The sequence below is a fragment of the Novosphingobium sp. PhB55 genome, assembly GCF_004368805.1.
GTDB lineage: Bacteria > Pseudomonadota > Alphaproteobacteria > Sphingomonadales > Sphingomonadaceae > Novosphingobium.
In genome coordinates this window covers 286,384-343,922 of record NZ_SODQ01000008.1, presented here as the reverse complement: position 1 = coordinate 343,922, position 57,539 = coordinate 286,384, and the positions used below count along the sequence as shown (strand labels likewise).

At 66.8% G+C, this 57,539-nt stretch carries 50 protein-coding genes (2 of these 50 only partly in view); 30 read left to right on the top strand and 20 right to left on the bottom strand.

All coding sequences use genetic code 11. From position 1 onward, the window contains the following. Both EDF57_RS21065 and EDF57_RS21060 read left to right on the top strand, forming a co-directional pair. Positions 1–760: the 3' portion of a redoxin domain-containing protein gene (locus tag EDF57_RS21065; RefSeq protein ID WP_134095662.1), read on the top strand. It extends 332 nt beyond the left edge of the window; the window shows 760 of its 1,092 coding nt (coding positions 333–1,092); its start codon lies off the left edge, out of view; it ends in the stop codon at positions 758–760. A gap of 123 nt (positions 761–883) precedes the next feature. Beyond that, positions 884–3,796, top strand: a complete 2,913-nt coding sequence (locus EDF57_RS21060) for a winged helix-turn-helix domain-containing protein (RefSeq protein WP_243841189.1) — start codon at positions 884–886, stop codon at positions 3,794–3,796. Positions 3,797–3,834: 38 nt separating this feature from the next. On the opposite strand, the gene EDF57_RS21055 is transcribed toward EDF57_RS21060, so the two are convergent. Further along, positions 3,835–5,250 (bottom strand): aldehyde dehydrogenase family protein, encoded by a 1,416-nt coding sequence (locus EDF57_RS21055; RefSeq protein WP_134095661.1) that lies wholly within the window; start codon positions 5,248–5,250, stop codon positions 3,835–3,837. A gap of 99 nt (positions 5,251–5,349) precedes the next feature. On the opposite strand from EDF57_RS21055, the gene EDF57_RS21050 reads away from it, so the two are divergent. From EDF57_RS21050 to EDF57_RS21030, 5 genes are all read left to right on the top strand, one after another. Further along, positions 5,350–6,252 (top strand): LysR family transcriptional regulator, encoded by a 903-nt coding sequence (locus EDF57_RS21050; RefSeq protein ID WP_208324917.1) that lies wholly within the window; start codon positions 5,350–5,352, stop codon positions 6,250–6,252. Between the two features lie 82 nt (positions 6,253–6,334). Beyond that, a complete protein-coding gene (locus EDF57_RS21045; protein WP_132265984.1) occupies positions 6,335–8,173 on the top strand; it encodes a sodium:proton antiporter in 1,839 nt (612 codons plus the stop codon). Continuing rightward, positions 8,170–8,805 (top strand): OmpA family protein, encoded by a 636-nt coding sequence (locus EDF57_RS21040; RefSeq protein ID WP_243841188.1) that lies wholly within the window; start codon positions 8,170–8,172, stop codon positions 8,803–8,805. The genes EDF57_RS21045 and EDF57_RS21040 overlap by 4 nt, the downstream gene beginning before the upstream one ends. Positions 8,806–8,922: 117 nt before the next feature. Further along, entirely contained in the window at positions 8,923–9,198 is a 276-nt protein-coding gene (locus EDF57_RS21035; protein ID WP_132265982.1) for a hypothetical protein, read from the top strand. A 213-nt stretch (positions 9,199–9,411) separates the two neighbouring features. Then, a complete protein-coding gene (locus tag EDF57_RS21030) occupies positions 9,412–11,985 on the top strand; it encodes an HWE histidine kinase domain-containing protein (protein WP_134095738.1) in 2,574 nt (857 codons plus the stop codon). Between the two features lie 28 nt (positions 11,986–12,013). On the opposite strand, the gene EDF57_RS21025 is transcribed toward EDF57_RS21030, so the two are convergent. Together EDF57_RS21025 and EDF57_RS21020 are read right to left on the bottom strand one after the other, a co-directional pair. Then, positions 12,014–12,397: a reverse transcriptase-like protein gene (locus EDF57_RS21025; protein ID WP_208324916.1), complete on the bottom strand. Its 384-nt coding sequence runs from the start codon at positions 12,395–12,397 to the stop codon at positions 12,014–12,016. Between the two features lie 96 nt (positions 12,398–12,493). Continuing rightward, a complete protein-coding gene (locus EDF57_RS21020) occupies positions 12,494–15,052 on the bottom strand; it encodes a TonB-dependent receptor (RefSeq protein ID WP_134095660.1) in 2,559 nt (852 codons plus the stop codon). Between the two features lie 519 nt (positions 15,053–15,571). Between EDF57_RS21020 and EDF57_RS25610 the strand changes: the two genes are divergently transcribed. Then, positions 15,572–15,748, top strand: coding sequence for a hypothetical protein (locus tag EDF57_RS25610; protein ID WP_166675339.1), 177 nt, complete (start codon positions 15,572–15,574; stop codon positions 15,746–15,748). A 32-nt stretch (positions 15,749–15,780) separates the two neighbouring features. On the opposite strand, the gene EDF57_RS21015 is transcribed toward EDF57_RS25610, so the two are convergent. Further along, positions 15,781–16,971 (bottom strand): MFS transporter, encoded by a 1,191-nt coding sequence (locus EDF57_RS21015; RefSeq protein WP_134095736.1) that lies wholly within the window; start codon positions 16,969–16,971, stop codon positions 15,781–15,783. A 128-nt stretch (positions 16,972–17,099) separates the two neighbouring features. On the opposite strand from EDF57_RS21015, the gene EDF57_RS21010 reads away from it, so the two are divergent. From EDF57_RS21010 to EDF57_RS21000, 3 genes are all read left to right on the top strand, one after another. Next, a complete protein-coding gene (locus EDF57_RS21010) occupies positions 17,100–17,885 on the top strand; it encodes a helix-turn-helix transcriptional regulator (RefSeq protein ID WP_243841187.1) in 786 nt (261 codons plus the stop codon). 196 nt (positions 17,886–18,081) lie between these two features. Next, positions 18,082–18,492 carry a hypothetical protein gene (locus EDF57_RS21005; protein ID WP_134095659.1) on the top strand — a complete coding sequence of 137 codons (411 nt, stop codon included), beginning with the start codon at positions 18,082–18,084 and terminating at the stop codon, positions 18,490–18,492. A 107-nt stretch (positions 18,493–18,599) separates the two neighbouring features. Next, entirely contained in the window at positions 18,600–18,782 is a 183-nt protein-coding gene (locus tag EDF57_RS21000) for a hypothetical protein (protein ID WP_132265977.1), read from the top strand. Between the two features lie 39 nt (positions 18,783–18,821). Here the strand turns inward: EDF57_RS21000 and EDF57_RS20995 are convergent, their stop codons facing one another. From EDF57_RS20995 to EDF57_RS20965, 7 genes are all read right to left on the bottom strand, one after another. After that, positions 18,822–19,385, bottom strand: a complete 564-nt coding sequence (locus tag EDF57_RS20995) for a DUF924 family protein (protein WP_134095658.1) — start codon at positions 19,383–19,385, stop codon at positions 18,822–18,824. 90 nt (positions 19,386–19,475) lie between these two features. Next, positions 19,476–20,507, bottom strand: a complete 1,032-nt coding sequence (locus tag EDF57_RS20990) for a c-type cytochrome (RefSeq protein WP_134095657.1) — start codon at positions 20,505–20,507, stop codon at positions 19,476–19,478. Next, entirely contained in the window at positions 20,504–21,115 is a 612-nt protein-coding gene (locus EDF57_RS20985; RefSeq protein ID WP_134095656.1) for a cytochrome c oxidase assembly protein, read from the bottom strand. The genes EDF57_RS20990 and EDF57_RS20985 overlap by 4 nt, the downstream gene beginning before the upstream one ends. After that, positions 21,112–21,504, bottom strand: coding sequence for a hypothetical protein (locus EDF57_RS20980; RefSeq protein ID WP_132265969.1), 393 nt, complete (start codon positions 21,502–21,504; stop codon positions 21,112–21,114). Before EDF57_RS20980 ends, EDF57_RS20985 begins: the two co-directional genes overlap by 4 nt. Then, entirely contained in the window at positions 21,501–24,023 is a 2,523-nt protein-coding gene (ctaD, locus tag EDF57_RS20975; protein ID WP_134095655.1) for a cytochrome c oxidase subunit I, read from the bottom strand. The genes EDF57_RS20980 and ctaD overlap by 4 nt, the downstream gene beginning before the upstream one ends. After that, positions 24,020–24,997 carry a cytochrome c oxidase subunit II gene (coxB, locus tag EDF57_RS20970; protein ID WP_243841186.1) on the bottom strand — a complete coding sequence of 326 codons (978 nt, stop codon included), beginning with the start codon at positions 24,995–24,997 and terminating at the stop codon, positions 24,020–24,022. Before coxB ends, ctaD begins: the two co-directional genes overlap by 4 nt. Positions 24,998–25,159: 162 nt before the next feature. Then, on the bottom strand, positions 25,160–25,393 hold the full coding sequence (locus tag EDF57_RS20965) for a hypothetical protein (RefSeq protein WP_134095654.1): 234 nt from the start codon (positions 25,391–25,393) through the stop codon (positions 25,160–25,162). Between the two features lie 158 nt (positions 25,394–25,551). On the opposite strand from EDF57_RS20965, the gene EDF57_RS20960 reads away from it, so the two are divergent. After that, on the top strand, positions 25,552–26,160 hold the full coding sequence (locus EDF57_RS20960) for an NAD(P)H-dependent oxidoreductase (RefSeq protein ID WP_134095653.1): 609 nt from the start codon (positions 25,552–25,554) through the stop codon (positions 26,158–26,160). Between the two features lie 23 nt (positions 26,161–26,183). Continuing rightward, the gene (locus EDF57_RS20955; RefSeq protein WP_134095652.1) at positions 26,184–26,363 is read left to right on the top strand and encodes a CsbD family protein; all 180 of its coding nucleotides are present in this window, start codon (positions 26,184–26,186) and stop codon (positions 26,361–26,363) included. 204 nt (positions 26,364–26,567) lie between these two features. Here the strand turns inward: EDF57_RS20955 and EDF57_RS20950 are convergent, their stop codons facing one another. Then, positions 26,568–26,975, bottom strand: a complete 408-nt coding sequence (locus EDF57_RS20950) for a DUF3597 family protein (RefSeq protein WP_132265965.1) — start codon at positions 26,973–26,975, stop codon at positions 26,568–26,570. Between the two features lie 120 nt (positions 26,976–27,095). Between EDF57_RS20950 and EDF57_RS20945 the strand changes: the two genes are divergently transcribed. The 3 genes from EDF57_RS20945 to EDF57_RS20935 all read left to right on the top strand — a co-directional run bounded on the left by EDF57_RS20945 (position 27,096) and on the right by EDF57_RS20935 (position 28,707). Continuing rightward, complete coding sequence (locus EDF57_RS20945; protein ID WP_132265963.1) at positions 27,096–27,677, top strand: DUF4142 domain-containing protein; 582 nt, start codon at positions 27,096–27,098, stop codon at positions 27,675–27,677. 192 nt (positions 27,678–27,869) lie between these two features. Next, a complete protein-coding gene (locus EDF57_RS20940) occupies positions 27,870–28,274 on the top strand; it encodes a thioesterase family protein (RefSeq protein ID WP_132265961.1) in 405 nt (134 codons plus the stop codon). Between the two features lie 178 nt (positions 28,275–28,452). Further along, positions 28,453–28,707, top strand: a complete 255-nt coding sequence (locus tag EDF57_RS20935) for a hypothetical protein (protein ID WP_134095651.1) — start codon at positions 28,453–28,455, stop codon at positions 28,705–28,707. 25 nt (positions 28,708–28,732) lie between these two features. On the opposite strand, the gene EDF57_RS20930 is transcribed toward EDF57_RS20935, so the two are convergent. The 5 genes from EDF57_RS20930 to EDF57_RS20910 all read right to left on the bottom strand — a co-directional run bounded on the left by EDF57_RS20930 (position 28,733) and on the right by EDF57_RS20910 (position 36,551). Then, positions 28,733–30,568, bottom strand: a complete 1,836-nt coding sequence (locus tag EDF57_RS20930; RefSeq protein WP_243841185.1) for an acetyl-CoA hydrolase/transferase C-terminal domain-containing protein — start codon at positions 30,566–30,568, stop codon at positions 28,733–28,735. Continuing rightward, positions 30,565–32,682 carry a 3-hydroxyacyl-CoA dehydrogenase NAD-binding domain-containing protein gene (locus EDF57_RS20925; RefSeq protein ID WP_134095650.1) on the bottom strand — a complete coding sequence of 706 codons (2,118 nt, stop codon included), beginning with the start codon at positions 32,680–32,682 and terminating at the stop codon, positions 30,565–30,567. Before EDF57_RS20925 ends, EDF57_RS20930 begins: the two co-directional genes overlap by 4 nt. A gap of 11 nt (positions 32,683–32,693) precedes the next feature. Continuing rightward, on the bottom strand, positions 32,694–33,980 hold the full coding sequence (locus tag EDF57_RS20920; RefSeq protein WP_134095649.1) for an acetyl-CoA C-acetyltransferase: 1,287 nt from the start codon (positions 33,978–33,980) through the stop codon (positions 32,694–32,696). Next, the gene (locus EDF57_RS20915; protein ID WP_243841184.1) at positions 33,977–36,247 is read right to left on the bottom strand and encodes an acyl-CoA dehydrogenase; all 2,271 of its coding nucleotides are present in this window, start codon (positions 36,245–36,247) and stop codon (positions 33,977–33,979) included. Before EDF57_RS20915 ends, EDF57_RS20920 begins: the two co-directional genes overlap by 4 nt. A gap of 91 nt (positions 36,248–36,338) precedes the next feature. Further along, positions 36,339–36,551 (bottom strand): DUF2945 domain-containing protein, encoded by a 213-nt coding sequence (locus EDF57_RS20910; protein WP_132265955.1) that lies wholly within the window; start codon positions 36,549–36,551, stop codon positions 36,339–36,341. Positions 36,552–36,736: 185 nt separating this feature from the next. Here EDF57_RS20910 and EDF57_RS20905 point away from each other — a divergent pair, with 185 nt between their 5' ends. From EDF57_RS20905 to EDF57_RS20855, 11 genes are all read left to right on the top strand, one after another. After that, a complete protein-coding gene (locus tag EDF57_RS20905; RefSeq protein WP_134095648.1) occupies positions 36,737–38,686 on the top strand; it encodes a methyl-accepting chemotaxis protein in 1,950 nt (649 codons plus the stop codon). Between the two features lie 7 nt (positions 38,687–38,693). After that, complete coding sequence (locus EDF57_RS20900) at positions 38,694–40,070, top strand: chemotaxis protein CheW (protein ID WP_347876960.1); 1,377 nt, start codon at positions 38,694–38,696, stop codon at positions 40,068–40,070. Next, complete coding sequence (cheB, locus tag EDF57_RS20895; protein WP_279587451.1) at positions 40,067–41,182, top strand: chemotaxis-specific protein-glutamate methyltransferase CheB; 1,116 nt, start codon at positions 40,067–40,069, stop codon at positions 41,180–41,182. The genes EDF57_RS20900 and cheB overlap by 4 nt, the downstream gene beginning before the upstream one ends. After that, positions 41,179–42,027, top strand: a complete 849-nt coding sequence (locus EDF57_RS20890; protein ID WP_134095646.1) for a protein-glutamate O-methyltransferase CheR — start codon at positions 41,179–41,181, stop codon at positions 42,025–42,027. Before cheB ends, EDF57_RS20890 begins: the two co-directional genes overlap by 4 nt. Beyond that, the gene (locus tag EDF57_RS20885; RefSeq protein WP_134095645.1) at positions 42,027–43,964 is read left to right on the top strand and encodes a chemotaxis protein CheA; all 1,938 of its coding nucleotides are present in this window, start codon (positions 42,027–42,029) and stop codon (positions 43,962–43,964) included. The genes EDF57_RS20890 and EDF57_RS20885 overlap by 1 nt, the downstream gene beginning before the upstream one ends. Next, complete coding sequence (locus tag EDF57_RS20880) at positions 43,961–44,206, top strand: hypothetical protein (protein WP_134095644.1); 246 nt, start codon at positions 43,961–43,963, stop codon at positions 44,204–44,206. The genes EDF57_RS20885 and EDF57_RS20880 overlap by 4 nt, the downstream gene beginning before the upstream one ends. 95 nt (positions 44,207–44,301) lie before the next feature. Beyond that, the gene (locus EDF57_RS20875; protein ID WP_132265947.1) at positions 44,302–44,685 is read left to right on the top strand and encodes a response regulator; all 384 of its coding nucleotides are present in this window, start codon (positions 44,302–44,304) and stop codon (positions 44,683–44,685) included. Continuing rightward, positions 44,682–45,320 carry a chemotaxis protein CheX gene (locus tag EDF57_RS20870; RefSeq protein WP_132265945.1) on the top strand — a complete coding sequence of 213 codons (639 nt, stop codon included), beginning with the start codon at positions 44,682–44,684 and terminating at the stop codon, positions 45,318–45,320. The genes EDF57_RS20875 and EDF57_RS20870 overlap by 4 nt, the downstream gene beginning before the upstream one ends. A gap of 52 nt (positions 45,321–45,372) precedes the next feature. Then, the gene (locus EDF57_RS20865; RefSeq protein ID WP_134095643.1) at positions 45,373–47,349 is read left to right on the top strand and encodes a hybrid sensor histidine kinase/response regulator; all 1,977 of its coding nucleotides are present in this window, start codon (positions 45,373–45,375) and stop codon (positions 47,347–47,349) included. A gap of 115 nt (positions 47,350–47,464) precedes the next feature. Next, entirely contained in the window at positions 47,465–47,926 is a 462-nt protein-coding gene (locus EDF57_RS20860; protein WP_134095642.1) for a pyridoxamine 5'-phosphate oxidase family protein, read from the top strand. A 58-nt stretch (positions 47,927–47,984) separates the two neighbouring features. Beyond that, complete coding sequence (locus EDF57_RS20855) at positions 47,985–48,557, top strand: transcriptional regulator (RefSeq protein ID WP_134095641.1); 573 nt, start codon at positions 47,985–47,987, stop codon at positions 48,555–48,557. A gap of 15 nt (positions 48,558–48,572) precedes the next feature. On the opposite strand, the gene EDF57_RS20850 is transcribed toward EDF57_RS20855, so the two are convergent. Further along, positions 48,573–49,490, bottom strand: coding sequence for a LysR family transcriptional regulator (locus tag EDF57_RS20850; protein ID WP_134095640.1), 918 nt, complete (start codon positions 49,488–49,490; stop codon positions 48,573–48,575). Between the two features lie 158 nt (positions 49,491–49,648). Here EDF57_RS20850 and EDF57_RS20845 point away from each other — a divergent pair, with 158 nt between their 5' ends. Next, positions 49,649–50,935, top strand: coding sequence for an MFS transporter (locus EDF57_RS20845; protein WP_243841183.1), 1,287 nt, complete (start codon positions 49,649–49,651; stop codon positions 50,933–50,935). A gap of 166 nt (positions 50,936–51,101) precedes the next feature. Continuing rightward, positions 51,102–53,780, top strand: coding sequence for a pyruvate, phosphate dikinase (ppdK, locus tag EDF57_RS20840; protein WP_134095639.1), 2,679 nt, complete (start codon positions 51,102–51,104; stop codon positions 53,778–53,780). Positions 53,781–53,883: 103 nt separating this feature from the next. On the opposite strand, the gene EDF57_RS20835 is transcribed toward ppdK, so the two are convergent. Continuing rightward, positions 53,884–54,771, bottom strand: a complete 888-nt coding sequence (locus EDF57_RS20835) for a LysR family transcriptional regulator (RefSeq protein WP_134095638.1) — start codon at positions 54,769–54,771, stop codon at positions 53,884–53,886. A gap of 58 nt (positions 54,772–54,829) precedes the next feature. Further along, positions 54,830–56,524 carry a glycoside hydrolase family 43 protein gene (locus EDF57_RS20830; RefSeq protein ID WP_134095637.1) on the bottom strand — a complete coding sequence of 565 codons (1,695 nt, stop codon included), beginning with the start codon at positions 56,522–56,524 and terminating at the stop codon, positions 54,830–54,832. 303 nt (positions 56,525–56,827) lie between these two features. Between EDF57_RS20830 and EDF57_RS20825 the strand changes: the two genes are divergently transcribed. Further along, positions 56,828–57,539, top strand: partial view of a TonB-dependent siderophore receptor gene (locus tag EDF57_RS20825; protein ID WP_243841182.1) — the 5' end (the start) only. Its footprint extends 1,397 nt past the window's final position; the window shows 712 of its 2,109 coding nt (coding positions 1–712); it begins with the start codon at positions 56,828–56,830; its stop codon lies off the right edge, out of view.

The following is a 57,539-nucleotide window of genomic DNA, read 5'->3' as shown; positions in this document are numbered from 1 at the left end:
GCCGGAGTTCGGCTTCGAGCACGATCCCGCCAAAGTCCGCAGCGCCGTTGCCGCGCTGGACATCGGCTATCCCAACCTTCAGGACAACGACTATGCGATCTGGAGCGCCTTTGCGAACGAGGGCTGGCCGGGCTTCTATTTCATCGACGCGAAAGGCCAGGTCCGCGCCTATCGCGTGGGAGAAGGCGGTTACGACCAGGCCGAGCAATTGCTGCGCAAGCTCCTGACCGAGGCCGGCCATGACGTTTCGGGCGTGCCGCTGGCCTCGATCACGGGGCAAGGCATCGAAGCCGAAGCCGACTGGCGCAACCTGAAATCGCCCGAAGCCTATCTCGGCTATGCCAAGGCGGCCGCCTTCGCTTCGCCCGGCGGGTTCGAGCGCGATGCCGCACATCGTTATGTCCCCGCGCGGGCGCTGCCTCTGAACCGCTGGGACTTGTCCGGCGATTGGAGCGTGGGGCCGGAATTCGCGGTGTCGGGCGGTTCGGACGGCGCCATTCGCTTTCGGTTCCATGCCCGCGATGCCCACTTCGTGCTCGGCGCGCCTGCCGGTGGAAAGCCCGTGCGCTTCCGGGTGACGATCGACGGTGCGGCCCCCGGCGCCGATCATGGCGCGGATACCGACGCGGCCGGTTGGGGCGAGTTGCGGCAGGACCGGCTCTACCAGATCGTCCGCCAGCACGGCGCCGTCACCGATCGCACGGTTCGCATCGAATTCTCGCAGCCGGGCGTCCGCGCCTATTCGGTTACATTTGGATAATCCCGCCCTCCTTTGCGCACCGTGTCTTGATCTGGGAAGGAAACTGCTGAAAACGCCTAGTCAGGTTTGTGTGATCCCGTCGATACATAGTGGCAGGCGGGGATCCAGAGGACAGGCGATATCGTGGCGGATCAGGACAACCCGGCGTTCGGCGAGCAGATGGTGTTCGGGCCGTTCTGCCTCTCTCCCGGGGCGCGTCTGCTGACGCGTGACGGACAGCCGGTGGAGATCGGCGGGCGTTCGTTCGACTTGCTCGTTGCCCTGGCCGAACAGCCCGGCCGCGTCCTGTCCAAACGCGAACTGCTTCGGCGCGTATGGCCCGATGTTGTGGTGGAAGATGGCAGCCTGCGCTTCCACATGGCGGGCCTGCGCAAGATTCTGGGCGAAGGCGGTAAGGCAGGTGACGGTGGCGGGGCAGGCGAGGGCGATCAGGGTGGCGGCGCGCGCTACATCGCCACGCAAGTCGGCGTCGGCTACGCCTTCGTCGCCCCGGTCGAGAGACCGGCGGAGGCCGGTTCCCCGCCGGACGTCACGACACCGAAGGTGGCCGAAGGCTTCACGACCAATATCCCGCCGCCGCTGCCGCACCTCATCGGCCGTGAGCGCGATGTGGAACTCCTGCTGAACCGCGTGGTCGATACGCCGATATTCACCATCGCCGGCCCGGCCGGCGTGGGAAAGACGTCGCTCATGGTCGAGATCGGCCACCGGCTGACGGCGCGCTTCGCGGGCGATGCCGCTTTCGTCGACTTCGGCATGCTGGAGAACCCCTCGCTCGTGCCGCCGATGATCGCCGGGGCCATGGGCATATCCGTGCATAGCGGCGATCCCGCCGCGGTGATCCTGGGCCACTTGCGCGACCGGCCTTTCCTGCTGCTGCTCGACAATTGCGAGCATGTCGTGGAGCAGGCGGCAGAGATCGTCGAGCGGATCACCGAAGCCGCGCCGCAAGTGCGGATCGTCACGACCTCGCGGGAGCCGTTGCGGGTGAGGGGGGAACATGTCCACCGCCTCGACGCGCTGGACTATCCCGAGGATCCGGAGGGCATGACGCGGGCGCAATTGCTGGCCTATCCCGCCGTGCAGTTGTTCTGCGAAAGGGCGCGGGCGGCCGACAGCGCGCTGGAAATCGACGCGGAGGATGCCCGCCTCATCGCCGGGATGTGCCTCCGGCTGGACGGCATGGCCCTGCCTATCGAACTCGCGGCCGTGCGCGTCGCCGCTCACGGGGTGGCGGCCACGGCCCGCCAGATCGGCGAGCGTTTCAGCCTTGCATGGGCAGGGCGGCGCACCGCGCAGCCGCGCCAGCAGACCCTTCGCGCCGCGCTGGACTGGAGTTACGACTTGCTCTCCCCGGCCGAACGAACCGTGCTGGACCGACTCTCCGTCTTCGTCGGCCCCTTCTCGATCGATGCCGCCATCTATGTGGTGAGCGATGCCGCGCTCGGTTCAGACGAAGTGGCGGCCTCGTTCGACGAACTCACGGCCAAGTCGCTCATTTCGCCCAATCGCCTGCGCGGCACGGGGACCTATCGCCTGCTGGAGATGACCCGCGCCTATGCCAAGGAAAAGCTTGCCGGGCGCGGGCCGGAGGAGCTTCGGGCCACCACCCGGCGTCATGCGGCGTTCTTCCTGACGGAACTGGAAGCGATCGCGGCGCAGGATGCCGCCGCCTTCCAGGACCCGCGCTCGTTTCGGCCGCAGCTGGGCAATATCCGCAGCGCCCTGGACTGGAGCTTCGGGCCGGAGGGAGACCTGAAGCTCGCCGTGCGTCTGGCCGCCGCCAGCCTGCGGGTCTTCCTCAATCTGTCGCACCTCGTGGAGTGCCGCACCTGGGCGGCCCGCGCCATCGCGGCGCTGGAGCCGGAGCAGCGCGGCAGCGCGATGGAACTGGAATTGCAGAGCGCGCTGGGCATCGCGCTGATGTTCACCCGCGGCAACAGTCCCGAAGCAGGGGCGGCGCTCACCCGCGCGCTGGACATCGGCACTGGGCTGGAAGATCGCTGGGGGCAGCTCTGCACGCTGGCCCGCCTGCACATCTTCCACGAGCGCATCGGCGAATACGAAGTCGCCATGCGCCATGCCGAACGGGCGGTGGAGATTGCCGAGGCGATCGGAGAACCCGAGGCCCTGGCGGTGGCCTATTCGCTTTCGGGCATCTCCCATCACCTGGCAGGCTATCAGACCCGCGCCCGGCACGACCTGGAACGCGCGCTGGCGGCCAGTCCGCCTTCCGAGCGCAGCCGGACGATCGCTTTCGGGTTCGATCATCGCAACCGGTCCACCATTGCCCTCGCGCGGACCCTGTGGCTCTCCGGCGAACCCATGGCCGCGCGCGCTCTGGCAGAACAGGCCGTGCGCGAGGCGGCGGGGCTGGATCATCCGGTAACGCATTGCATCGCGCTCATATGGGCTTTCTCGGTCTACTTGTGGATGGGCGAGATGGCGCTGGTGGACCAGACACTGGCGGCTTTCACCGATAGCGCCCAAGTCAACGCGCTCGGCCCCTATATCGCGGCCGCCGGGGGTTTCCGGGGCGAAGTGGCCGTGGAGCGGGGCGATCATGCCGCGGCCGTTCTGGCGCTGCAGGAGAGCCTCTCGCTTCTGCGCGCCGCGCGCTACGATCTGTTGACGACGCCGTTCTCGATCGCCCTGGCGCGCGGATTGGCCGCGGAGGGCCGGCTGCAGGATGCGCGGCAGGTCGTCGATGCCACCATTGCCCGCTGCACCGCCAATGAAGAGCGCATCGCCTTGCCGGAACTGCTGCGGATCAAGGCCGCGATAGTCGGTGCGGCCAGCGCCGATGCGGCAGGCGCGGCGCGGGCATTGCTGGAGGAAGCGCGCAGTCTCGCCCGCGATCAGGGCGCCCGTGCGTGGGAACTGCGCGCCGCGCTCGATCTGGCGGCGACGCTGGTCCAGGAGGGCAAGGCCCATGAGGCCAGGGCGCTTGTCGAGCAGGCCCGGCACGATATGTCACGGCCCGCCCAGGATCGCGATCTTGGGCGGGCCGAAACGCTGCTCGCTTCCCTGTCGTAGGGCGGCGTCGCAAGGCGGGGCCCTGCGAAGCAGGCGGCTCAGGCCATGATGGCCTTGGCCTCCAGCAGGGCTTCGATGCCGAAGGCGCCGTTGTCCCGGCCGAGGCCCGAGTGCTTGAAACCGCCGAACGGGGCGGTCATTTCCATCGGCGCGCCGTTGATGATGATGCGGCCCGCCAGGATGCGCTCGGCCACGGCGCGCGCCCTTTGCGGGTCGCCACCGGCGACATAGGCGTGAAGGCCGTAGTCGGTGTCATTGGCGATGGCGACGGCCTCTTCGTCGCCCTCGTAGGGAATGATCGAAAGGACGGGGCCGAAGATTTCCTCGCGGGCTATCGTCATGTCGTTGCGCACGTCGGTGAAGATCGTCGGCTTCACGAACCAGCCCTCGGCCGCGCCTTCGGGACGGCCTTCGCCGCCGGCCAGCAGGATCGCGCCTTCTTCCTGCCCCTTGCGAATGTAGGACTGCACGCGGTCCCACTGGCGCTGGCTGACCATCGGGCCGATCGTCGTTGCCGGATCGCGCGGATCACCGGACCGGACATGGGCCACGGCTTCCCGGATGCCGGTCTCGAACGCCTTCAACCGGTGCGCCGGGACGAGGATGCGCGTGCCCGCGATGCAGGCCTGGCCGCTGTTGTTGAAGCCGGCGGCGAGCGCGAAGGGGATGGCAGCGTCGAAGTCGGCATCGTCGAGCACGACCATCGGCGACTTGCCGCCCAGTTCCAGCGTGACTCGCTTGAAGGTTTCGGCCGCGGTGCGCAGGATCGCCCGGCCGGTGACCGTGGAGCCGGTGAAGGAGACTTTCGCGATATCGGGGTGGCCGCTGAGTTCCGCGCCGACCACGTCGCCCCGGCCATTGACGATGTTGAAGACGCCCGCCGGGATCCGTGCCTCATGCAAGGCTTCGGTGACGATCTGGGTCTGCAGCGCGCTCATTTCGCTGGGCTTGATCACGCATGTCGCCCCGGCCGCGATCACCATGGCCAACCGGGCAGCGATGAACCCGGGATTGGCATTCCAGGGCGTGATGATGGCGGCTACGCCCAGCGGTTCCATCGTTACCGTGGCGGTGCCCATCTGGCGCACGAAAGCATAGTCTTCCAGCGCCTTGGCCGCCTCGCGAAAGGCACCCACGGCGTAGTCCACCATCCAGGCGGAGCGTGAGACCGGCGCGCCGTATTCTTCGATCACGGCATCGAGAAGTTCGGCGCGGCGGGTCTCCAGGGCTGCGGCCAGGCGTTCGAGCATGGCGGACCGTTCGGCCTTGCTCGTTCGCGCCATCGCCGGGAAAGCGCGCCGCGCCGCAGCAACCGCCTTGCGGGCGTCGATCGCGTCGCCGAGCCGAACTTGCCCGATCACGCCTGCGGTGGCCGGATTGTGGAGATCGAACAGCTCCGTGCCGTGGGGGGTCACGAACTGCCCGTCGATGTAAATGGTGTCGATGGTCTTCATGTCACTGGGTCCTTTCCTGGGAACCCGGCTGATGTAGTTCTGTGGAATTATCTGGATAAGCAGGATAGAGTGGGATGGGTTGATGAAGGAATAGGGATAATGAAAAGCGGCCTGGCCGAATTCGAAGGCGTGGTGATGATCGCGCGTCTCGGCAGTTTTCGTGCTGCCGCCGAGGAGTTGGGCCTGTCGACGTCGGCGCTCAGCCACGGCGTTGCGGCGCTGGAGCGGCGGCTGGGGGTGCGCCTGTTCAACCGAACGACCCGCAGTGTCTCGCCCACGGATGCCGGGGCGCAGTTCATTGCCCGCATCGCCCCTGCGCTCGTGGAAATCGGCAGCGCCATCGAGGCTGTGAACAGCCATCGCGACACGCCCGCCGGCACGTTGCGCATCAATACATCCGCCGGGGCCGGCCGCATGACCCTGACCCCGATCTTCCTCGAATATCTGGCGCGTTTCCCGGACATGAACCTGGTGCTGGCGACGGAAGGCCGGCTGGTGGACATCGTGCAACAAGGGTTCGACGCCGGCATCCGGCTGATGGAACATGTGCCGCAGGACATGATCGCGGTGCCCATCGGCGGTCCGGTGCGGATGATCGTCGTCGCCACGCCGGGCTACCTCGCGCAATGGGGAACGCCGCAAGTGCCCGCCGACCTGCTGCATCACCGCTCCATCCGCGCGCGGCTGGCCACCGGCGCGATCTGGAAATGGGAGTTCGAGCGGCGGGGAGAGGCGGTGGAAGTCGACGTTCCCGGTGCCCTCGTCCTGGACGAAATGACGCTGATGCAGGAAGCGGTCCTGGCCGGTATCGGGCTGGCCTATCTCAACGAATGGTCGGTCAGGGAGCATGTCGCGCAGGGCCGGCTGGTGGCGGTGCTGGAGGATTGGAGCCCGCCCTATCCGGGCCTCACGCTCTACTATCCGGGCAACCGCCATACCCCGGCCGGTCTGCGGGCCCTGGTCCAGCTGATCCGGGAGCGAAACCTGGCGGAAGCCGGCTAGCGATCCGTTCAGGGGCTTGCTGGGGAAAAAAATTCGTGCCCGCCGGTTACCTTGGCTGCCCGAGATGGTTATGCCTCCCGTCATGCAGCAGCAAGCCCTCGTCTTCGCGCTGATCGGCTTCCTCGGTATCGGCGCGCAATGGATCGCGTGGCGTACCGGTTGGCCGGCCATTGCCCTCATGCTCGCCGCCGGTGTCCTTGCAGGTCCCGTCACCGGCCTCGTCGTTCCCGAACACACTTTCGGTGACCTGCTGGAACCGATGATCTCGGTCGCGGTGGCGCTGATCCTGTTCGAAGGCGGCCTCAGCCTCAATTTCCGCGAACTCAGAAAGACCGAAGGCGCGGTGACGCGCCTGATGATGATAGGCATTCCCGTGGGCTGGGTGCTTGGCGCCGTGGCCTGCTACTACGTCGCGGGGCTGGTCTGGCCGGTCGCGATCCTGTTCGCAGGCATTCTGGTGGTGACCGGGCCCACCGTGGTCATTCCCCTGCTGCGCCAGAGCAACATCGCGCCGCGGCCGCGCGCGATCCTGAAGTGGGAAGCGATCGTCAACGATCCCTTCGGCGCGCTCTGCGCCGTCATCACTTACGAATACCTGCGCCGGGCGGGCGAAGGCGGCACGCTGCTTTCGGTCCTGGCCGCCCTCCTGGCTGCCGCGCTCGTGGCGGGGCTCATCGGCTATGCCGTGGCCCGCGCCATCGCCTGGGCCTTCCCGCGCGGACATGTGCCGGAATATCTCAAGGCACCCGTCCTGCTGGTGGCGGTGATCGGCACGTTCGTCCTCTCCAACATGATCCAGCAGGAAACCGGTCTGCTCGCTGTCACGGTGATGGGCGTGGCCATCGCCAACATGCGGCTGGATTCCCTGCGCGACATTCACCCTTTCAAGGAGAACGTCACCGTTCTCCTTATCTCGGGCGTCTTCGTGCTGCTGTCCGCCTCGCTCGACTTTGGAGTGCTGCGCCAGTTCGAGTGGCGCTTCATCGCCTATCTGCTGGCGCTGCTGTTCGTGGTTCGCCCGGCAACGGTGCTGCTGAGCCTGGCCTTCAGCAAGATCCCGTGGAACGAGCGGCTGTTGGTGGCATGGATCGCGCCGCGCGGCGTGGTCGCCGTGGCGATGTCCGGCCTTTTCGCGCTCCGGCTCGACCAGCTGGGTTACGGCGACGGCAGCATCCTGGTGACGCTGTCGTTCTCGGTGGTCGTGGCCACTATCCTCGCGCATGGTTTCAGCATCCGCTACGTGGCGCGCTGGCTGAAGGTGACGGGCGCGCGCAAGAAGGGGCTGCTGATCGTGGGCAGCACTTCGTGGAGCCTCTCGCTGGCCAACCAGCTGCGTCAGCTCGACGTTCCGGTGATGATCGTGGACACCAGCTGGCAGCGCCTCTCCGTCGCCCGGCAGGCCGGCATTGCCACTTACCACGGAGAGATTCTGGCGGAATCGACCGACGAGCGCCTCGACCTCACGCAGTTCCAGGTCCTGGCCGCGACGACCGACAACGAAGCCTACAATGCGCTCGTCTGCAGCGAGTTCGCCCCGGACATCGGCCGGGACTCGGTCTATCAGCTCGGCGGGATGGGCGATGACGAGGACCACCGCAGCTTGCCCGAAGCCTTGCGCGGCCGCGCCATGTTCGCCTCCGGGATCGGCGTGGCGGAAATCGCCGAACACGAACGCGCCGGCTGGGCCTTCCGCAAGACCCGCATCAGCGAGCAGTTCGACTTCGCCGATGCGCAGGCTGCGCTGCCGGAAGATGCGAACATGCTGTTCCTGCTGCGCAAGGACGGCAGGATCCTGTTCTTCACGCACGCCTCGCGGCCCACGCCGCAACCGGGCGACACGATCATTTCCTATGGCCCGTCGCGCCACGGCGAGCCCGAAAACACCCGCGACACGATTGAAAACAAGGAGGCGACAGCATGAAAAGCGCGCCCATGATCGCATCCGCGATCCTGCTGGCGGCCCTCGGCGGCTGCCAGCAGGGCACCGGAAGCGAGGGAGAGAGTACCGATAGCGCCACGCAGGGGGCAGCGCCCGATGCGGTCGTTCCCGACAGCGCCCTTCCTGACGCGGACGCCAGCGCCGCACCCGATCCTGCGGCGGACGAACCGAAGAAATCGATCATCCGCGCCGATGTCGATGTGGGGCCGACCCAGGCACCGCCGGTCGAGACGGTCCACCTCGTCGTGCCCTATCCGGCAAAGGGCGCCAGGCCCGACGAGGCCGGGCGTGCGCTGCTGGACGGGTTGCTGACCACGCCCGCTTTCGCGGCCGGCGGGGCGATCACGATCTGGGGGCACAGCGACTCCCGCGGTTCGGATGCGGACAACCTGGCCGCCTCGCGCAGGCGGGCGGAAGCGGCGCGCGACTATCTCGAAAGCAAGGGAGTCGCGAAAGCGCGCATTTCGGTCGTCGCGCTGGGAGAGGCGCGCCCCATCGCGCCCAATCGCAAGCTCGATGGCAGCGACGACCAGGAAGGGCGCGCCAGGAACCGCCGGGTGGAGGTGGAGATCGCCGCTCCGCAGCCCTCCGCGCCGGCCTCGCCGACGCCCTGAGGCAACGACGGGGCGGTTTCTCCGTTTGCATGGTGCAGGCCGAACGCGCAGGGTTGCCGTCTCTTTCGAGACGGGCCTGCGCCTTCGGCCCCATGCCCTAAGGAGGAACACGTTATCATGACCCCCATCGAGCGAGCCGCACGCGCCGTGGTGCAGCAACAGTCCGCACCTGCGCGCTGGGAGGATCTGGCGGAGGCGGAGCAGGACCGGCTGAAAGCGGACATTGCCGCCGCCCTCCTGGCCCTGCGCGAGCCCGACGATCACATGGAAGCGGCCGGGGATCTCGCTCTGGAAAGCGCCAGCTGCCGCGCGATCTGGAGCGCCATGGTCGATGCGGCCTTGGCCGACCGGGACGAGCCCGATGCGACACCATCGCCCGATCCGCTCGCCTGACCGGCGGCGCGAATTCGCAGGCGCCATGCGTCTCTCGCTTGCGCCTGACAGCAATCGGCGGCAGGACTTTTCGCGGTCGCAACGATTGCATGAATCGGCAGAGCCAGCAACTTGCCCGAGTTTCGCGAGTTGCACCCGGATTGCGGAATCAAAGGCGCATCCGGGCCGCGACCGGGCAGTCGAAGATCAAGAGGCGACGTGACGAACACTGGTATGACGGTCGATCTGACCAATTGCGATCGTGAACCCATCCACCTGCTGGGCGCCGTTCAACCCGTCGGCTACCTGATCGCTCTCAGCACGGACTGGGTGATCTCGCGCGTTTCCGCCAATATTGCGGCGCTGCTGGACGTTTCCCCTGAAAGTCTTGTCGGCCAGCCGTTTTCCGGCTTCATCCCGGCCTCGCTGATCCATGACTTGCGCAACCGCATGGCCTATCTGGTGTCTCCGGATTCGGTGGAGCGCATGTTCGGCGTGAGACTGGTCGAGGGCGGGCAGTGCTACGACCTCGCGCTTCATCTCTCGCAAGGGCAGATCGTCCTGGAATTCGAACCCGGCGTGCCGACCAGCGGGGATTCCAGCGGCATGGTACGCGCGATGATGGCGCGGCTGGACACCCGGCCGGACCTGGCCTCCTTCTACCGGGAAGGCGCGCGCCAGGTCCGCGCGCTGCTGGGCTACGACCGGGTGATGGTCTACAAGTTCGCGGCAGGCGGCGACGGCGAAGTGGTGGCGGAGGCCTGCAAGGCCGGTATCGGATCCTTCAAGGGACTGCACTATCCCGCCAGCGACATTCCCCGCCAGGCGCGCGAACTCTACAAGCGCAACCTGCTGCGGGTCATTCACGATATCGATGCCGTGCCGGTTCCCATCGTGCCGCAGCTGGACGCCGAAGGTAAGCCGCTCGACCTGTCGCTTTCGGTGCTGCGGTCGGTCTCGCCGATCCATATCGAATATCTGCGCAACATGGGCGTCAGGGCCTCGCTGTCGATCTCCATCGTCGTGGACGGCGAGCTTTGGGGGCTGTTCGCCTGCCATCACTATTCGCCGATCTCGCCCACGTTCGAGCGTCGCTCCGTCAGCGACCTTTTCGCCCAGATGTTCTCCATGCGCCTGGAAAGCCGGGAGCGCCGGGAGATGGCCGAATACGAGCGGCGCGCGCGCGATATCTCGGACCAGCTCCTCAGCGCCGTCGCGTCGGACGAAACGCTGCTGAAGGACCCCGACTGGCTTGCCGACATCCTGATGAGCGCGATCCCCGCCGATGGGGTGGGCGTGTGGATCAATGGCAACTACGCCTTTTCCGGGTCCGTGCCGCCCAGCGAGGACTTTCGCGCCATCGTCCGCGCCCTCAACGCCACGGCGGCGGGCAAGGTCTTTGCCACCGATCACATCGGCTCGCTGGTCAAGGGGGCCGGAAGCTATGCCAGGGACGCCGCCGGGCTGCTGGCCATTCCCATTTCGCGATCGCCGCGCGATTACGTCGTCCTGTTCCGCTCGGAAATGCGCCAGTCCGTGCGCTGGGCGGGAGATCCGCACAAGCCGATCGAATATGGCCCGAACGGCCCGCGCCTGACGCCGCGCGAGAGTTTCGCCGAATGGAACGAGCAAGTGGAAGGCCGCTCCCGTCCTTTCCTGCAGCACGAGCTGCGGGTGGCCGAGACCTTGCGCGCCACGCTGATCGAAGTGGTGCTCCGCCTGGCCGATGAAGCCGCGGCGCAGCGGCAGCAGGCCAATGGCCGGCAGGAACTGCTCATCGCGGAACTGAACCACCGCGTGCGCAACATCCTCGGCGTCATCCGGGGGCTGGTGCGGCAGTCCCAGCCTGACGAGGATGCCGTGAAGGAATTCGTCGAGGTGGTCGATGGACGCATCCATTCGCTCGCCCGCGCGCACAACCAGATTACCGACGACCACTGGGGTCCGGCACCGCTACAAGCGCTGATCGATGCCGAAGCCGCCGCCTTCGCCGCGCACAAGGAAAGCTCCATCCATTACGAGGGGCCGTCGATCCTGCTGAATCCGCAGGCCTATTCCTCCATGGCACTGGTGGTTCACGAACTGGTGACGAACTCCACCAAATACGGCAGCCTCTCGGGCGAGGGGATCGTCCAGATCGCCTGGGAACGTGCCGATAACGACGACCTCATCCTGACCTGGACGGAAAGCGGGGGGCCGACAGTCAAGGAACCCACGCGCAAGGGTTTCGGCACGACCATCATCAAGCGTTCGGTTCCCTACGATCTGGGCGGCGCGGCGGACATCGTCTACGATCCGGCCGGGGTGCGGGCGACTTTCCGCATTCCCGCACGCCACCTTTCCGAACAGCGCAATTTCAAGGGCACCACGATCAAGCTGCCCAATCCGCGCCGAATTTCGCATGGACCCGCCCAGTCGAAGATGCCGATCCCGCACGATCTGCTGGCGGACATGTCGGTGTTGATCGTCGAGGACAGCCTGATCATCGCGCTCGACGCGGAAGACATCCTGGGCCGTTTCGGCGCGGAGATCGATACGGCGTCCAGCGCGGAAGGCGCGCATGGGGCGCTCGATGGCGGCATGCCGGACCTCGCGATCCTCGACATCAACCTGGGCGACCAGACCAGCTTCGGCGTGGCGGACCGGTTGACGGATGCGGGTGTGCCTTTCTTCTTCGCAACCGGCTACGGCGAACAGGCGCTGCTTCCGCAGGAGCATCGCTCGCGCATCGTCGTGCAGAAGCCCTATACGACGCACAATCTGGCGCGGGCCGTCGAAGACCTGCTGGGCCTGACGCCCATCGAATAGGATCAGCCGCTTCCCGCCCGCCCGGGCATCAACGTGGATGACGCCGGGCGAGGGCTATGCCTGCCAGGTTCTGTTCGCGCTTGATCCAGCGAATGCGGGCGGGTCTGGCCTTGGCGACGAGGGCCAGAAATTCCGCTTCGTGGCGGTTGCGGGCTTCGCCGCGCTTCAGGGTCTCGTTGGCCTGGCGAACAACGGGAAGCGCATCGCCGACCAGCTCGATATCCTGCAGCCCCAGCGATTGCGCCAGTTCCAGCGCGCGGTTCAGCGCGCGCCATTCGGCATCCTCGTTGCTGCCCTGTCCCAGGTCTTCGAAGAGATGCACCGCGCCGCCGATGACGGCGGCGGCCTCGATCGGGCCGGGGTTGGGGCGGCAGCCGCCGTCGAAGAACACTTTCAGCCGGGATCGGGACATGCCGCGCTTGTGGTCCAGTTCGCGGCGAGATGCCAGCCGTCTCCGGCGCTTCGCAGGGCGAAAGGCCGGAGAACTGGCATTGGGGCGTGCGGGGCGTCAGCTTCCGAAGTTGAACTTCAGCCGCAGCCCGTACATCCGCGGCGGGCCATAGGCGAAGTCCAGGATGCCGGAGCTTTCGTAGCCGCCGCCCGATGCGGTCTTGAAGCGCTTGTTGGTGAGGTTGGTGGCGAAGGCGGCAATGTCGAAGCCCGAGCCGAACACGTCGCTCCAGGAGGCGTTGAGGTTGAAGAGGTTGGTGGCCGGGATCGTGACGCGCTGCGGGTTCGCGGCCGTGGCTGCGGTGAAGAAGTTGCCGTCCACCGCCTGGCTGGAGGTATAGGTATAGTTGCCGCCGAAGGACAGGGAGCCCGTCTTTTCGCCCAGCGGCACGTCGAGATCCGCCGATAGCGTCAGGCGGTTCTTCGGCGAGTAGCTGAGCGGATCGCCGGGCTGGCCGCGCGGGATGATCTGCTCGAACGGGCTGTCCGGGCTGAGCGTGGGGGGTACCAGTTCCTTGATCTCGGTATCGAGGTAAGTGTAGCCCGCCGAGAGCCGCAGCCGCTGGAACAGGGTAATGCCCGTGTCCACTTCGACGCCCTGGATCTTCGACTTGCCCGCATTGATGATCGCTGCGCCGCCGGCAAGGCCGCTGCCCTGCTTGGCGATAAGGGCGCCGAACACCTGTTGGTCGCTGAAATCGTTATAGAAACCGGCAATGTTGAAATAGCCGGGCAGGGAACCGCGCAAGGTCAGCTTGGCGCCCAGTTCGTAGGAGTCCACCTTCTCCGGATCCCATGTTTCGAGGCCGGGGTTGGTGAAGTTGACGCCGCCCTGGCGATAGCCGCGTGCATACTTGGCATAGAACAGCATGTCGGGCGTCGGCTTGAAGTCCAGGTCGATCAGCCAGGTCGGCCGGTTGGACTTGTTGGAAATCCGCGTGCTGCAGGCGGTCGTGTCACCGCCGTTGGCGAGGAGGTTGACGGTGGGGTGATTGAGCACGTCGTTGCACACGCGCCCGACAGGGATCGTGCCCAGTCCCGGTATCGTCGCCAGGTTCCAGCGGTTGCTTTCGGAGACGCCCACCGTCTTGTCGAACGTATAACGGAAGCCGCCGGTAAGCGCGAACTGATCGGTAAAGTTGTAGGTGGCCTGCGCGAAGGCGCCGTGGTTGTCGAAATCGAAGCGCGTGCGCGATTCAGAGACCAGCGCGATGCCCAGGCTGGAAGCGGGCAGGCCCAGCGGCAGCACGCCCGAGCAGCCGAGGTTCCCGGCATCGGGGCAGTTCCCATAGATGCCGGTGCGCTGCTGGTTCCATCCGATCGGCCGGCTGAATTCCAGGTAGCCGCCGATCACGTAGTTCAGCTTGCCATTGGCCGAGCGGCCCTGGAGCTGGAGTTCCTCCGTCGCGGTCGATTCCGCCGCGGCGTGATAATTGGGCTGGATGTCGAGCGCGATGTAGTTGAACGGCGCGCCCACCGTGACGTAGCCCAGCGACTGGAATGTCCGGGTGACCGGCGTGTCGGCGATGCGGAAGTTATCGCTGTAGAGATTGAACGCCGAATCCTCCCGGAATTCGCCGTAGCTGGCGATGTTCTTCACCGTCATCGTGTCGCTGGCCTGCCAGGTCGTCGTGTTGATGACCTGCCATGTCTCCAGCAGGAAGCGCGGATCGGGATTGCTCACTTCCACATCGAGCCTGCCGTCTCCGCGCGCGGCCTGCCGGTCGATCTGGGCACAGGCGGCCGTTGCGGTGAAGTAGCGGGTGAACGGACCGCCTGCCAAAGGACTGGCCGCGTCGCGATCGCAATTCTCGTAATGGGTGGCGTAGCCGTTCGTGTCCGACCGGCTGTAATGGAAGATCGTGTAATTCTCGAGATTGGGCGTCAGGTCGGCGACCACGCTGAGACGGGCGTAGACGTAGTCGGTATTGTTGTAGGCGTCAGGCCCGATGCCGGAGCGGTTTTTCATGTAGCCGTCGCGCTTGTTGCGGTCCACCGCGAGGCGGACCTTGAACGTCTCCGCCAGCGGCACGTTGAGTGCCGCCTGGATCCGGCGCTGGTCGTAATTGCCGATGGTGCCTTCGATATGGCCTTCGAACAGATCGGTCGGCCTGGTCGGAACCAGCAGGATCGCACCGCCGGTGGTGTTGCGGCCGAAGAGCGTGCCTTGCGGGCCTTTCAGCACCTGCACGTTCTGCAGGTCGGTGAAAGTGCCGGCGCCCACGGTATTGCCGGAGGTCGTGCCGCCCTGCGCGCGAACGCCCACGACGTCCGCGAAATAGACGCCCACGGTGGGCGCCGTGGAGGCATCCTGGTTGAAACCGCGCAGCGAGAAACTGGCTTTCTCGGCGCCGTAGCGCGTGTTGACGGAGAGGGAGGGCGTATAGGTCGCGAGGTCCGATGCCACGACGATATTGCGCTTTTCGATGGTGGCGCCGTCATAGACCGTCATCGAGATCGGCACATCCTGAAGCCGTTCTTCGGTGCGGCGGGCCGTAACGATGATATCGCCGGGATTTATCGTCGGCTGGCTTTGCGCCAGTGCCGGCATCGCCGTCGAAGTGCCGCCCAGCACAGCGCCCATGATCATGACGCGCGTCAGCTTCCCTGCATTCATGCCTGTTCTCTCCTCCCGGTATCGTGTTTTTCTTTTTTGTTTTTCCACCGATATTGTTCTGTTTTCGGTGATGATTTGACTTTATCCCGCGCGCAGGCAGCCGATGCCGCGGCGGCGCGCGCAAGTGTTCGGTTCGGAATGATCTGGGTATACTGCCGAAAATCGCCGCAATTCGGCCGGGTTGTCCCAGCCGGTACTTGCTCCCTCGCTCCGTATCTTGCCCGGAGCGTACTGCGGGTGATGCCCGGTGAAAAGAAACTATCGTTTCGTTGCAACCCGTTGCCAAATCGCGCGCCGCGAAATTCGCGGTCTAACAAGAGCTTGGCGATTTAATCTTCCGTCACGGATTATTGTTAGTGCCGATGCAGACTATCGGGCGACCATGGCGCGCGCGGGCTTATCGGAGACTTGCCAAGGGGCGGACGGGATTGCATGCAGCGGCCGATGCTCAGGCCGGAAGGCCGCTTGTCTGCGGGCTGTGAACAGCCCGGACCTGCGGCAGGAAAGTGGAGATGACTTGTGTTTGCGATCGGCTGCCTCGCCCTCATCGTCCTTCCCCTTGCCGGACTGGCGCTGGGCGGGTTCCTGGCCGGGCCGGTCGGCGCGAAGTGGGGCGCGGGGGCGGGGTTCGCCATCGCCCTGGGACTGTGCGGCGTGACGACTTACGCGCTCGTCTCCGCCGCCCGCCGGCGCTAGGCCGGACCCTCCAGGGCCCGGCCCAGGCCGGTCTAGGCTTTGTTCACGCGCGGCAGGAATGCCGTCAGCAGACCGATCGCCGGGAGGAAGGCGCAGACGTGGTAGACCGTCTCGATGCTCGTGCGGTCGGCCAGCCAGCCGAGCACGGCCGCGCCCAGACCACCCATGCCGAACGAGAAGCCGAAGAACAGGCCCGAGATCATGCCGACTTTCCCCGGCACCAGCTCCTGTGCGAACACGACGATGGCCGGGAAGGCGGAGGCCAGGATCAGGCCGATCACCACGGTCAGCGGGCCTGTCCAGAACAGGCTGGCATAGGGCAGCAGCAGCGTGAAGGGCAGGGCGCCTAGGATCGAGAACCAGATCACGTATTTGCGCCCGAACCGGTCGCCCAGCGGCCCGCCCATCACCGTGCCGACCGCGACCGCGGCCAGGAAGGCGAAGAGGTGGAACTGCGCGTTCTGCACGGTGAGGCCGAAGCGGTGGATCAGGTAGAACGTGAAGTAGCTCGTCAGGCTGGCGAGGTAGACGTATTTGGAGAAGATCAGCGCCAGCAGGATGGCGATACCGCGCGCGGCGTGGCCCTTGGGGAGGCCCGCGGAAAGCTTCGCCTTGCCGCCGGCCGCCAGCCGTTCCAGGCCATGACTGCGATACCAGGCGGCGACGTTCCACAGGACGGCGCCGGACAGCAGTGCCAGCAGCGCGAAGAAGGCCAGGCTGGACTGTCCCCAACGCACCACCACCAGCGCAGCGGCCAATGGCCCTAGCGCCTGACCGGCGTTCCCGCCCACCTGGAACAACGACTGCGCGAGTCCGTGCCTTCCGCCCGCAGCCATGCGGGCCACGCGGGAGGATTCGGGATGGAACACGGAAGACCCCATGCCCAGCAGCGATGCGCCGACCAGCACCAGTCCATAGCTATGCGCGGCCGACAGCACGGTCAGTCCGGCCAGCGAGAACAGCGTGCCGCCAGGCAGGGCGAGCGGAGTCGGTCGCTTGTCCGCATAGAGCCCCACCAGTGGCTGAAGGATCGAAGCGGTGATCTGGTAGGCCAGTGTCACCAGGCCGATCTGGCCGAAGCTCAGGCCCAGGTCGGCCTTCAGTGCAGGATAGATCGCGGGCAGCAGAGACTGCATCATGTCGTTCAGAAGATGGCAGAAACTGATGGCGACGATCACGCCGAACACGGTTCCATTCACGGCCGCCTGTCCGCGATCGTCCATTGCCGGGCCGGACCCGCCTGCTGCCAATTTCTGGGCCATTTTTGCCGCCTCCTTCGCGGTCCTTTGCTCGTGGCGCCTCTCCTATTCGCTTTGAGATCGTCCCGCTTCGGCATATGGGTCAATCAATTATGATTGTGGGACATCAGATCCAGCAGCGCCAGCCGGCGGATTACGAGGACGTGCCGCGGCCGGTCGTCGGTATCGGCAACGATTATCCGCCCTCGTTCGAACTGGCGGAGCACAGCCATCGGCGCGGCCAGTTTCTTTATGCCTCGCGCGGCGTGGTGGCCGTGAGCACGCCGGATGGCGCCTGGGTCGCACCGCCGGAGCGCGCGGTGTGGATCCCTGCCGGAACGCCGCATTCGGTGCGGATGGTGGGCAAAGTGCAGACGCGCAGCGTGCTGGTGGCGCCTTCGGCGGGCGCGGCTCTGGCGGATACTTGCCGGGTGGTCGCGGTGTCCCCGCTGCTGCGGCAGCTTCTGGTAGCGGCGTCCGAAGTGCCGGCCGAATACGACCTGGAGGGCCGCGACGGACTGGTCATGGCTCTGCTGGTCGCCGAAATCTGCCAGGCGCCGGTCATTCCCATCGTCGTGCCTTTTCCGCGCAACCCCGCGCTGGCGGAACGTTGCCATCGCTTTCTGGAAAGCCCCCGCGCCGGAGACACGATCGAGCGATGGTCCGATGCCCTGGCGATGAACCGCCGCCGGTTCACGCGCCTGTTCCGACGGGAGACAGGCATGAGTTTCGCGGAATGGCGGCAGCAGGCCTGCCTCTCGGTGGCCCTGCCGCGGCTGGCTGCCGGCGATTCCGTCACCGCCATCGCGCTCGACCTCGGTTACGATGGGCCGGGGAATTTCTCCACGATGTTCAAACGCGTGCTGGGCGTGCCGCCGAGCCGTTACCTGCAGCAATAGTGGACCGGAATTATCCTAGATTAACTTTTTGAAGTCCGGCCGGTCTTCGTCGTTGACAGCGTTGTCACTGACCAGCGCTTAAGTCATGCGCTTCAGCGGGCGCGCAGGAGTCGCGGGGCGTTAACAGCTGGGGGCGATGGGTAGAAAACTTGGGGAAGAGGGTTTCGGCGGGCTAGGGCCGACGCCGGAGAGTGGCTTGTCCGGGCATGTGCCCGCAGGCGGGCCAGGTGGCCATCCAGGTGGCGAAGGGCTGGGTGACGGGGCCGCGGAAGGCGATGCCGGTCTGCTGCCCCTGGCCGAATATATCTATCGATGCCGCCGGATCCGCGATGAAATGCTCGGCGCGGATTTCTTCGGGGAGCCGGCCTGGGACATTCTGCTCGATCTTTTCATCGGCCAGTCCTGCAAACCCGCGGCGCCGCTCGGCACCTCCTCGGCCAATACGGTGCTGCGCTGGCAGAACGTGCTGGAAGCGAAAGGGCTGGTGACGCGCTGTAGGGATGCCGCGTCGGGCGGCAACCATGCCTGTCTTACCGACAAGGGGCAGGCGCTGATGCGCGATTACTTGCGGCGGGCCGCGCGCAGTACCGGAAAGGTGAATATTTGACTATCCAATGGGAGTCATTCGTAATTCTACTTGGTTCGGAGCGTTCCTTGGCTTAGCCTGTCTTCTTGGACCTAGGGGGGATAGGCCCGAGGGGGAGGAACGGTCTGATGGCGCTCACCAACCAGGAACAGCTTGTCCTTGAGCTGCGCAGCATTACGCACTTGCTGCAGGAGGCCATAGGCCGCCTCGACGCCTGCGGTCAGGATCTCGCGGCGATTCACGTCCAGACGGCCCTCGATGTCCTGCGGGACAAAGGCGGCGACGACGATTGGATCATGCTGCGGAACTGAGTGGCAGGGCGCGGGCGGGTTGGGAGCCTTGCGCTGCGATCAGGATGCCGGCGCGCTGCTGTTCAGATGTTCGATCTCTGCGGGACTGGAATTTCGGCCAAGAGCGAGATTGCGCCCCGGAAAGCGCCCGAAAGCGGCAATTTCGGCACTATGGCCCGAAGCGAAGCCCATCACCTCTTCGGCATAGTCGCGCAGGGCCTTGAAGCGTTCGACGCTCATGGCCTGGAGGACGGAGTCTTCGGCATGCATCAGCGGCATGTAGAAGAACTGGCGCTGCGCAAAGCCCAGGGTTTCGTCCATTCTGGCGGCTATGCCCTCGACGGCGAGGTGCTGCGCGGCCGGATCGCTGGCAAAGGCCAGCGCCGTGCCGCGATGGATATGGCGAGAGAACTGGTCGAGCACTAGTATCAGCGCCAGCCGGCCGAGCGGGGTCTCGGCCCAGTCCGCCAGCGCGCCTTCTGCGGCTTGGGCGTGAAGCGCGCCGAAACGGGCACGCACCGCGGGGTCCAGGGCCTCGGCGGTCTCGAACCAGTCTTTGGGAGAGAGTTCGCGGAACCAGAAGTTCAGCACGTCTTCCCGGGGGTCGTTTCCGCTTTCGGTCATGCCGATTTTGCCTTTCATTCAAGCCTGTTGGTTTCGGTAACGCATGAGGTGCGCCGCTGGCTGCCCTGCGCAGAGGATCCCGGGTGAAGGTCAGCGCGCTGTAGCGTCCCCGGACAGGGCCTTGGCGAGAGGATCGATTTGCGCCTCGGGAATGCGCCGGGCGATGACGGCCATCGGGTCGCGCGGCTTGTGGGCGTCGATCACGGTTTCCTCGCCCCGCCATTGCCGCAATCTGGTGGCGAGGTAGTCCGCCCGTTGGCCGCCGAGGGCGGGCGCCGCCTTTCCGGGCGCATGGCAGGTGGTGCAGGCAGGCAATTGCTGCGCGGGCAGTCCATCCGAAACGATGGCATGGGCGGCGGGTAGGGGCTGGTCGCGCAGCCCCGGTTGCCGTGCGTAATGGCGGGCGGCCTGGCGCATCTCCGCGTCTGAGAGACCCGATGCCGCAACCTGCATGACCGCACCGTGGCGCTTTCCGGAAGCGAAGTCGCGCAGGGCCGCGAGAAGATAGCTTTCCTTCTGCCCGGCGATCACCGGGATATCGGCCTGGCCGCGCCCCAGGCCGTCGGTTCCGTGGCAACCCGTGCAGCTGGCAAGGGCGGCGTCGCTGCCCGGAGCAGGCGCGGTGAGAGCCTCGTACTCGGCCGGGGTCATGTTCGGCAGGCGGCGCAGGAAGCCCACCATGCGGCGCACTTCGTCCGGTCGGTCGCCGGCCGGCCAGGCGGGCATGCCGGTGAATTTCACCCCGTGACGGACGATCCAGAACAGCTCCTTGTCGCCATATTCGCCCACCACGCGCGCAAGGTCCGGTGCGGGCGGCGTGGCGGACTGCATGACCGGCGATGGCGGCATGCCGGGCGCCCCGTGGCACACCGCGCAGGACTGCCGGAAATGGCCCGCCGCGCTGACGAGAGCCCGGTCGTCGCGCACGCGTTCCGGCGTCTGGAATGCGCTGTAAGTGCGCGCGGAGTTCTGCATGGTCCAGTGGAGGAACCAGTCGGTGATCGCCCAATGCCCGGAGGAAGCGGCGATGGGGAACAGGCCGGACCAGGCGAATCCCATGCCGAGCGCGAAGAGGGTGAGCAGCGCCAGGATCAGGCGTTTCCAGGTCAGTTTCACGGTCATTTCGAAGGTTCCGGCTTGGCTCTCAGCAGTCCCGCAAGAAGGGCAATGCCGCCAAGGAAGTAGCTTGCCCCGCCGATCACCAGCATGGCGACCCCGCCAAGCTGCTGGTCGGCCAGAGGGTCAAGGCCGAACGGCGCGCCGTAGTGGTGCATTCCGGGCATTCCCGAGCCGTAAAGCGGGCGCGGGGCGAGGCCGATCAGCACGCCCAGCAGCGTCATATGCATGGATGTCAGCAGAAGCGCACCGATCCCGGCTGCGCGCTGGGGGGTGTGGATCGCGGCGCTCCAGAGCAGCAGTCCTGCGCCCAGGAAGCTGGCGTATTCCGCGGCGCCCAGCCAGGGTGCGGCGTCGGCGGCGCGGCGCACGGCGGGCAAGTGCCACGCCCAGACGGCGACCAGTTCCACCAGCATCATCGCCATCGGCGTCACCAGGCGGGGCCAGCGGCGCGCAGGATCGAGAGCGGTTTCGGCCAGGCCGAATGCCAGCAGCGGCGCGGCCACGGCCACGGCGATCATATGCGCGGTCATGTGGCCGGTCATGCCGAAGTGCGCACAGGCAAGGCCCAGCGGCATGAGCAGGAACCCGGTCAGGAGCGCGGCCCGCTTCACCGGCAGTCTCCGATGAACACCACCGGCAGCGCGGTGAAAAGCACGCCCACGAAGCTCAGTCCGGCCAGCAGCAGGGTTGCCTTTGCCAGAAAACGCAGCCGGTCGATGTCGGTCCCGTCCTGGTGCGGCGGCGGGCTGCCGGGCATGCGGACCTGCCGGTGGGCGATCCAGCCCGACAGGGCGATGGCCGCCAGGGCCAGCACCGTCCCGGCCACGAACAGCGTCGGGAACCGGGCGAAGTCGCCTTGCTTGGCGCAGGATATCGCCGCCCAGAGGTAGGAAAACAGGAAATGGGCCGCCCAGACCGTGGGCGGCACGATCAGGGTCCAGAGCGTGACTTGCAGCCGCTCGTGCCATTTCCTGCGGTCGCCGCGCGGGTCTTCGCTCATGCCACCTCCGGGAACAGGCCGATGGTGGCATAGGCGCAGGCGGCGGTGAGCGCGAAGAAGTGCATGTAGACGGTGACGTTGCGAATATCCGCGTCGTGATGCGGGGTCATCCGCCCTGCCAGGCTCCGCGCGAGGACATAGGCCTGCATGATCGCCGCGACGGCGGCATGAAGGCAGGTCCAGATCGCCAGCGTCCAGACGATCGCCGGGTAGCTGTGTGCGGCGGGATCCATGCCGGAGAGCCAGGGCCCCGCCAGTCCGGCCGGGACACCCGCCAGGCTGGTGGCCAACCCGAACAGCAGCAGCAGTCGGCCCGCACCGATGCCACCCCGCGCGTGGATCTCGCGCGCGGCGACCGTGGCGATCCAGCCCGCAAGAGCCAGCATCAGCGCGATCATCGTCCAGAACATGCCGGGCGCTGCGGCCATGTCGGGCGGCGGAAAGTCGGCATGCCGGGTCCAGAAGAAGAAATAGCCGAACAGCAATCCGGAGAAGGCCGTGGCGTCCGCCATCATCGTGATGAACATGGCCCACCAGCCCGGAGAGGCTCCGCCCGAGATGTAGAGCGGCAGCTCCATGCCGTGCCCGATCGGCTTGCTGGGCTTTTCGGGAATTTCCGCCGTTCCGGTCCAGAGCCACCAGAGCACCATGGCCAGCGTCGCCACGCCCGAAACCAGCGCCAGCCAGTAGAGATGATAAGTGGTCAGGATGAACACTCCGCCCAGCGCCAGGGCGGTGAGCATCGGTTTCCAGCTGGGAGCGCCCAGGCGGATGACCGAGACCGGGCGCGCGTCCAGCACCGAGGTGATGATCGTCTCGCGCCGGCCTTCCTCGGCATCCGGCAGGAAATAGCGGCCTTCGTCCACCTTGCGCACGAAGTCTTCCTGATCCCAGATCGGATAGCGGCTCTCGATCAGCGGGATCGAGCGGATGCCCCAGTTCTCGTCCTGCGGATGGGCCAGCCATTCGAGCGTTCCGGCCTGCCAGGGATTGCGCGGGGCCATCTGGCGCCAGGGCGAGCGGCACAAGTCGAGCACGATCACCGCAACCCCGGCGGCGATCACGAAGGAGCCGATCGTGGAGGCCATGTTCAGCCCGCCGAGGCCAAGGTCGGCCGGATACGTGAACACACGGCGCGGCATGCCCTCCAGCCCCGAAAGATGCATCGGGAAGAAGCACAGGTTGGCACCCACGAAGATCAGCCAGAATGCCGTGCGTCCCAGCCGGTCGGACAGTTTCTTGCCGGTCACCAGCGGCCAGTAGTAATAGAGCCCTGCGAAGAGCGGCATCAGCGTGCCGCCGATCAGCACGTAGTGCAGGTGGGCCACCACGAAGTAGGTATCGTGCGCCTGCCAGTCGAACGCGGCCAGCGCGACCATCACCCCGGTCAGCCCGCCGATAACGAAGATCGCGAGGCTTCCGGTGGCGTAGAGCAGCGGCGTGGACCAGACCACGCGGCCCGCCCAGAGGGTGACGATGAAGACGAAGATCTGCACGGCCGTCGGGATCGCCACCGCTTCGGACGCCGCCGAGAAGAAGCCGAGGCTGATCTTCGGCAGGCCCGTCGCGAACATGTGGTGGACCCATAGCCCGAACGACAGGAATGCGGTGCCCACTGCCGCCAGCACGATCCAGGGATAGCCCAGCAGGTGGCGCCGCGCGAACGTGGGCACCAGCATGGCGAAGAGCGCGATGGAGGGCAGGAAGACGATGTAGACTTCCGGATGGCCGAAGATCCAGAACAAGTGCTGCCACAGCAGCGGATCGCCCCCGCGCGAGGCATCGAAGAAGGGCCAGTCCAGCAAACGCTCCATCTCGAACAGCACATCCCCGGCGATCAGCGGCGGGAAGGCGAAGAGGATCATCACCGCTACCACCAGGATGTACCAGGCATAGAGCGGCATGAGGTTGAGCCGCATGCCCGGCGGGCGGCACTTGAGCACGCCCACGATCAGCTCGACCGCAGCGGCGACCGACGACACTTCGATGAAGGAAAGCCCCAGCATCCAGATATCGGCGCCGAGACCGGAAAGGTCGGTTCGGGTGGTCAGCGGCGGATACATGAACCAGCCGCCGTCCGGCGCGGCGTCGAAGAAGATCGATCCCGAAACGAACACGCCGCCGATCAGGAAGGACCAATAGCCGAAGGCGGAAAGCCTGGGGAAGGGCAGGTCCCGCGCGCCCAGCAATTGCGGCAGGAGGATGATCGATACCGCCTCGAACATCGGCACGGCGAAAAGGAACATCATCACCGAGCCGTGCAGGGTGAACAACTGGTTGAACGTGCCCGGCCCCACCAGGTCGTTGTCGGGCACCGCGAGCTGCGTGCGCATGATGAGCGCCAGCACGCCTGCGAAGAGCATGAAGGCGAAGGCCGTGAGCACGTACCAGTTGCCGACCTGGTTGTTGTTGGTGTCCGTCCAGCGCAGGAAAAGGCCTTTGGGCGGCGCCCAGACTTCACGCAGGCGTTGTTCCTGCGCGGCGCGGAGGGCGGGATCGTCCTGGTCGTACAGGCTCATCGCGCGTTCTCCGCCTTGGTCTGCTTCAGCCAGCGGGCAAGGGCCAGGGCTTCCTCCTGCGTGAGATGGGTATAGGCGGGCATGCGAGCGCCCGGTTTGAAGCGATGGGGATCGCGGATGAAGGCGGCGGTATGGGCGTCCGTCGGTTCGAGAATCCCGGCGCCAAGCGTCAGGCGCTCGCCGAACCGGGTGAGATCGGGGCCGATGCGGGCCTGGGCCGATGTGCCGGCGAGGGCGTGGCAACTTCCGCAGCCCTCGCGCGCGAACAGCGCTGCGCCGCGGTCTTGCGTGCGGCGCGGGGGAGTGCGGGCGGCGGTCAGCCAGGCGTCGAAGGCGGCCGGTTCCATGGCGATGACGTCGAAGGCCATCAGTGCATGGCTGAGGCCGCAGAACTCGGCGCAGACCCCGCGATAGGTGCCGGGCTTCTCGGCCTTGACGACCAGCCGGTTGGTGCGGCCGGGGATCATGTCCATCTTGCCGGCAAGGCCGGGGATCCAGAAACTATGGATGACGTCCGTGGCGGTGAGTTCGAACACGACCGTCCGGCCGACCGGGAGGCGCACTTCGTTGGCGGAGAGCAGCGGTGGCTCCGTCCGGCCGTCCGGATCGTTGTCATCGCTCCGCGCGTAAGCGACGCGCCACCAGAACTGCTCGCCCTCTACGCGGATGTGCAAATCGCTGTCGCCGGTGGGAAGGGGGCGCATGGCTGGAAGCGCCCAGACCAGCAGCGCGGTCAGCACCACCGTCGGGACCACGGCGCCGAGCCATAGGACGAGACGCATGCCGCTCTGGTGAGTGAGCTTTCCTTCCGGAGCCCGCGCCGCGACGAAATAGATCGCGGCCATTCCGAGCGCGATGACGCTGCCTCCCGCCGCCAGCACTGCCGTCAGCCAGAGCGTGGAGCGCGCTTCCAGCCCGAACGGCGCCAGCGCCGACTGATGCCCGTTGCAGCCCGCCAGCACCAGCGTCGCCACGGTAACGGACGCTATGGTAACGGACGGTGCGGCAATCGATTTTCGCAAGACGGCAATTCCCCTGACTCGTTCGGGGGCAACGCGTCAGGGGCCGCCAGGTTCGAGCGAAAGCGGCGAACGCGGCGTTACAAATGGTTGCTGCGGCGTGCCGCGGCTGAAAGGTCAGCCGTGAGAGCCTCGCCGCGCTCCGCCCACGCCGCCGGTCGTTTCGGTATCGGCGCCCGGATTGAGACGCTCGTCTTCCTTGTCGGCGTGAAGCTCCGCTTCCCGGGCGCGGGCCGGATCCTTCTGGGGAACGCCTTGCGGCGGCTTGCCATCGCGGTTGGTCCAGCGTCCGTCGGGCGTGCCGGCGGTTCCGGTGACATTGCGGGAATCGTCGGGTTCGTACTCGGCCATGATCCTTCTCCTTCGGCAGAAGAAAGGCGCGAGCAGGCGGCCCCGTTCCCAGCTTCCGCTTTTCAATCGGCCTTGCCGGCAGGGCACCCTGCGCTCGAACCAAACGCCGGGTCCCGCGTTGGTTCTGCAAACATGTATCGGAAGAAGGACGCCTGCCCGTGACACTCAAAGCCCTGGCCATCAATTGCACGCTGAAGTCCGATTTAGCCGAGCCTTCCTCCACGGACGCGATGATCGCGGTTCTCGCGAAGGCCTTTGCCGAAACCGATGTCGAGATCACGGAGACCGTGCGGGTGGCTGGGCTCAACGTGCTACCCGGCGTGACCTCGAACGAGGGCGAAGGTGACGAATGGCCCGGCCTGCGGGAAAAGATCCTGGCGCACGATATTCTGGTGTTCGGCGGCCCCATCTGGATGGGCCAGATCGGCAGCGTCGCCAAGCGCGTGCTCGAACGGATGGATGCTTTCCTCGACGAGACCGACGACGAGGGCCGCATGCCCAGCTACGGCAAAGTCGCGGTGGCGGCGATCGTCGGTAACGAGGACGGCGCCCATTTCTCGTCGGCCCAGCTGTTCCAGTCTCTTAACGACGTGGGCTGGACGATCCCGGCTGTCGCGGCCTGTTACTGGGTAGGCGAGGCAATGGGGTCCACCGATTTCAAGGACTTGGACAAGACACCTGAAAAAGTCACCAAGACGGCAAGGATGGTGGCAGGCAATGCGGCGCACCTTGCAGGTCTGCTGAAGACCTCGCCTTACCCCGGTTGAACCGCGCGATCAGGAGATGGGGCATGACCGATAGGAAAGAGGAAGTGAAAGGCGCTGCCAAAGTGATGAAGGGGTACGCCAAGCGCCTTGCGGGGGAGCTTACCGGCCGTCCCGACCTGGTGGTGGAAGGAGAGAAGGAACAGACCTCGGCCCTCCACGAGATCCGCCGTGCCCGCGACGCGGGCAGCGAAGGCGAGCTATAAGTGGCGCACGCTCGATCCGCATGAAGAGACAGGCCGACAACGGGCGCTAGGCGCCGCACGCTGCCGACCTGTCCGAAACCGCGAGACCGCGGCTTCACCCCACCGGGGTGCGCTCATAGCGCCGCTTTGGCAGGGCGCATTAACCGAGGTTACTTTTCAGGATTTACGCTCGGTCCTCATTTGATACCTACCGATGTCTGATACTTATTGGCGAAGGCTGTCGGGCACGATGCCGCCATTCTTGGCAAGGCTGTCCATCACGGCGCGATGGAGGGCGATATTCTGTTCTGCCGAACCGTCTGCAGCGGCATGGACGCCCAGTTCGTCTGCGAGTTCCTTCCGCGCGGAGAGGCTGGAATCGAGATCCAGCAGTTTCAGCAGGTCGACGATGGAGGTCTGGTAATTGCCGCCATGGTCCGCCTTCATCGATGCCATTTCCTCAAGCACCGCGCCGACGTCCACGGGTTCCGCCGCTTCAGGCGCGGCTGCGGCAGGCGCGGGGGCGGCCTGCGTGGGGGCGGGTGCCGCAGGGGCGTTTTGCGTAGGCGCGGGGGCGGCTTTCGCCTTGTTGCGATGGAAGACCTTGTCGAAGATATTTCCTAGCATTCCCATAGTCTTGCTCCTGCCTTGCCGGGACGCTCCGCGATCCTTGCGACCGAGAGCAGTCTGTCCGGGAACGCGCGGCGGACTGGTTGGTTCACGATGGAGCATAGTGAGGAAGAGGAAATCACCATGAAGCACCGGGTACTATACGCCGTCTCGTTCGCAGCACTGGCCCTCACGGCCTGCAAGAAGGAGGCTCCCGCCACGAATGACGTGGCCACGGCACCGGCAACGGAAGTGGTTCCCGGCGCCATTCCGGGGGCGGACATGCCGATGGGCACGGCCACGCAGACCCCTGCGCAGGCCTTCGCCAATGCCGCCGCCAGCAGCGACGCCTTCGAGATCGAGACGTCCAAGCTGGCCATGGCCAAGGGCCAGTCGGCCGCCGTGAAGCGCTTCGCCGAAAAGATGATCGACGCGCACACCCAGTCCACCGCCAAGCTGAAGGGCGTGGCTGACAAGCTGTCGCCCGCGATCACGCCGGACGCCGGCCTCAGCGACGCGCAGGATCAGAAGCTCGATGCGCTGAAGAATCTCACCGGGGCCGATTTCGACAAGGCCTATGCCTCGGCGCAAGTCGATGCGCATCAGATGACTCTCGACAAGCTGAAGGACTACGCGGCGAACGGCGATTCCGCGCCTCTCAAGGCTTTCGCGAAGGAACTCGTGCCTACGGTGACAGCGCACCTGAACATGGCCAAGGCGCTCTAGTTCGCGCGCGGACAAAAGGTTTTAACCGAGAGTTTCGGGCCGTTTCCAAGCGGAAACGGCCCGAAGCCACCATTGCCATCGGTGGTGCGACGGGGCGTTTCCGTGCTGTCGTGATACCGCAATGCTTCGGGCTTATCCGAAGCGGATGATATTTGTCTGCTGCGCGCGCCGCACTTCTGCTAGAGTCTTCCTGTGAGCACCGCGATTCCCCACGACTTCCGCATTGGTGTCGATGCAAACGACATCGACTTCATGGGCCATGTGAACAACGCCAGCTACCTCAAGTGGGTGCAGGACGCTGTCCTTGACCATTGGCGCGCCTTTGCGCCTACCGAAGTGGTGGGCCAGCATCTGTGGGTCGCGCTCAAGCACGAGATCACCTACCGCAAGCCCACTTTCCTGGGGGACGACGTGATTGCAACCGTGCTCCTGGAAAAGGTCCAGGGTGCGCGGGCGTTCTACGAAACGATCATCAAGCGCGGTGAGGAAGTGCTGGCCGAAGTGAAGTCCAGCTGGTGCTGCCTCGATGCCGTCACGCTCAAGCCTTCCCGTTTGGCACGCGACGTGATCGACCACTTCTTCGGCAGCGAGTCCTGACAGCCTGACCAGGTTTTTCCGGCTCTTCCGTGAAGGGCCGGTACTTGGGTCATCTGTCCACTCGTGGTATCAGCGCGCCATGTTTCCCGCCGCTATCTTGCTTCTGGCAGCGATGCCTCCGGCTTCTTCCTTCATAAAGGCGCACTCCGACCGGCCCATCGGTGAGGTTGCCGCCTGCGTGGAAACCGAGTTCGACGATGTCGGCGTCAGTGAAAACCTGTCGGTGGAAACCGGCAGGAAGGTGAATTTTCGCGTCGCCAAGGAAACCGATACGCCGACGAGCCCCTTGATGTCCTTCGAGGCGCGGCACGACGGCACGCTGGTTCTCTATGGATTCGGGGACTGGAAGGACGCGGTGGAACCGATGTGGAAGAACCTGGCGCGGGAATGTTTTCCAGAGGTCCAGGGCACGGCGCCGAAACCAAAGCCCTGAAAACGGCCCGATCGATCTGCCTGGTTCATTCCACGGATCGCAGGGCCCCGAGTACCAAGGTGCGGTAGGTTCGCGAACGCAGGCCTGACGGGGCTTGCAGATCGAGGCGTTCGAGCGCTTCCTCCTCCTCCCGCGTCGGCGTGGGGCGAGCAAGGCCGCGCGCTGCGATGGCTGCCAGCGCGCCGGGGCGCCCGCCGGTTTCGGACAGATGCTGCAGCGCGGGCACGAGCCGCCGCTCGACCGGCGTGAAATCGGTGCCGAAGGGATAGGCGGGAAAGTCGTCCCTTGGCAGGGCGTCGGCGATGCGCTGCGGAAGGTTGGACCGCCACTCCTGCGGGATGCGCCAATCCGCTCCGATTTTTCCGGCGCTTTGCGCTGCCTCCAGAAGTTCGTCCTGAAACCGGCTGTCGGCCACGGCGATCAGGCGCTGGATCACCCGCTCGTCGCTCATGCCGCGAAGGTCGGCCACGCCGTATTCGGTGACCACCACGTCGCGCAAGTGGCGGGGGATCGTCTCATGGCCGTAGCTCCAGACGATGTTGGATTGCAGCGACCCGTCGTGCAGCCGGGTGGCGGGCAGGGTGATGATCGAGCGCGCGCCGTCCAGTTCCATGGCCTGCGCCACGAAGTTGTATTGCCCGCCCACGCCGCTGACGACGCGGCCGTCCTCCAGCCCGTCGGAAACCGTGGCGCCGAGCAGCGTCACCATCATCGCGCTGTTGACGAAGCGGGCGTCGACGCGGGCGGCCCGCTTGGCCGCTTCGTCGCCGTACAGCGCGTTGACCCAGGAGATTTCGCGCATGTGGATAAGGCCGCGCGTGGCTTCGTCCATGTCGCGCAGCGCTGCGTAGAAGGCGCGGGGACCGACGAAGAAACCGCCGTGCAGCACGGCGCCGTCGACTTCGCGCTTGACGATATCGGCCCGGATCAGTTCGACGAAGCCGTCGACCAACATCTCGGTGGGCGCGTACAGGCCGTGTTCGAAGGCACCCATTTCCACGGGCGGGCGCACTTGCCCGGCCACGAGCAAGGTATCGATGGCGCTGCGGAAACGGTCTGGCTGGTGCTGGCGCAGGATCAGCGAATGGGCCACGGCATCGCCGATCTCGCCGATGCCGATCTGCAGCGAGCCGCCATCCGCCACCAGCGAGGCGACATGGACGCCGATCGCGTGCTGCGCCGGGCTGACCGGCTGCTTGGGCGGCCCGAACAGGGGAAACCGCGTCTCCGCACTGTCGAGGATCATGGCGAAAGCATCGGCGGGAAGGTCTGCCGGCCCGGGCATGAACGGCAGTTCGTCATTGACCTGCCCGACCAGCAGGAAGTCGGCCTTGCCCGCCTCCCGATGGCGGAGCAGGTCCAGCGTCATGTCGCTGTTGCAGCTGAGGCTGAAGCGGTCCTCTCGGCGGGCGACGATCTGCGCGATCACGTTCACGCCCTGATCGAGCAGGCAGCGCACGGCATGGGTGTAGTTGGCCGAAATGTAGCTGCGCTGGGCCACGGCGTTGGTGAGCCGGCTGCCCGCCTGGAAGAAGAACTCGTTCACCTCGATGTTGGGCGGCAAGTCGCCCGCCCGCTGGGCGGCGGCATACGCAAATTCGGGATAGCCACCCATCGTGCGTGCGAACACCGGCTCAAGAAAGCGGCGTTCGAGGTCCGACCCCAGCGCGGGCGGTTCCAGCGTCAGGGCGGTGAAGATCACGAGCCGTATCGATGGATCGCCCCGGGCGCGATCGAACAGGGCATTGGCGACATGGGGAGACTTGCCCAGCCCCAGCGGCAGGCCCAGCACGATCCGCCCGCCGGTATGGGCAATGATGCGATCCGCGATCTCTTCCGGATCGGTGAGATATGCGGTCACTTCAGCGCGTCCCACCCCGCGTCCGGTTCGAAGCGCGGCCCATGCTTGGCGGCCAGTTCGGTGAGAGCCGCGACCACGTCACTCACGCCGCGTTCTTTGGCATAGTGCAGCGGGCCGCCGCGGAACGGCGCGAAGCCGGTGCCGAAGATCATCGCCGCGTCGATCACGTCGGGATCGTCGTTCACGCCCTCGCGCAGTACGGCGACGGCGGTGTTGAGCATCGGCAGGATCAGGCGGTCGGCCACATCGGCCTGGGGCGCTGCGGCGCTTCCGTGCCGTGCACCGTGGCCCTTCACCGCCTTGCCGTCTCGCCAGACGTAGATGCCCTTGCCGGTCTTCTTGCCGAGGTCGCCGGCCTCCACCTTTTCCTTCAGCCATGGCGGGGCATCGGGCATCGGCCAGTCGAGTTCGCGCTTCAGCATCTCGGCAACGGCCAGCCCGATGTCGAGCCCCACCTGATCCGCCAGTTCCAGCGGACCCACCGGCATGCCGAAATCGGTCGCCGCCTTGTCGATGACTTCGGGGGCGAGCCCCTCGTCCATCAGGGTCAGCGCTTCGACCAGGTAGGGCGTCAGTACCCGGTTGACGATGAAGCCCGGCGCGCTCTTCGCGGGCGCAGGCAGCTTGCCGATGCGACCAACGAAAGCGCGGGCCTGTGCCGCGACATCCGCATTGGTGCCGTCATGAGTCACCACTTCCACCAGATCCAGCCGCGAGACCGGGTTGAAGAAATGAATGCCGACCAGTCGTTCGGGCCGCTGGAGCCCTTCGCGCAGTTCGGCCAGCGGGATCGAGGAGGTGTTGGTGGCCAGAATGGCGCCGTCCTTCATGCGCGGCGCGGCATCGGCGTAGAGCTTGCGCTTGAGATCGGCCTTCTCCGGCGCGGCCTCGATGACCAGATCGGCGCTCGTCACGCCGTGGCCTTCGGGATCGGGGATCAGCCGGTCGAGCGCGTCGCGGATCTTGAGCCGGTCGCCATGCGCGATCTTCTCGTAGAGCGCGGCCGCGCGGCCGATGGCTTTGCCGATCGGCTCGGGCTTCACGTCGGACAGGCTGGTGCGCAGGCCCTTCCACGCGCACCACGCGGCAATGTCCCCGCCCATTGCGCCCGCGCCGATGACGTGGACTTGCGCGATGCCGGAAGTCTTGCCGGCCAGTTCCTTCAGCTTCTGCCTCAGGAAGAACACGCGGATCAGGTTCTGCGCCGTATCGGTCAGCATCAGCTTGGCGAAGGAGCCGATTTCCGCCTGCTTCATGGCATTCAGGTCGCCGCCGTGCTCCTCCCAGAGATCGATCAGCGCATAGGGCGCGGGATAGTGCGCAGACGGCGCGCGGCCCTCGGCCTGCGCGCGCATCTGCCGGGCGGCGATGCGGCGTGCCGGGGCGCTGTCCTTCAGCCGTTCCACCAGACCCTGCCGCGCCTGCTCCAGATCGCCGCCGACCGCGGCTGCGATGGCGGCGGCGACATGGCGCTCAGGCACCACGGCATCGACCAGCCCCATGCGCCTGGCCTGCCGGTCATGGATCGACTTGCCGGTGAGCATGGCGCTCATCGCCTCGATCGGATCGCACAAGTGCGTGAAGCGCGCGGTGCCGCCAAGGCCGGGGTGGAGGCCGATCTGCACTTCAGGAAAGCCGAAGCGCGTGCCCTCCACGGCGATGCGCTGCGTGCAGGCGAGGGCCAGTTCCAGCCCGCCGCCCATGGCGTAACCGTGCATGACGGCGATTGTCGGTATCGTCAGCGCGGCCAGCCGGTCGACCACCTCGTGCGCCGCTGCGATCCTCGCGCGGATCGCGCCTTCGTCAGTGACGCTGCGAAATTCCGCGATGTCCGCCCCTGCAAGGAAGCCGTCCCGTTTGGCCGACCGGATGACGAGCGCCTTGGGCGCACGCTGCTCGACGAGGTCGAGGATGCGGGAGAATTCCTCCAGCACCGCTTGCGACAGGGTGTTGGTGCCGGTGCCCTGCTGGTCGATCACGGCCCAGGCCACGCCATCGGCATCGCGCGCAAAGCTCCAGTGCGTGAAGCCTTCGGTGCTTTCCGGGTGATCGTGGGGAACGGGGCCGAGCGTCAGGTCGCGGTCGGCCAGATAAGTCCATACGGGATCGTTCATCGCGGCCTCCTTCATGCGCGTTCGATCAGCATGGCGCCGCCCTGGCCCCCGCCGATGCATTCGGTGGCAATGCCCCGGCCGCTGCCCAGCCGCTCCATCGCCTGCACCAGATGGAGCGCGATGCGCGCGCCGCTGGCGCCGACCGGATGGCCGAGCGAGATCGCCCCGCCGTCGACATTGATGCGCCCGGGATCGATAGTGCCCGCCGCGCCTTCCAGACCGAGCACCTCGCGGCAGAAGCCCTCGTCCTGCCAGGCTGCCAGGCAGGCCAGCACTTGCGCAGCGAACGCCTCGTTCAGTTCCCAGAGGTCGATGCTGTCCAGCGAGAGTTCGTTGCGTTTCAGCAGTGCGGTGGAAGCAAGCACCGGCCCGAGGCCCATGATCGAGGGATCGAGCGCTGACCACTGGCTGTCGACGATACGCGCGCGGGGCTTGAGGCCATGGCGCTCCACCGCCGCTTCCGAGGCGAGGATGGTCCAGCAGGCGCCGTCAGTGATCTGCGAGCTGTTGCCGGCCGTGACTTTGCCGTAGGGCCGCTCGAACACGGGCTTGAGCTTGGCCAGCTTGGCAGGCTCGCTGTCCGGTCGGACGCCGTCGTCGTGGTCGTGGACGGTGCCGTCGCGGGCGAAGGCGGGTTCGAGTTCGCCTTTCAGCCAGCCTTCCGCCTGCGCTTTCGCCAGCCGCTTGTGGCTCTCTACCGCATAACGGTCCGCCGCCTCGCGCGAGATCGAGAAGAGGTGGGCGAGCACTTCGGCGGTCTGCCCCATGCCGAGATCGGTGATCGGATCGGTCAGCCCGCGTTCGAGGCCGACGATGGGCTTGAGGAAATCGGGCCGGAAGTGGCTTGCGGCCTTGAGCGCGCCGAGCGGGCCGGACTTGTTGCCCTGCATTTCCGCCAGCCATTCCACCGCGTCCTGCCGCAGCACCAGCGGGGCGTGGCTCAAGGCTTCGGCTCCGCCTGCCAGGATCAGGTCGCTGCCGCCGTCGGCGATGTAGCGATAGGCCGTGTCCATCGCCTGCATGCCGGAGCCGCAATTGATCTGCACGGTGAAGGCGGTGGTCTGCGGGCCGCAGCCAAGGCGCAGGGCAGCAACGCGGGCCGGGTTCGCCTCGTCCGCGATGACGTTCACGCAGCCCAGGATCACCTGATCGAAGGCGGCCGGCGTGAACGGCTGGCGCAGCAGCAGCGGCCGCCCGCACTGCACGGCCAGATCGACCGGCGTGAAGGGACCGGGGCCACCGCGCGCCTTCAGGAACGGGGTGCGGGCACCGTCGACGATATAGACCGGGCGGCTCATTCGGCGGGCTCGGCAATGCGCGGGGTAGCCGTTTCGTGGCCGGACTGGTCGAGGTCTTCGGCCGCGAAGTCGTCCACCGCGATCACTTCCGCCACGGCCGCATCGGCGGCGCGCAAGCTCTCCAGTTCCCCATCGGTGATGAGGCCCTGTTCGTGCGCCTTGTCCAGATCGCGGATGCGTGCCTTGCGCAGGCGGTCGTGGACGGGCTGGGTCGCCACGGTTTGCTGGAAAGCGTCGGTCAGGCGGCCGACGGCCTCGTCCGCCCCCCCGATATAGACGTTCTCCACCAGCCGGTCGCGCGCGGCGCAGGGTTCCAGCAGGATGTCCGCGCACTGGCGGATGGTGCGGTCCGACGGGCCGTTGCGACGGCGGCCGAACGGCTGGATGAACAGGCGCAGCATCCAGCCAACCGGACGGGCCGGGAAGTTGGCGATGATCTCGGCAAAGCGCTGCTCGATGGTGGCGAAGCCGCTTTCCATGCACCAGGCCAGCAGCGGCAGGTCTTCGTCCTGCCGCCCTTCGTCTTCCCAGCGCTTGAGCGCGCCGGACAACAGGTAGAGTTCGGAAAGCACGTCACCCAGGCGGCCCGAGAGCAGTTCGCGACGCTTGAGTTCGCCGCCGAGCGTCAGGAACGAAATGTCCGAAACGAAAGCGAAAGCGGCGGCATAGCGGCTCATCTGCCGGTAATAGCGCGTGGCCTTGCCTGCCTTGGGCGCGGGGGCGAACCTGCCGCCGCTCCAGCCGCGCACGAAGGCGCGGATCGCCGTTTTCAGCGCATGGCCGATGTGCTTCCACAGCACCTGGTCGAAATTCGCCAGCGCCCGGCCGCGATTGGCATCGCCCACGGCGCGGATTTCCTCCAGCAGGTAGGGGTGCGAGCGGATCGCGCCTTGCCCGAAGACCATCAGGCTGCGGGTGAGGATATTGGCGCCTTCCACCGTGATGCCCACCGGAATGGCGCGGTACTGGCTGCCGAGGTAGTTGCGCGGTCCTTCGATGATCGCCTTGCCGCCGTGCACATCCATGGCATCGTTGATGACGACGCGCATCCGCTCGGTGGCGTGAAGCTTGAGGATCGAGGAAATCACCGCCGGGTGGTTGCCCTGGTCCAGCCCGGCGCACGTCAGCCGCCGCGCGCCGTCCAGCAGATAGGCGTTGCCGGCGATGCGGGCGAGGCGCTCCTGAATGCCTTCGAACTTGCCGATCGGCAGGTTGAATTGCGAGCGGACGCGGGCATAAGCGCCGGTGGTATGGGCCGCGAAAGCGCCTGCTGCCGCCGAGAGCGAAGGCAGCGAGATCCCGCGCCCGGCCGCCAGCGCGCTCATCAGCATCTTCCAGCCCTGGCCGACGCGCTCCGGCCCGCCGATCACGTTGTCGAGCGGGATGAACACGTCATGCCCTTCGTTGGGACCGTTCTGGAACGTCTGCATGGAGGGGATGTGACGGCGGCCGATGGTCACGCCTGGCAGGTCCGTGGGCACGAGCGCGACGGTGATGCCGATATCGTCCTGATGGCCCAGCAGATGGTCGGGATCGCGCAGCTTGAAAGCCAGGCCGAGAATGGTCGCGACCGGCCCCAGCGTGATGTAGCGCTTGTGCCAGTTGAGGCGGATGCCCAGCACGTCCTCGCCGTTCCATTGGCCCCGGCAGATCACGCCCTCATCGGTCATCGCGGCGGCGTCGGACCCGGCCTCGGGGCTGGTAAGCCCGAAGGCCGGCACTTCGCGCCCGTCGGCCAGGCGGGGCAGCCAGTGCTCCTGCTGCTCTTTCGTGCCGAAGCGCAGGATCAGTTCGCCCGGCCCAAGCGAATTGGGCACCATGGCCGTCACTGCAGTGGAGACCGAGCGCGTGGCGATCTTGCGCACGATTTCGCTATGCGCGTAGTTGGAAAAGCCAAGGCCGCCGTGTTCCTTGGGGATGATGATGCCGAAGAACTTCTCGTGCTTCAGGAAGTCCCAGGCTTCGGGCGGCAGGTCGCGGGTTTCCCAGGTCATGCGCCAGTCGTCGATCATGGCGCAGAGCCTGTCGACCGGGCCGTCCATGAAGGCGCGTTCTTCTTCGGTCAGCGTGGCGGGCGGGATCGCCAGCAATTGCTCCCAGTCCGGATTGCCGGTGAACAGCGCGGCGTCCCACCAGGTGTTGCCTGCGTCGATCGCCTCGTTCTCCGTGGCGGACAGTGCGGGCAGCGCGGACTGAACGAGCGAAAGAACCGGACGGGTGAGGATTTCGCGGCGGGCGGTGGTCATGATATGGGTCGCGGGCGACATCGGGCAGGCTCCTTCTCCTGCCCCGCACAACGCCTCTGCACGGTGAATTGCTCCCGGCCCCGTCTCAAGTCAGCCTCGCGCAGACGCGGCTTCAGGACTTGCGCCGCAGTTCCTCGGGCTTATGCGCCGCTTTCTTGCCCGACTTGTCGCTCTTGACGATATATTGCGGGTCGTCCGGCGTGGCGGCGACCTTGTGGCGCTTGATATGCGTCTCGGTAGTCTGCTTCTTCTGGACAGTGCCGTGTGTCGCGCCCTGGCTGGTGTCCCACTCCACCTTGTCGCCTTTCTTGAATTCCTTCGTCATGGCGCTGTCGCTCCTGCTCGCGGATATTCCCCGCCAACGCCCGCCGCCGGGTCGGCGTTCCTGTTCGTCCGCTCCTTTCGCGCCTGTGCTTTAGTGCTGGGAGCTTGATGGCGGCCATGGTTTGCGCATATGCCGGGAGGATCACGAGTGGCCCATCCGCTGCCGGGTCATCTGAGAGGTCTTCCATGCCCCTAGTCAAGAAATCCGCGCTGGCTGCCCGCAAGACGGCCCCCACGGGCTCCGGCACCGATCCGGTCGCCCAGCAGGCGGTGCCGCGCACGGCCGCGGCATCGGCCCGTGGAGGGCGGCGCGCGGTCACCGTGCTGGAACGGCTGGACGAGGCGACGCAGGAACTCGCCAGCGGGCTTACCGAGGCGGCGAGCGCTGCGGGAGAACTCCAGCGGGCCGCCGATCACATTTCCGTCTCGGCCGAAGAAGCGGCAGGCGCGGCCCAGGAATCGCTCGGGCTGATCGCCAGCCTGCGGGGCAATTTCCGCGAATCCAGCGAGCGCGCGGGTGCGGCGCAGCGGCACATCGAACTGGTGCAGTCGGGCTTTGCCGAAGCAGCGACACAGATCGACGCTTCGGTCGCCGCGATCGTCCTGAATGGCGAGCGGCAGCTGGGATCGGTCCAGCTTGTCGAGAAGCTGGAGGCCACGGCCGCGTCGATCATCGCGATCGGCGGCACGGTGGCGGACCTTTCGGAGCAGACCGGGATGCTGGCGCTCAACGCCGCGATCGAGGCGGCGCGCGCCGACGAGGCGGGAAGGGGCTTCGCGATCATCGCCGACGAAGTGCGGGAACTGGCCGACGATTCGGAGCGGAACGCCGCGGAAATCCGCAGTCTGGGTGACAGCATCGTCTCCGAAATCCGCCAGGTGGCCGAGCGCATCCGCCGTGCCGCCACGGTTGCCATCGGTCAGGCCGATGGCGGGCGGGCGCTGGTGAACGATCTTCAAGAGGCGCGCGGGCGGCTGTCCTCGCTCGGGAAGGGCGCGCAGGATATCGCGCTGGCCGCCATGGAAGCCGACAGTGCCGCCACCGAGGCGGAGAAGGGCGCGGAGCAGATCGCCGCCGCGGCCGAGGAGCAATCGGCGGCAGCGGCAGAAGCGCGGCAGGCCGTGGAGCAGCAGGCGGCCTCGCTGGAGCAGAGCCAGCAGACCGCCGAGACGCTGGCAGTGCTCGCCGACCGGCTTTCGGGCGAAGTCGGCGTAGAGAACGCCGGGCAGGGCCAGGAAAGCGGCGCGGCCGAGCAGATCGCGGCGGCCGCCGAAGAGCTTTCGGCCACCGTGCAGGAACTGTCCGGCGCGGCGGGCGAGATCCTCGTGGCCATCGAGCAGATTTCGCGCGGCGCACAGATCCAGGGCGCGGCCACCTTGCAGGCCAGCGCGGCGATGGTGCAGATCGAAAAGGCGGCCATATCCGCGCAGGAACGCGCGGAAGAGGCCAGCACGGGCATCGCCGCAGTGATCGCCACGACCGAGCAGGGCAGCACCCAGGTGATGGCCCTGGTGTCCGGCGTCACCGAAAGTGTCGAGGAAACCCGCGCGGTGCTGTCGTCGCTCGGCACGATCGGCGACACCGGCCGCCGGATCGAGAAGATCGGCGACGGCCTGGCGCTGGTCGCGCTCCAGACCAACATGCTCGCGGTCAACGGCGCGGTGGAAGCGACCCGCGCGGGCAGTGCCGGCGCCGGTTTCTCGACCGTGACCGGCGATATTCGCAAGCTTGCGCGAGAGGCGGCAGCCAATGCGCAAGACGTCAAGGACGCGGTGCGCGCCATCCAGGACCACTTGACCCTCGTACGCAGCGATCTCGACCAGATCGTGGGCGCCGCTGAAACCGAAGGCGGGCGGAACCGCGCGATGATCGAGCGTTTCTCCGTCATGGCCGAAAACCTTTCCGAGACCGGGCGCGGAAATACCGCCATTCTCGGCGGGGCACAGGCGATCCTGCACGCCGTGCGCGAGATCCGCAGCGGCAGCGACCAGATCGCCTCGGCCGCCGAACTCGCCGCAGGCGCCGCCCGGCAGGCCAGCGCTGCCGCCCGCCAGCAGGCGCAAGGCGCGGAGGAACTGGCGGCGGCGATCGAGGACATCGCGGCGCTGGCCGTTTCGCTCGACCGCGGCGCCTGATCGGTCCGTGTCCGCGCGGGCGGCGGCCGAAAGCGAAGATACGGTTCTCAATTTCGTGGCGGACGGCCGGCGAATGGCCCTGCCTGCCCGCCTGGTTCGCGAAATCTCGGCTCTGCCGCGACTGACCCCGGTGCCGTTCGGTGCGACCAGGTTGCTGGGCCTTGGCAACTTTCGGGGGCACATCCTGCCCGTTCTTGCGCTCGGGGATGCCAGGAATGGGGCCGGCGGGGGGGCGCCCGCGCGGGCCTTGCTGCTGGACGGCGCCCGGCCGGTGGCGCTGGCGGTGGATGCCGTGCTCGGCCTGGGCGCAAGAGGGGATAGCGAGAATCTGGACCTCGATGCGCTGCTCGCGGCCAGTTTCCCGGCTCCGGAGCGACGCGCTGCGCGCCATGCACCGCTCCATGCGGAGCGCGGCGAAGCGGTGCGGGACGAGCGCCTGGCACTTCTGGTCATGGATCTGGCCGGCCAGCGTTTCGCCTTGCCCGCGGATCAGGTGCAGGAAGTCCTGACGAAGCCCGCCGATCTTGCCGTCGTTCCCGGAGCGGCGGCAACGGCGCTGGGGGCCATCGAACATCGCGGCAGCCTTTTGCCGCTGTTCTCGCTGGCCCGCCTGCTGGGTTTCGAGGCCGAAGCCCCTGCCGCGCGCGAGCAGGTCGTGGTCGTGCGCGTCGGCGCGGGCCGGGTGGGACTGGTGACCGAACGGGTGCGCAATGTCGTTCATGTCGAGCATGGGCGCCTGGAGCCGGTGCCGGGCGTGCTGCTGCGCGGGGATGCAGAGACCTCGATCCAGGCGATCTGCCGTCCCGGTTCGGGCGAACGGCTGATTTCCGTGCTCGATGCCGATCATTTGCTCGATGCCGAGGCGGTGGCCGGGATGGAAGCGCTTCCCGACTTGCCGGATGTGACCCCGGCGGCTGTGGAGGCGGAGAGCGCCTACCTTGCCTTGCGAGCGGGCGGGAACCGGCTGGCGATGCCGCTCGGCTCCGTGGAAGGGGTGGCGCGGGTGCCGGTTCTCTCGGCCATTCCCGATGCGCCGGGCTGGCTATCAGGGATGGTCAATGTGCGCGGGTCTGCAGTGCCGGTGATCGATGTTTCCATGCGGCTCGGCGGCGGATCGGTGACGGAACGGGAGGGCAGGCGCCTCGTGCTCGCGCGGCAGGGCGGAGATGTCGTCGGCCTGCTGGTCGAACGCGTGGACGGCCTCATCAGGCTGACGAAGGCGGCCATCGAGCATCCGGAGGCCGGCGGCGAGGCGGACGCGATCTTCGATGGCTATGTGCGCCTGGCCGATGGTGCCGGCGCGGGGGAGCGCATCGCCCTGCTGGTCTCGCCCCTGACCCTGATCGACGCGGCCGGGCGCGATCTGCTGGAGGCGGTGCGTTGACCGCGATCCGGCTGCTGATCGTCGACGATTCCGCGCTGATGCGCAAACTGCTCGTCCAGCTTTTCCGCGAGGACGGCGGGTTCGAGATCGCAGTCGCGCGCGATGGCGCCGAGGCGCTGGCCATGCTCTCCACTTTCGCGCCCGATGTGGTGACGATGGACGTGCACATGCCGCAGATGGATGGGCTCGCCTGTCTCGACCGGATCATGGTGGAGCGGCCCTGTCCGGTCGTCATGGTCTCGGCACTGACGCAGGAGGGCGCCGACGAGACGCTGGAGGCGCTGTCGCTGGGGGCGGTCGATTTCGTGGCCAAACCCGAGGGGCCGATCTCGCTGGAGATCGACCGGATCGCCGACCCGCTCGTGGAAAAAGTGCGCGCGGCGGCGTCTGCGCGCCTGCCGCGCTTCGTGCGTCTGGCCGACCGCCTGCGGGCAAGGGCTCATGCGCGCGCTTCTGCGATGAGGACCGGGCATGCCGCTGAGACGCAGCTTGTCGGGAGGGAACCGGCCCAGCTGCCGCGCGCCGAACCGCTGGACGGCATTTCCGCGGTGATCGTCGGTTCCTCTACAGGCGGCCCACCCGCGCTCGATGCCTTGCTGCAGCCGCTGCCGGCGGATTTCCCCTGGCCGATCGTCATCGCGCAGCACATGCCGGCCAGCTTCACCGGACCGCTCGCCCGCAGGCTCGACCGGCAATGCGCGCTGACCGTCAGCGAAGTGACCGGCGCCGTGCCGCTGCTGCCGGGGCATGTCTATATCGGCCGCGGCGATGCCGACGTGATCCTGTCACGCCGCCGGGGAGAGGCCTTCGTGCTGGCCGCGCCCGCCCGCGCCGACTTGCCCTGGCACCCGAGCACGGACCGGCTCGTCGAATCCGCATGCGATGTGCTGGGCGCCGAGGCCCTGGTGGGGGTACTGCTCACCGGCATGGGCAACGACGGGGCGCAGGCCATGGCGCGCATGCGGCGCGAGGGTGGCCGTGCGATCGCGCAGGACGCCGACAGCGCCGTCGTCTGGGGCATGCCGGGGGCGCTGGTCGCGCTGGACGGCGCCGACCTGATATTGCCGATGGACCGCATCGCCGGCCAGTTGCTCGACTGGGCCGGCGCATGACGGAAACCGGAACGGGCATTTCGCCGGGTTCGGGCGTCCAGAACGCCGATATCGCGCGCATCAGCGACTTGCTGCGCGGCTGGACCGGCATGACTTTCGGCCCGAACAAGACCTACTATATCGAGCGCAGACTGGTGGATCGGATCCGGCGCACCGCATCGCCCGATGTCCGCGCCTATTTCACCCGCCTCCTGACCGACGCGGAAGAACGGCAGCAACTGATCAATGCCGTCACCATCAACGAAACCTATTTCTTCCGCGAGGAACACCAGTTCGCGGCGCTCGCCAATACGATCCTGCCGGAACTGGCCCGCACGCGCATTCCCGGCGACCGCATCCGCATCTGGTCGATGCCCTGCGCGACCGGCGAGGAAGCCTATTCCATCGCGATCTGGCTGCTCGAATTCTGGCCGCTGGTGGATGCCTATCACATCGAGATCGTCGGCTCCGACATCGACACAGCCGCGCTCGCAGCCGCGCGCGAGGGAGACTATGGCGAGCGCGCCGTGGCCCGCATGCCCGAAGGACTGAGGGCGGCCTATTTCGAGCGGGACGAACGCCACTACCGCCTGATCGCGGACTTGCGCGAATCCGTGCATTTTGCCTACGCCAATCTTATCGACGCCAGCTCCATGGCCGCACAGGGCCAGTTCGACGTGATCCTCTGCCGCAATCTCCTGATCTATTTCGACGAGGCAGGTAGGCAGGTGGCGGCGGACAACCTGCATGGCGCGCTGCGCCGGGGCGGCTATCTTTGCCTTGGTCACAGCGAATCGATGACCCGGATCGACGATCGCTTCAATCTCGTTCGCCTTGACGACGCGATCGTCTATCGTCGCTCATGATGGACGAATTGCTCGAACAGTTCCTGATCGAGGGACGGGATCTCGTGGCGCAGGCGCAAGGCGATCTGGTGGCCCTGGCGCGCCAGCCCGAACGCCGCGACGTGCTCGACAGCCTGTTCCGCGCGGTCCACACGCTGAAGGGCTCGGTGGCCCTGTTCGAAATGGCGCCCGCCGAGCGCCTGCTGCACCGTGCCGAGACGCGGCTGGATCAGGCCCGGCGCGGCGATGCGGTGCTGACGGCGGAAGACTTCGACGGCTTCGTGGCGACGGTGGACCAGGTCGACCGCTGGATCGATGATGTGGAACGCGACGGCCGGCTGCCGGCGGATGCCGAGACGCGCAGCCTCGCGCTTGCGGCCTCGCTGGATGAAGCGGAACGCCCCGCCGCGGCGCCGGAAACGACCGGCGAACTGCCGGACTGGACCGCGCCGATTGTCCGCAGCGCTGCCGCGGTGGATGGAGCCGGTGCCATGTCCGCCTTCCGCTACAGGCCCGATCCGGATTGCTTCTTTCGCGGCGAAGACCCCCTGACCGTCGTGCGGGCGGTGCCGGGCCTGCTGGCGATGGAACTGCAACCGGCGCCGGACGCGCCGGACCTCGCGCAGTTCGAGCCGTTTCGCTGCGCGATGCATCTGCTGGGGCTCTCCAGCGCCGAGCCGGACGATGTACGCGCGGCCTTTCGCATGGTGCCCGATCAGGTCGAGGTGGTGCGGCTGCGCCAGGGCGAGAGCGAACCCGGCGCGGCGGAAGCGGCCCCGGCCGACCCGGGCGAGGGCGGCGGCATGCTGCGCGTCTCGGCCTTGCGGCTGGACGTTCTCGCTGCCGAAGTGGGCCAACTCGCGGTGGCGCTCAATGCCCTTGAGGCGACGGCCGAGCGCGCGGCGGTGACGGACCGCGCGCTGGCCGCCGATCTGCGCCGCGTTCAGGGCGAGCTGTCACGCGCGCTGGGACGGCTTTCCTCGACGGTGGCCGAAGTGCGCCGGGTGCCGTTGCAGCCCGTCCTGCGCCGTCTGCCGCGTCTGGCGCGCGAACTGGCCGCTTCGCTGGGCAAGGACGTGCGGTTCGAACTGGCCGGAGAGGGGGCGGAAGTGGACAAGCAGGTGGCGGACGCCATCTTCGAGCCGCTGCTCCATCTCGTGCGCAACGCCATCGACCACGGCCTCGAAAGCGCCGAGCGACGCGCGGAGGCCGGCAAGCCTGCCACCGGGACCGTCCGCCTGAGCTTCCAGCGCAGCGGAGACCATCTCGCGGTCGCGCTTTCGGACGACGGCAAGGGCATCGATGCCGCGGTAATCCGGCAGGCGGCGGTGGCTCGCGGCCTCCTGGACGAGGCGGCCGCGGCAGCACTGACGGATCGCCAGGCCTTGCGGCTGATTTTTGCGCCGGGCTTTTCCACCTCGCAAGTGGTCACCGACGTGTCGGGCCGGGGGGTGGGCATGGACGCCGTGCAGCGCGCGGTCGAGCGGATGCAGGGCTCGATCGAGGTGGAGAGCACGCTCGGCCAGGGCACCGATATAGCCATCCGCCTGCCCCTCACGGCGATCCTGACGCGCCTGGTTACGGTGCGTGTCGCCGGCGAGCGCTATGGCCTGCGCATGGACCAGATCCACGAGACGCTGCGCATCGACCCTGCCGAGATCCAGGAGCTTGGTCATGGCCGCGCCTGCGTGATCCGCGACCGCACGGTGCCGGTCTTGTCGCTGGCGGCTCTGTTGGGCCACGAGGACACGCCGGGGGCCGAAGCGGCGAGGCTGGTGGTGACCGGAGCGGCAGGCGAGCGGATCGCGCTGCGCGTTGACGCCGTGGGCGAGCGGATGGATGCCGCCGTGCGCGAACGCTCCGGATTGCTCGCCGCGATGCCGGCCATCGGCGGCACTGCCGTCGATGCCGATGGCGGGGTCCTGCTCGTGCTCGATCTGCCGGAGCTGCTGTCATGAGCATCGTCGTGGAAAGCGAGATCGTGCGTCTGGTCGGGGCCTGCCCGGTCGAGGATGCGGAGCCGCTGCTTTTGGCGCTGCAGGACGATCCGCAGCGCGTCGTGGACGTCTCGGCCATGGAAGGCGCGCATTTCGCGGTGTTGCAACTGCTGGCGCTGTTCGCCCGGCGGATCGAGGGGGACTTTGCCGATCCCCTGCTTCAGCGCCTGTCCTCTGCCGCACCGCAACCGCCGGCTTTGTAATGAAAGTTATACCCGCCTTCAGGTTCGCGCCCTATAGGTCGGGAAAATCGCCCTCGCGGGCAGCACCATGAGCAGCAGAAATTGAGGAGCAGTCCGTGTCGGTTACCGTGATGATCGTGGATGACAGCAAGCTTGCGCGGATCGTGGCATCCAAGGCCCTGGCCCAGCTCCAGCCGGAGTGGAGCAAAGTGGAAGCCGGCAGCGCGCGTGAGGCGCTGGAAGTGATCGAAAACGAGACGGTCGACGTCTCGCTGATCGATTTCAACATGAGCGAGACGGACGGGCTGGAACTTGCGGCCGAGTTGCGCGCTATGCGGCCCGAGATGCCGATTGCGATCATCACCGCCAATATCCAGGACGAGATCATCGCCCGCGCCCGCGAAGTGGGTGCGGCGTTCATCGCCAAGCCCGTGACCAGCGATGGTCTTTCGGGCTTCCTTTCGGGTGCCGCGCTCAAGCTGAGAACGACGCGGGCATGATTCCGGAGCAGGTTGCCCTTACCGAGCTTGAACGCGATGCGCTGACGGAAATCGTCAATATCGGGGTGAGCCGCGCTGCCTCCAGCCTGCGCAAGATGATTGGCGAGCAGGTTCTGCTCTCCGTCCCTTCCATCGAAGTGGTGAGCCACCGGCGCGCCGCGCGCCTCATCAGCGAGCGCGAAGTGGCCGAGCTGATCGCGGTACGGCAGGATTTCCGCGGGCCTTTCTCGGGCCGCGCGCTCCTGATCTTTCCCGAGACGAACAGCCTCGAACTGGTGCGCGCCGTTACCGGCGGCGAACTCAGCGCCGAGGAAGTGGTAGAGATGGAGCATGAGGCCCTGGCCGAAACGGGCAACGTCATACTCAATTCCTGCCTGGCGACGATGGCGAACATGCTGAAACGGTCGTTGACGATGACGATCCCGGAAGTGCTTCGCGGCAATGGTGCCACCCTGTTCGAGGTGGACGAGTCCGGCGCCGAGGAAGGGCTCGTGCTGTTCCTCTACATCGACTTCGCCGTGCGCATGCGCGACATCAGGGGCTATATCGCCATGCTGATGGACATCCCCTCGCTGGCGACGCTGAAGGAACTGCTGGACGAATTCATCGCGAGCGTCGTGGGCGACGATGCCTGACACGGACGGGGGACCGGGCGGCGGCGCCGGTGATGGCACAGGCGGAAACGGGATGGCGCGCGCCGCGGGCAGCGCCCTGAACGACGAGCAATTGCGCGCGGTTCTTGCGGCGGCCGGGGCCAGCGGGTCCTGGGACTGGGACATCGCCGGGGAACGCTTGTTCCTCGATGCCAGCTTCGCCGAACTCTACGGCCTGCCCACCGACCAGATCCGGGACGGTTTCCCCACCGCCACGTTCTTCCGTTCGATCCATCCCGAAGACCGGCCCCGCATCCGCATCGCGGTGGCGGGCATGCTGGCCGGGGCCTCGCTGTTTTCCAAGGAGTTCCGCGTCGTCACGCCGGCGGGCAAGGTCCTGTGGATGCACGGGCGCGGGCAATGCCATCTCGATGCCGATGACGAGCCGTTGCGCTTCACCGGTCTGCTGGTCGACGTAACCGAGCGCAAGCGCACCGAAGAACGCCTGCGCATCGCGCAGAGTGCGGGCGGGGTGGGCACTTTCGAATATAACGACGGCTTCGCGACCGTGTCCGTCTCCACCGAATTCTGCGTGTTGCTGGGCCTGCACCCGGCGGACCGGCTCCCGCTGCGAACGATCAATTCGGTCGTCAGCGAAGGTGAACTGGCGCTGATCCCCGAAGGCGTGCAGGGCGCCCTTCCGGACACGCTGGCGGGCGAGTTCCTCATCCGCAGGGGCGACGACGGCGAACTGCGCTGGATCGCCCGGCGCGGCGAAGTGCAGTATGAGGCGGACGGCACGGGTTACCGTTTGCTGGGCGTCATCTACGACGTAACCAACGCCAAGCGGCAGGAAGCCACGCTGCGCGAACTGGCGGAAACGCTGGAACAGCGCGTCGCCGCCGAAGTCGCGGAACGCCAGCATGCCGAAGAGGCCCTGCGCCAGGCGCAGAAGATGGAGGCCGTCGGTCAGCTTACCGGCGGCATCGCTCACGACTTCAACAACCTCCTGACGATCATCATCGGCAGCATCGACATGGCCTCTCGCCGGGTGGCGCCTTCGGCCGATCCGCGCGTGCGGCGCTCGCTGGAACAGGCGATGAAGGGGGCCGAGCGGGCCGCGGCACTGACCCACCGCCTGCTCGCCTTCTCGCGCCGCCAGCCTCTGGACCCGCGCGCAGTGAACGTGCGCGACTTGCTGGAGGGCATGTCGGACCTGCTCTCGCGCACGATCACCGAGGCCATCGCCATCGCCATCGATGCGAATTCCGGCGTGTGGATGATCGAGGCCGATCCTCACCAGCTTGAAAATGCGATCCTGAACCTGGCGGTCAACGCGCGCGACGCCATGCCTGAGGGCGGTTCGCTGCGGATCACCGCCCGCAACGCAGTCCATTCCGGCACGGGCGGGGACATGCCCGCCGGCGATTATGTGGCCATCGAAGTGGTCGACAACGGTGTTGGCATGGACGAGGCGACGCTGGCGAAAGTCTTCGATCCGTTCTTCACCACCAAGGACGTGGGCAAGGGCACGGGGCTGGGCCTGTCTATGGTCTATGGTTTCGCCAAGCAGTCGGGTGGCGGCATCGACATCGCCTCGGAGCCGGGCAGCGGCACGCGGGTGGTGCTTCACCTTCCCCGCGGCGATGCAAGCGCAGTAGAGGATCAGGCCTACCATCCCGCCGCCGAGGATTTCGGCCGCCCTTCCGAGACGATCCTGGTGGTCGAGGACGATGACGACGTGCGCCGCTACGCCGTGGGCGCGCTCTGCGATCTCGGCTACCGCGTGCTGGAGGCGGCCGACGGCTTTGCCGCGCTCGACCTGCTGCGCGGGCGCGATCAACCCGTGGACCTGCTGGTGACCGACGTGGTGATGCCGCGCATGTCGGGCAGCGAACTGGCACAGTCCGCCCACGAGATCGTACCCGGTCTCGGCGTCCTCTACACCTCGGGCTACCCTCACGACGCGATCATGCACGAAGGGCGGCTGGGCGAGGGCGTGGAACTGCTCTCCAAGCCGTTCACCATGCAGGCGCTGGCCGCGAAAGTGCGCGAACTGCTGGACCGCTGAGCGCCCTCAGCGCCGCAAGGTTCCGGCTGGCGACGCTCCTGCCCGCTTGGTCTTTCCCTCGGGAGCATCGACGCCCATCGCGGGTTGATTTCGGCAACCTCATGGGAGAACTGCAATGACCAGCAAGACCCTCAGCGACCTTGCCGAGAAGATGAAGGACATAGATTTCACGATGCTCTCCACCCACGGCCCCGGCGGCACGATCGCCGCGCGGCCGATGAGCAACAACCGCGATGTGGAATATGACGGCGATTCCTGGTTCTTCACGACCGAGGATACCGCGATGGTATCCGAGATCGCCGACGATCCCCGCGTTGGCCTGAGCTTCCAGGGCAAGGCCGGGATCTTGGGCATGCGGCCATTCTTCATTGCCGTGGAGGGCAAGGGCGAACTGATCCGCGACAAGGACCAGTTCGCCGCGCACTGGACCAAGGACCTCGATCGCTGGTTCAAGGACGGCGTCGATACGCCCGGCCTCGTGCTGATCCGCGTGGGAGCAGAGCGCGCTCACTACTGGGACGGCGAGGACGAAGGCGAAGTGATCGTGGAGAGAGGGTCCTACGTTGGTGGTCCCTGACACTTTCGGCTCCGCAGGTCCGGCTCGGCGCGTTCCTGCAGGGGCGTGCTGAGCGGGCATGCGGGTATTCCTCGATTTCGAAGCGTCTTCGCTGGCGAAGCGCAGCTATCCGATCGAGGTGGCCTGGGTGTTCGAAGACGGGCGCTGCGAAAGCCATCTGATCCAGCCGCACCCGGACTGGACGGACTGGGACGAGGAGGCCGAAGCCATCCACGGTATCTCCCGAAGCCAGCTTGCGCGCGAGGGAGAGCCGCATGACCGGGTGGCGCTGCGCATGGTGGAGGTGCTGACCGGCCACGACCTCTTCGCCAGTGCGCCGTCATGGGATGCCAAGTGGCTTAACGCGCTGCTGCGCAGCGTGGGTTTCCCCAAGCACCAGCTTCGGCTGGGCAAGACGTCCGAGATGATCGCACGGGAACTGCGCACTCTGCTCGGAGAAGCGTTTTTACCGGAGGAAGCCTGGGAGGCTGTGAAGGCAATCCTTGCGGAGACGGACCCGGCGCGGACGGGGCCGCCCGCCCACCGGGCGCTGCCCGATGCGCAGGCCGATCGCTCGCGCTGGCTCGCAGCGCGCGGGGCCGCCGAGGCGCTCCGGCAGGCCAAGGGCCATCTCCCGCCCCGGACGGCGTAGCGCCGACGCCTGCCCCTACCCCGCCTGACCGCCGTGATCCTGACGAGCCGCGGCCATGAGGCGATCCTTGAACCAGATCATGCCTGCATCGCTCGCCCGGGCCGCGTGATACTGGATCATCTCCCGCATCGGCGGCATGGCGATCGGCGCGGGTCGGATTTCCAGCGGCAACAAGGGTGCAAAGAGCCGGGCGAGCCGCTCATGCATCAAAGCCAGCAAGTGCGTGCCGGGCAGCAGCCATGGCACCAGCGAGAACGATGGCGCCGTCACTTCTATGCGCCGCCGGTCATCGGCCGCCAGCAGGTGCCGCTCCGCGAACGAGGGAACGCCGGTGATCCGTACCGCCACATGGCCGCAGGAATGGAAGGCCTCTTCGGTCATCTCGCCGGAAAAGACGGGGTTTCCCGACCAGCCCACCACGACGTGGCGCTCCTCGAACAGCAGTTCGCTGGGGTGGTCGGCGCTGAGGAACTGTTCCGGCGTGAGCTGGAAGTCGAGCTTGCCGTCTTCCAGCAGCGCGCTCGTCTGGCGGGTGGGCAACACGACGTTGATCGCCACGTTCGGGGCTTCTGTCTTGAGCTGGGGCAACAGGGGGCTGAGCAGGATCGTGGCGATGTAGTCGGAAGCGGCGATTTCGAAGCGGCGGTCGGAGGTGGCCGGATCGAAGGCCGTGGCCCCGGATATGAGCGCGCGAAGGCTGCGGACCGCTTCGGAGACTTGCGGCGCCAGCGCCAGGGCATGGGGCGTCGCCACCATCCGCCGGCCATGCGGCACCAGCAGTTCGTCGTTGAGCGCCAGTCGCAGCCGCGCGAGTGCCGCGCTCATGGCCGACTGTGTCAGGTTGAGGCGCTGCGCCGCCCGCGTGACGTTCTGCTCCTCCAGCAGCAGCTCCAGCGCAATCAGCAGGTTGAGATCGAACTTGTCGAGGCGCATCGAATATCGATCCTGTCCATGATAAGAGCATTGAACCAGAGGTTTCATCGATGATGAACCGGTCCAAGTCCAGCCCTATGGAAGCGATTTGCCAAGCGAGGCCGGCTGGCTATCATGCGCTTCATGTTAAAGAGGAATCACGCGGGCCGCACGGGCCGATGAAGGCCGACGCTGGTCGCGACGGGCAGGAGCGCGGGCCTCTTTCGAGGCGCTCGATGGTGATCGCCGCATTCTCGACCATCGTCGAGTGGTACGATTTCACGCTTTACCTCTATCTGGCGACCGTGCTGTCGCGCGTGTTCTTCGGCGGCGGCGAAGGATCGCTTTCGGTCACGCTCGGCGGGTTCGCCGTGGCCTATCTCATGCGGCCGCTGGGCGCGGCGGTTTTCGGCCATGTCGGAGATCGCTATGGACGCAGGCGCATGATGCTGCTGTCCATGGCACTGATGACGGCGGCCATGCTCGCCACCGCCGCGATGCCGACTTATGCCAGCATCGGCGCGGCTTCGGGCTGGTTGCTGCTCGGCCTGCGCTGCGTCATGGCCTTCTCGGTCGGCGGCGAATATACCGGCGTCGTCGCCTATCTGATGGAAGGCGCTCACCGCCGGCGGCGGGGTCTGGTGACGTCCTCGGCGGCGGCCGCCAGCGAACTCGGCGGCCTGCTGGCGGCGGGCGTCTCGGCGCTGGTCGTCAATGCGCTGGCTCCGGCCGCGCTCGACGCCTGGGGCTGGCGCATACCCTTCCTGTTCGGCGCCGGCCTGGCCGGAGCCGTGCTGCTGGCCCGTGCAACGCTGGAGGAATCTCCCGAGTTCGAGCGGCAGGTGGTCCACCGCACGGTGCCCGAACGACCGCTGCGCCTCGTCCTTACCCGCCATCGCGCTGCGATCGGGCGCGGGTTCGCCATCTCCGCGCTGGGATCGATCACATATTACGTCGGCATCACTTATGTCCCGGCATTCGTCACCGAATCCGGCGTGATGGCGGAGAGCGAGGCCCTGTGGCTGTCCACGGCGGCGGCCTTCCTCGTCATTCTGGTCACGCCGTTCATCGGCGCGCTGTCCGACCGGATTGGGCGCCGACCGGTGTTGCTGGGCGTGGGCGCGCTGGCGGTGTTGTTGCCCGCCGCCTCCTTTGCCGCAATGGGAGAAGGATCCTACGGCGCCGCGCTGATCGGCGCGCTGTTGCTGGCGGCGCTGGGCGGCGCAGTGAGCGCGGTGGGGGCGGTAGCGACGGCGGAGCAGTTCCCCGGCGAGGGCCGCCTTTCGGGGCTGGCCCTGGGTGCCACGGCCGCGACGGCGATCTTCGGCGGGCTGGCGCCATTCGTGGCGCAATTGCTGGTCAAGGCAACCGGCTGGCAAGCTGTGCCGGGGGTGATGATCGCGATCGTGGCCATCGGAGCCTTGCCGGTATTCCTCAGAATGCCGGAAACCAGGCCGACCCGCTGAAGCGCGTGGGTGCGGCCGGATTTCACAAATAGTGAAATCCGGCTTTGCCATTTATCGATGGTCGTCGCGGAAAAATCCCGTCATCTACACTGTTGCATCGCAGCAAAGTGCCGAATCCCGGTTCGGGCACGATAACGCTCCTGGCAGCAACGAGGTATTTCGATCCATGACGGCTTTGACTGAAACGCGCTACGTCTATCGCTTCGGTGGCGGCGTCGACGATGGTGGCAAGGGCGACAAGAACCTCCTTGGCGGCAAGGGCGCGAACCTCGACGGCATGGCTGCGATCGGCCTGCCGGTTCCCCCGGGCTTCACCATCACCACCGAGATGTGCACGCGCTACTACACGGACGGCGGCGTCTATCCCGAAAGCGTGAAGGCCGAAGTGGCAGAGGGCATCGCCCATATCCAGCAGGTGACCGGCAAGACCTTCGGCAACATCGCCGATCCGCTGCTGGTCTCGGTGCGTTCGGGCGCGCGCATCTCGATGCCGGGCATGATGGACACCGTGCTCAACCTCGGCCTCAATGACCAGACGGTCGAAGGCCTCGCCCAGACCTCGGGCGACGAGCGTTTCGCCTGGGACAGCTATCGCCGTTTCATCCAGATGTATTCGGACGTCGTGCTCGAACTCGATCACGGTGCCTTCGAGGAAGCGCTGGACATCGCGAAGGAAGATCGCGGCTACGACCTCGACACCGAGATGACTGCTGCCGATTGGAAGATCCTGGTCGCGGAATACAAGGCCATCGTCGAGAAGCTCTGGGACAAGCCTTTCCCGCAGGACGTGCACGACCAGCTCTGGGGTGCGATCGGCGCCGTGTTCGGTTCCTGGCAGTCGGACCGCGCCAAGGTCTATCGCCGCCTGAACTCCATCCCCGGTGAATGGGGCACGGCCGTCAACGTGCAGGCCATGGTCTTCGGCAACATGGGCGAAACCTCGGCCACCGGCGTCGCCTTCACCCGTGACCCCGCTACCGGCGAGAACGCGTACTACGGCGAATATCTCATCAATGCCCAGGGCGAGGACGTCGTCGCCGGCATCCGCACGCCGCAGTACCTCACCAAGGACGCCCGCGAGCGTGCCGGTGCCCGGGCCGCCTCGATGGAAGAGGCCATGCCCGAGACCTATGGCGAACTCGCCGGTGTGTTCGAAGTGCTGGAAAAGCACTACCGCGACATGCAGGACATCGAGTTCACGGTACAGCAGGGCAAGCTCTGGATGCTCCAGACCCGCTCGGGCAAGCGCACCGCCAAGGCCGCGCTGAAGATCGCGGTCGACATGGCGCGCGAAGGTCTCATCAGCGAGGAAGAGGCCGTTGCCCGCGTCGATCCCGCCGCGCTCGACCAGCTGCTTCACCCCACGCTCGATCCCGATGCGCCGCGCGACGTGCTCACCAAGGGCTTGCCTGCATCGCCGGGCGCGGCTTCGGGCGCGATCGTGCTCGATGCCGATACCGCCGAAAAGCTGGCCGAGCAGGGCAAGGCCGTGATCCTTGTCCGCGTGGAAACCAGCCCTGAGGACATCCACGGCATGCATGCCGCCCGCGGTATCCTGACCGCACGCGGCGGCATGACCAGCCACGCCGCCGTCGTGGCGCGCGGCATGGGCCGCCCCTGCGTCTCGGGCGCGGGCAGCCTGCAGATCGACAATGTCGCTCGCACCATGCGCATCGACGGGCGCGTCCTGAAGGAAGGCGACACCGTCACCATCGACGGCGCCACCGGCGAAGTCATGGCTGGCGAAGTGGCCACCGTGCAGCCGGAACTCGCCGGTGACTTCGGCACGCTGATGGAATGGGCCGACAAGGTGCGCCGTCTCAAGGTCCGCGCCAATGCGGAAACGCCGCTGGATTGCCGCACCGCGCGCGAATTCGGCGCCGAGGGTGTCGGGCTCTGCCGCACCGAACATATGTTCTTCGATGCCGCCCGCATCACTGCCGTGCGCGAGATGATCCTGGCTGAGGGCGAGGCCGAGCGCCGCGCCGCGCTGGCCAAGCTGCTGCCCGAACAGCGTGACGACTTCGCGGAGATCTTCACGGTCATGGCCGGTCTGCCGGTAACGATCCGCCTGCTCGATCCGCCGCTTCACGAATTCCTGCCCCATGCCGAGGCGGAATTCGAAGACGTGGCGCGTGCCGCCGGCGTCAGCGTAGACACGCTCAAGCGCCGCGCTGCGGAGCTGCACGAGGTGAACCCGATGCTCGGCCATCGTGGCTGCCGCCTCGGCGTGACCTATCCGGAAATCTACGAGATGCAGGCCCGCGCGATCTTCGAGGCGGCGCTCATCGTCAAGGAGAACACCGGCGAGGCGCCGATCCCCGAAGTGATGATCCCGCTGGTCGCCACCCGCAAGGAGCTGGAGCTGATGAAGGCCATTGTCGACCGCGTTGCGGCCGAAGTCTTCAGCGAGCGCGGTGCCACCGTGGACTATCTCGTGGGCACGATGATCGAACTGCCGCGCGCTGCGCTCAAGGCGGGCGAGATCGCGGAGCTGGGCGAATTCTTCTCGTTCGGCACCAACGATCTCACCCAGACGACCATCGGCATCAGCCGTGACGATGCCAGCCGCTTCCTGACGCATTATGTCGACAAGGGCATCTTCGCCCGCGATCCTTTCGTCAGCCTCGACGTGGACGGTGTCGGCGAACTGATCGAACTGGCCGCGGAACGTGGCCGCAGGACGCGCCCCGATATCAAGCTGGGCATCTGCGGTGAACATGGCGGCGATCCGGCCTCCATCGCTTTCTGCGAAAAGACCGGCCTCGATTACGTCTCGGCCTCGCCTTACCGCGTGCCGATCGCGCGCCTGGCGGCGGCGCAGGCGGCACTTGCCAACAAGTAAGTCATAACCGCGTCGGGGAGGAGGAGCGACCTGACCGGGAATGCGGATCGCGCGCGATAGCGTGCGGTCCGCATTTGCTTTGGCCATTGCGAAACGTCGGCCTTCAGCGGCCGGCGGAGCGTTCCACCAGGAAGTCGACCAGCAGTCGCGCCGGGCCGGACAGGCTGGCGCCGTTGGCGGCGATCAGCATCTGGCGCTCGGCCCAGTTCTCGTCGAGTTCCACCAGTTTGAGACCCATGGGCACGATGAAGTTCTTGGCGGCTTCGCTGGGCAGGACGCCGATGCCGAAGCCGGCCTGGATCATGCGGCAGACCGCGTCATAGCTGTCTACGGCCGCGCGCAGGCGGAAGGACCAGCCCTGTTCGTCGGCAGCACGGGCGAGGAGGCGGGTATTGGCGGTATCGTAGCCCATTTGCACGAATTCGTGCTCGGCCAGATCGTGGAAGCGAACCGAATGGGTGCCGAACAGCAAGTGCGGCGGGGCGACCACGGTGAGCCGGTCGCATCGGTATTTCCAGGTATCGAGACCCACCGTTCCCGGCTCTTCCATGATGACGCCCACTTGCGCTTCGCCGGCGCGAAGGCGGCCGACGATCTCTGCGGAGTAGACCTCCTGGATGTTGAGGCGGATCTTGTCGTTGGCATGGCCGAAAGCGGCGAGGTCGGCGGGCAGGAACTGGGTGATCGCCGAAGTGCAGGCGAGAATGTCGACGCTGCCTTTCAGACCGTTGGCGTAGTCGGAGAGGTCGGACACCGCCAGCCCGATGTCGCGCATGATGCGCTGGGCATGGGCCAGCAGGGCATTCCCCGCCGCCGTCGGCGTCACGCCGCGCCCGTTGCGGACCAGCAGTTGCACGCCGAGGTCCTGCTCCAGCTGCGTGAGCCGGCGGCTGATCGCGCCGATGGCGAGGTTCGCCTCGTCGGCCGCCCGCGACAGGCTCCCCAGCTCCGCAACGCGAATGAACAGTTGCAGGGTCGTCAGGTTGAGCATCGGATTTCGCGCGTTACGGCCATGAGCCGGTCTCTATAGTGCGCAACGACCCCCGCGGCTAGCGCGCCGCGGCGGCTCGCGCTTGCCAGGCATAGGGGCCGAACACCGTACCTACGAAGCCGCCTGCCGACTTGGTGCTGAGAAAGCGCACGTCGACGTTCTGCGCCAATGTGGCGCGCTGCCCGTCCGCGGCATAGGAGATGTCCACGCTGGCGCCTTTGAAGTGGAGGAAGAGCGTGACCGGCCCGGTGCCTGCGAAGGGCTGCGAAGCGATCTCACGCTCGGGCGCATCGCCATCGCGCACGAGAAGGGCGACGCGGGTCGTGCCCTGTTTGCGGAGAAGGCCGAAGAACAGGTAGGCCTTGTCGGACTGGACGGCGGCCAGTCCCGCGCGGTCGCCATCGGCGGTGGGCGCGTAGCGCAAGTCGACCGACATGGCGGCGTCATGGTGCTGCTGCCGCCTGCCCACGAAGGCGGGGGCGGCGGAGAGGTCGCCCAGCGGCGTCGCGCCTTCCAGCACCAGCGAGCCGTTTTCCAGCTTGTAGAACGGCGCGTGGGGCGTGCGCAGGCCGATCCAGGCCATGCCCAGCCGGTCGCCGTCGAACGTGTCGCGGTAGCTGTAGTCTCCCGAGGCAGCCGGTGCGGCGGCGCCGGCGGGCAGGTCCGGCCGAGCCGCGACCAGCGGGATGGCCTTGTCGGCCGGCAGTATATTCGGCCAGCCATCCTGCCAGGTGACGGGGAGCAGGAATGTCTCGCGGCCGATGTTGTAGTAATCGCCTTCATAGGGCCGGGTCGCGAGGAACGTTGCCCACCACTTGCCGTCCTGCGTTTCGACGAGCTTGGCATGCCCGGCGGAAGTGACCGGGTTGGCACGCGCGGGATCGAGCGACCTCTGGCTGAGAATGGGATTGCCGGACCAGGGCACGAACGGCCCGCGCACGCTGCGGGAGCGGAAGACGACTTCGCTGTGCTGCTCCCCGGTGCCGCCTTCCGCGGCGATGAGGTAGTATTGGCCATCGCGGCGGAGCAAGTGCGGCCCTTCGATCCAGACCGGTTTGCGTGCCAGGTCCACGCCTCCGTTGACGATCTGCGTCGCTGCGCCGACCATCTTGCCGGCGTGCCAGTCGAATTCCTGAACCCAGATCGCGCGGTGCCCTTCGTAAAGCGCGGTCCCGCTCGGCGCCCGGTTGTTGACGATGAAGGCGCGGTCGCCCTCCCAGTAGAGCGAGGGATCGATACCTTCGAACGACAGCCAGACCGGGGCCGACCAGGGGCCTTTGGCGTCCTTCGCGGTCATCACGAAATTGCCGCCGCAATCGACGCAAGTGCCCAGCAGGTAGAACGTGCCCGCATGCCAGGAGATGTCCGGGGCGAACATCCCGCGCGAGCTTCGCAGGCCCGCGAAGTCGAATTGATCCGGCCGGTCGATGGCGTTGCCGATCTGGCGCCAGTTCACGAGGTCGGGCGAAGCGAAGACCGGCAGTCCGGGATAGTGCGCGAAGGAGGAATTGACGAGGTAGTAGGTGTCGCCCACGCGCGTCACTGACGGATCGGGATAGTAGCCGGGGAGGATCGGGTTTCGATATTCTCCCGGGCCGGGCTCCACAGCGTCCTGGCTGTGGCCCTGGTAGGCAAAATTGTCGAAGCGGGCGCCGCGATCCGGTTCTGCCGCGCGTGCTGCCGGCATGGGGGACGCCAGCAGCGGCAAGGCGCCGGCGGCGAGCAGGAATGCAGCGCGAACGGATTTCAGCAATGGTTCTCTCCCTTTGCGGGAGAGCTTAGGTCACGCTTGATGGTAACGCTACCATAAACCGAGCAGGCCGTGATCGAGGCCGCGGGGCGGCCCGTTCGGCGTAAATCGCACCTTCCTGGTTGTGGCGCATATCCCACACAAAGGCCGGACAGGTTGTTTAATCAACCAGCAATCTCTCAGCAATCTTGCGAGCCAGTCGCATTATCACTAGTGGCGCGATCGCGACTCATTATCGATATCGAAAGGCAGTTTATGTTTCGAACGACGGTCCGCGGCCGCCTTCTCCTGGGAGCAGCCACCGGCATGGTGGCCATTTCCCTCCTTCCCGCTGCCGCACAGGCTGCGGCGGCCGATTCCGACGACACCATCGTCGTCAAGGGTGACCGTTCCGCAACCGTGGCCTCCTCGGGTACGAAGAGCGATGTTCCGCTGGCGGAAACGCCGCAGTCGGTGTCGGTGATCGACGCGTCCACGATTGCCGAGCTGGGCATCCAGAACCTCAACCAGGCCTTGCGCTATGTGGCCGGCGTCACGCCGGAAACGCGTGGTTCCTCGGCCGAGGTCTACGACCAGTTCAAGCTGCGCGGCTTCGATGCGCCGGTCTATCTCGATGGCCTGAAGATGTTCTCCAGCGGCTCGGGCTATGCGACGCCGCAAGTGGACATGTCGCGCCTGGACCGCATCGAAGTGGTGAAGGGCCCGGCATCGGCGCTCTACGGTTCTTCCAGCCCGGGCGGTTTCGTCAACGAGCAGAGCAAGCTGCCGATCGACCGCGATTTCTACGGCGCCGTGTCCGGCACCTACGGCAATTACAGCAATTACCGCATCGATGGCGACGTGGGCGGCAAAGTGGGCGAAACCGTGCTCTGGCGTCTCTACGGCAGCGCCAACGGGGCCGATGCCCAGCAGCGCTACGGCAAGCGCCGCCGCGAAACCGTTTCCGGGGCCGTGACGCTGGGCGCCGGTACCTCGACCACGTTCACGGTGCTCGGCGCCTACTCGCACGATCCGTTCA

Bases quoted from the DNA above. Each gene is read 5' to 3' on its own strand.
- EDF57_RS20870 (WP_132265945.1), top strand. From the start codon at position 44,682: ATGATTCCGGAGCAGGTTGCCCTTACCGAGCTTGAACGCGATGCGCTG.
- EDF57_RS20925 (WP_134095650.1), bottom strand. From the start codon at position 32,682: ATGAACGATCCCGTATGGACTTATCTGGCCGACCGCGACCTGACGCTC.
- ctaD (WP_134095655.1), bottom strand. From the start codon at position 24,023: ATGAGCCTGTACGACCAGGACGATCCCGCCCTCCGCGCCGCGCAGGAA.
- EDF57_RS21055 (WP_134095661.1), bottom strand. From the start codon at position 5,250: ATGAAGACCATCGACACCATTTACATCGACGGGCAGTTCGTGACCCCC.
- EDF57_RS20885 (WP_134095645.1), top strand. From the start codon at position 42,027: ATGGACGAATTGCTCGAACAGTTCCTGATCGAGGGACGGGATCTCGTG.
- EDF57_RS20910 (WP_132265955.1), bottom strand. From the start codon at position 36,551: ATGACGAAGGAATTCAAGAAAGGCGACAAGGTGGAGTGGGACACCAGC.
- EDF57_RS21045 (WP_132265984.1), top strand. From the start codon at position 6,335: ATGCAGCAGCAAGCCCTCGTCTTCGCGCTGATCGGCTTCCTCGGTATC.
- EDF57_RS21040 (WP_243841188.1), top strand. From the start codon at position 8,170: ATGAAAAGCGCGCCCATGATCGCATCCGCGATCCTGCTGGCGGCCCTC.
- EDF57_RS20945 (WP_132265963.1), top strand. From the start codon at position 27,096: ATGAAGCACCGGGTACTATACGCCGTCTCGTTCGCAGCACTGGCCCTC.
- EDF57_RS21035 (WP_132265982.1), top strand. From the start codon at position 8,923: ATGACCCCCATCGAGCGAGCCGCACGCGCCGTGGTGCAGCAACAGTCC.
- EDF57_RS20950 (WP_132265965.1), bottom strand. From the start codon at position 26,975: ATGGGAATGCTAGGAAATATCTTCGACAAGGTCTTCCATCGCAACAAG.
- EDF57_RS20995 (WP_134095658.1), bottom strand. From the start codon at position 19,385: ATGACCGAAAGCGGAAACGACCCCCGGGAAGACGTGCTGAACTTCTGG.
- EDF57_RS20850 (WP_134095640.1), bottom strand. From the start codon at position 49,490: ATGCGCCTCGACAAGTTCGATCTCAACCTGCTGATTGCGCTGGAGCTG.
- ppdK (WP_134095639.1), top strand. From the start codon at position 51,102: ATGACGGCTTTGACTGAAACGCGCTACGTCTATCGCTTCGGTGGCGGC.
- EDF57_RS20990 (WP_134095657.1), bottom strand. From the start codon at position 20,507: ATGACCGTGAAACTGACCTGGAAACGCCTGATCCTGGCGCTGCTCACC.
- EDF57_RS21050 (WP_208324917.1), top strand. From the start codon at position 5,350: ATGAAAAGCGGCCTGGCCGAATTCGAAGGCGTGGTGATGATCGCGCGT.
- EDF57_RS21020 (WP_134095660.1), bottom strand. From the start codon at position 15,052: ATGAATGCAGGGAAGCTGACGCGCGTCATGATCATGGGCGCTGTGCTG.
- EDF57_RS21010 (WP_243841187.1), top strand. From the start codon at position 17,100: ATGATTGTGGGACATCAGATCCAGCAGCGCCAGCCGGCGGATTACGAG.
- EDF57_RS21000 (WP_132265977.1), top strand. From the start codon at position 18,600: ATGGCGCTCACCAACCAGGAACAGCTTGTCCTTGAGCTGCGCAGCATT.
- EDF57_RS20905 (WP_134095648.1), top strand. From the start codon at position 36,737: ATGCCCCTAGTCAAGAAATCCGCGCTGGCTGCCCGCAAGACGGCCCCC.
- EDF57_RS21025 (WP_208324916.1), bottom strand. From the start codon at position 12,397: ATGTCCCGATCCCGGCTGAAAGTGTTCTTCGACGGCGGCTGCCGCCCC.
- EDF57_RS20855 (WP_134095641.1), top strand. From the start codon at position 47,985: ATGCGGGTATTCCTCGATTTCGAAGCGTCTTCGCTGGCGAAGCGCAGC.
- EDF57_RS20955 (WP_134095652.1), top strand. From the start codon at position 26,184: ATGACCGATAGGAAAGAGGAAGTGAAAGGCGCTGCCAAAGTGATGAAG.
- EDF57_RS20845 (WP_243841183.1), top strand. From the start codon at position 49,649: ATGAAGGCCGACGCTGGTCGCGACGGGCAGGAGCGCGGGCCTCTTTCG.
- EDF57_RS20865 (WP_134095643.1), top strand. From the start codon at position 45,373: ATGGCGCGCGCCGCGGGCAGCGCCCTGAACGACGAGCAATTGCGCGCG.
- EDF57_RS20890 (WP_134095646.1), top strand. From the start codon at position 41,179: ATGACGGAAACCGGAACGGGCATTTCGCCGGGTTCGGGCGTCCAGAAC.
- EDF57_RS20880 (WP_134095644.1), top strand. From the start codon at position 43,961: ATGAGCATCGTCGTGGAAAGCGAGATCGTGCGTCTGGTCGGGGCCTGC.
- EDF57_RS20835 (WP_134095638.1), bottom strand. From the start codon at position 54,771: ATGCTCAACCTGACGACCCTGCAACTGTTCATTCGCGTTGCGGAGCTG.
- EDF57_RS21030 (WP_134095738.1), top strand. From the start codon at position 9,412: ATGACGGTCGATCTGACCAATTGCGATCGTGAACCCATCCACCTGCTG.
- EDF57_RS20965 (WP_134095654.1), bottom strand. From the start codon at position 25,393: ATGGCCGAGTACGAACCCGACGATTCCCGCAATGTCACCGGAACCGCC.
- EDF57_RS20920 (WP_134095649.1), bottom strand. From the start codon at position 33,980: ATGAGCCGCCCGGTCTATATCGTCGACGGTGCCCGCACCCCGTTCCTG.
- EDF57_RS21015 (WP_134095736.1), bottom strand. From the start codon at position 16,971: ATGGACGATCGCGGACAGGCGGCCGTGAATGGAACCGTGTTCGGCGTG.
- EDF57_RS20860 (WP_134095642.1), top strand. From the start codon at position 47,465: ATGACCAGCAAGACCCTCAGCGACCTTGCCGAGAAGATGAAGGACATA.
- EDF57_RS20915 (WP_243841184.1), bottom strand. From the start codon at position 36,247: ATGTCGCCCGCGACCCATATCATGACCACCGCCCGCCGCGAAATCCTC.
- EDF57_RS20980 (WP_132265969.1), bottom strand. From the start codon at position 21,504: ATGAGCGAAGACCCGCGCGGCGACCGCAGGAAATGGCACGAGCGGCTG.